This window comes from Deefgea rivuli DSM 18356 (genome assembly GCF_000620145.1).
Lineage (GTDB): Bacteria > Pseudomonadota > Gammaproteobacteria > Burkholderiales > Chitinibacteraceae > Deefgea > Deefgea rivuli.
Window position 1 is genome coordinate 230,340 of record NZ_JHVM01000009.1, and the last position, 57,671, is coordinate 288,010.

The 57,671-nt window shown below is 49.4% G+C and carries 47 protein-coding genes and 1 tRNA gene (2 of these 48 cut by a window edge); 32 read left to right on the top strand and 16 right to left on the bottom strand.

Annotation, left to right across the window (positions count from 1 at the left end; all coding sequences use genetic code 11):
* The 5 genes from Q320_RS0105285 to Q320_RS0105305 all read right to left on the bottom strand — a co-directional run.
* On the bottom strand, nucleotides 1–421 hold the 5' end (the start) of the coding sequence (locus Q320_RS0105285) for a DEAD/DEAH box helicase (protein WP_084282370.1). 1,454 nt of this gene lie to the left of the window's left edge; 421 of the gene's 1,875 nt are visible here — the first part of the coding sequence; it begins with the start codon at nucleotides 419–421; the stop codon falls past the left edge of the window.
* 234 nt (nucleotides 422–655) lie between these two features.
* Nucleotides 656–1,507 (bottom strand): mechanosensitive ion channel family protein, encoded by an 852-nt coding sequence (locus Q320_RS0105290; protein WP_027468146.1) that lies wholly within the window; start codon nucleotides 1,505–1,507, stop codon nucleotides 656–658.
* A gap of 128 nt (nucleotides 1,508–1,635) precedes the next feature.
* Nucleotides 1,636–1,794, bottom strand: coding sequence for a hypothetical protein (locus Q320_RS21485; protein ID WP_156938985.1), 159 nt, complete (start codon nucleotides 1,792–1,794; stop codon nucleotides 1,636–1,638).
* Between the two features lie 72 nt (nucleotides 1,795–1,866).
* Nucleotides 1,867–2,226 (bottom strand): VanZ family protein, encoded by a 360-nt coding sequence (locus Q320_RS18550; protein ID WP_051534486.1) that lies wholly within the window; start codon nucleotides 2,224–2,226, stop codon nucleotides 1,867–1,869.
* Nucleotides 2,223–2,852: a Smr/MutS family protein gene (locus Q320_RS0105305; RefSeq protein WP_084282391.1), complete on the bottom strand. Its 630-nt coding sequence runs from the start codon at nucleotides 2,850–2,852 to the stop codon at nucleotides 2,223–2,225. Before Q320_RS0105305 ends, Q320_RS18550 begins: the two co-directional genes overlap by 4 nt.
* Nucleotides 2,853–3,008: 156 nt before the next feature.
* On the opposite strand from Q320_RS0105305, the gene Q320_RS0105310 reads away from it, so the two are divergent.
* Entirely contained in the window at nucleotides 3,009–3,401 is a 393-nt protein-coding gene (locus Q320_RS0105310) for an RNA-binding S4 domain-containing protein (RefSeq protein WP_027468148.1), read from the top strand.
* A gap of 79 nt (nucleotides 3,402–3,480) precedes the next feature.
* Here Q320_RS0105310 and Q320_RS0105315 read toward each other — a convergent pair whose 3' ends face one another.
* The 3 genes from Q320_RS0105315 to Q320_RS0105325 form a co-directional block, all read right to left on the bottom strand.
* Nucleotides 3,481–4,230: a basic amino acid ABC transporter substrate-binding protein gene (locus Q320_RS0105315; RefSeq protein ID WP_051534487.1), complete on the bottom strand. Its 750-nt coding sequence runs from the start codon at nucleotides 4,228–4,230 to the stop codon at nucleotides 3,481–3,483.
* 85 nt (nucleotides 4,231–4,315) lie between these two features.
* Nucleotides 4,316–4,759 (bottom strand): SufE family protein, encoded by a 444-nt coding sequence (locus Q320_RS0105320; RefSeq protein WP_027468150.1) that lies wholly within the window; start codon nucleotides 4,757–4,759, stop codon nucleotides 4,316–4,318.
* A 4-nt stretch (nucleotides 4,760–4,763) separates the two neighbouring features.
* A complete protein-coding gene (locus tag Q320_RS0105325) occupies nucleotides 4,764–5,969 on the bottom strand; it encodes an aminotransferase class V-fold PLP-dependent enzyme (RefSeq protein WP_027468151.1) in 1,206 nt (401 codons plus the stop codon).
* Between the two features lie 53 nt (nucleotides 5,970–6,022).
* Here Q320_RS0105325 and nudB point away from each other — a divergent pair, with 53 nt between their 5' ends.
* Nucleotides 6,023–6,493 (top strand): dihydroneopterin triphosphate diphosphatase, encoded by a 471-nt coding sequence (nudB, locus tag Q320_RS18555; protein WP_035852349.1) that lies wholly within the window; start codon nucleotides 6,023–6,025, stop codon nucleotides 6,491–6,493.
* 172 nt (nucleotides 6,494–6,665) lie between these two features.
* Here the strand turns inward: nudB and Q320_RS0105335 are convergent, their stop codons facing one another.
* A complete protein-coding gene (locus Q320_RS0105335) occupies nucleotides 6,666–8,315 on the bottom strand; it encodes an FAD-dependent oxidoreductase (protein WP_035852351.1) in 1,650 nt (549 codons plus the stop codon).
* The gene (locus Q320_RS0105340; protein ID WP_027468153.1) at nucleotides 8,315–9,826 is read right to left on the bottom strand and encodes a polyamine aminopropyltransferase; all 1,512 of its coding nucleotides are present in this window, start codon (nucleotides 9,824–9,826) and stop codon (nucleotides 8,315–8,317) included. The genes Q320_RS0105335 and Q320_RS0105340 overlap by 1 nt, the downstream gene beginning before the upstream one ends.
* Nucleotides 9,827–9,890: 64 nt before the next feature.
* Here Q320_RS0105340 and Q320_RS0105345 point away from each other — a divergent pair, with 64 nt between their 5' ends.
* From Q320_RS0105345 to Q320_RS18570, 14 genes are all read left to right on the top strand, one after another.
* Nucleotides 9,891–10,292, top strand: a complete 402-nt coding sequence (locus Q320_RS0105345) for a DUF350 domain-containing protein (RefSeq protein ID WP_027468154.1) — start codon at nucleotides 9,891–9,893, stop codon at nucleotides 10,290–10,292.
* 196 nt (nucleotides 10,293–10,488) lie between these two features.
* Nucleotides 10,489–10,743: a hypothetical protein gene (locus Q320_RS0105355; RefSeq protein ID WP_027468155.1), complete on the top strand. Its 255-nt coding sequence runs from the start codon at nucleotides 10,489–10,491 to the stop codon at nucleotides 10,741–10,743.
* 30 nt (nucleotides 10,744–10,773) lie between these two features.
* Entirely contained in the window at nucleotides 10,774–11,889 is a 1,116-nt protein-coding gene (locus Q320_RS0105360; RefSeq protein ID WP_027468156.1) for an SPFH domain-containing protein, read from the top strand.
* Nucleotides 11,890–12,048: 159 nt separating this feature from the next.
* Nucleotides 12,049–12,450: a GFA family protein gene (locus tag Q320_RS0105365; protein WP_035852353.1), complete on the top strand. Its 402-nt coding sequence runs from the start codon at nucleotides 12,049–12,051 to the stop codon at nucleotides 12,448–12,450.
* Between the two features lie 2 nt (nucleotides 12,451–12,452).
* Nucleotides 12,453–12,812 (top strand): DUF6404 family protein, encoded by a 360-nt coding sequence (locus Q320_RS18560; protein WP_051534488.1) that lies wholly within the window; start codon nucleotides 12,453–12,455, stop codon nucleotides 12,810–12,812.
* On the top strand, nucleotides 12,812–14,299 hold the full coding sequence (locus Q320_RS0105375; RefSeq protein WP_027468158.1) for a DUF4178 domain-containing protein: 1,488 nt from the start codon (nucleotides 12,812–12,814) through the stop codon (nucleotides 14,297–14,299). The genes Q320_RS18560 and Q320_RS0105375 overlap by 1 nt, the downstream gene beginning before the upstream one ends.
* Nucleotides 14,296–14,469, top strand: a complete 174-nt coding sequence (locus Q320_RS21490; RefSeq protein ID WP_156938986.1) for a hypothetical protein — start codon at nucleotides 14,296–14,298, stop codon at nucleotides 14,467–14,469. The genes Q320_RS0105375 and Q320_RS21490 overlap by 4 nt, the downstream gene beginning before the upstream one ends.
* On the top strand, nucleotides 14,469–14,834 hold the full coding sequence (gene speD, locus Q320_RS0105380) for an adenosylmethionine decarboxylase (protein WP_027468159.1): 366 nt from the start codon (nucleotides 14,469–14,471) through the stop codon (nucleotides 14,832–14,834). The genes Q320_RS21490 and speD overlap by 1 nt, the downstream gene beginning before the upstream one ends.
* 127 nt (nucleotides 14,835–14,961) lie before the next feature.
* Nucleotides 14,962–15,714, top strand: a complete 753-nt coding sequence (locus Q320_RS0105385; RefSeq protein ID WP_027468160.1) for an endonuclease/exonuclease/phosphatase family protein — start codon at nucleotides 14,962–14,964, stop codon at nucleotides 15,712–15,714.
* A 3-nt stretch (nucleotides 15,715–15,717) separates the two neighbouring features.
* Complete coding sequence (gene clsB, locus Q320_RS0105390) at nucleotides 15,718–16,884, top strand: cardiolipin synthase ClsB (RefSeq protein ID WP_027468161.1); 1,167 nt, start codon at nucleotides 15,718–15,720, stop codon at nucleotides 16,882–16,884.
* A 102-nt stretch (nucleotides 16,885–16,986) separates the two neighbouring features.
* Entirely contained in the window at nucleotides 16,987–18,378 is a 1,392-nt protein-coding gene (cysS, locus tag Q320_RS0105395; protein ID WP_027468162.1) for a cysteine--tRNA ligase, read from the top strand.
* A 185-nt stretch (nucleotides 18,379–18,563) separates the two neighbouring features.
* The gene (locus Q320_RS18565; RefSeq protein ID WP_051534489.1) at nucleotides 18,564–19,823 is read left to right on the top strand and encodes a diguanylate cyclase; all 1,260 of its coding nucleotides are present in this window, start codon (nucleotides 18,564–18,566) and stop codon (nucleotides 19,821–19,823) included.
* Between the two features lie 19 nt (nucleotides 19,824–19,842).
* Complete coding sequence (locus Q320_RS0105405; protein ID WP_156938987.1) at nucleotides 19,843–21,645, top strand: M61 family metallopeptidase; 1,803 nt, start codon at nucleotides 19,843–19,845, stop codon at nucleotides 21,643–21,645.
* Nucleotides 21,646–21,744: 99 nt separating this feature from the next.
* Entirely contained in the window at nucleotides 21,745–23,868 is a 2,124-nt protein-coding gene (locus tag Q320_RS18570; RefSeq protein WP_169734432.1) for a GGDEF domain-containing phosphodiesterase, read from the top strand.
* Here the strand turns inward: Q320_RS18570 and Q320_RS18575 are convergent, their stop codons facing one another.
* A complete protein-coding gene (locus Q320_RS18575; RefSeq protein ID WP_051534491.1) occupies nucleotides 23,869–24,654 on the bottom strand; it encodes an NUDIX hydrolase in 786 nt (261 codons plus the stop codon).
* Between the two features lie 228 nt (nucleotides 24,655–24,882).
* Here Q320_RS18575 and Q320_RS0105420 point away from each other — a divergent pair, with 228 nt between their 5' ends.
* From Q320_RS0105420 to Q320_RS0105430, 3 genes are all read left to right on the top strand, one after another.
* Nucleotides 24,883–26,403 carry a fumarate hydratase gene (locus Q320_RS0105420; protein WP_027468164.1) on the top strand — a complete coding sequence of 507 codons (1,521 nt, stop codon included), beginning with the start codon at nucleotides 24,883–24,885 and terminating at the stop codon, nucleotides 26,401–26,403.
* A 189-nt stretch (nucleotides 26,404–26,592) separates the two neighbouring features.
* A tRNA-Ser gene (locus tag Q320_RS0105425) sits at nucleotides 26,593–26,682 on the top strand.
* A gap of 617 nt (nucleotides 26,683–27,299) precedes the next feature.
* On the top strand, nucleotides 27,300–28,994 hold the full coding sequence (locus tag Q320_RS0105430) for an AAA family ATPase (RefSeq protein ID WP_027468165.1): 1,695 nt from the start codon (nucleotides 27,300–27,302) through the stop codon (nucleotides 28,992–28,994).
* Nucleotides 28,995–29,247: 253 nt separating this feature from the next.
* On the opposite strand, the gene Q320_RS0105435 is transcribed toward Q320_RS0105430, so the two are convergent.
* The 3 genes from Q320_RS0105435 to Q320_RS22195 are packed head-to-tail and all read right to left on the bottom strand — an operon-like array spanning nucleotide 29,248 to nucleotide 31,739.
* Entirely contained in the window at nucleotides 29,248–31,278 is a 2,031-nt protein-coding gene (locus tag Q320_RS0105435; protein ID WP_027468166.1) for a relaxase/mobilization nuclease domain-containing protein, read from the bottom strand.
* Nucleotides 31,279–31,296: 18 nt separating this feature from the next.
* Nucleotides 31,297–31,506 (bottom strand): plasmid mobilization protein, encoded by a 210-nt coding sequence (locus Q320_RS0105440; protein ID WP_027468167.1) that lies wholly within the window; start codon nucleotides 31,504–31,506, stop codon nucleotides 31,297–31,299.
* Between the two features lie 32 nt (nucleotides 31,507–31,538).
* Entirely contained in the window at nucleotides 31,539–31,739 is a 201-nt protein-coding gene (locus Q320_RS22195; RefSeq protein WP_051534492.1) for a helix-turn-helix transcriptional regulator, read from the bottom strand.
* 462 nt (nucleotides 31,740–32,201) lie between these two features.
* Between Q320_RS22195 and Q320_RS20615 the strand changes: the two genes are divergently transcribed.
* The 5 genes from Q320_RS20615 to Q320_RS0105475 all read left to right on the top strand — a co-directional run bounded on the left by Q320_RS20615 (nucleotide 32,202) and on the right by Q320_RS0105475 (nucleotide 34,739).
* Nucleotides 32,202–32,744, top strand: coding sequence for a sigma-54 factor interaction domain-containing protein (locus Q320_RS20615; RefSeq protein ID WP_027468169.1), 543 nt, complete (start codon nucleotides 32,202–32,204; stop codon nucleotides 32,742–32,744).
* Nucleotides 32,731–33,063 (top strand): AAA-type ATPase lid domain-containing protein, encoded by a 333-nt coding sequence (locus Q320_RS22295; RefSeq protein WP_444542284.1) that lies wholly within the window; start codon nucleotides 32,731–32,733, stop codon nucleotides 33,061–33,063. Before Q320_RS20615 ends, Q320_RS22295 begins: the two co-directional genes overlap by 14 nt.
* On the top strand, nucleotides 32,961–33,182 hold the full coding sequence (locus Q320_RS20620) for a helix-turn-helix domain-containing protein (protein ID WP_027468170.1): 222 nt from the start codon (nucleotides 32,961–32,963) through the stop codon (nucleotides 33,180–33,182). The genes Q320_RS22295 and Q320_RS20620 overlap by 103 nt, the downstream gene beginning before the upstream one ends.
* A 141-nt stretch (nucleotides 33,183–33,323) precedes the next feature.
* The gene (locus Q320_RS0105465; RefSeq protein ID WP_156938988.1) at nucleotides 33,324–34,013 is read left to right on the top strand and encodes a hypothetical protein; all 690 of its coding nucleotides are present in this window, start codon (nucleotides 33,324–33,326) and stop codon (nucleotides 34,011–34,013) included.
* Between the two features lie 531 nt (nucleotides 34,014–34,544).
* Nucleotides 34,545–34,739 carry a hypothetical protein gene (locus Q320_RS0105475; RefSeq protein WP_027468172.1) on the top strand — a complete coding sequence of 65 codons (195 nt, stop codon included), beginning with the start codon at nucleotides 34,545–34,547 and terminating at the stop codon, nucleotides 34,737–34,739.
* 247 nt (nucleotides 34,740–34,986) lie between these two features.
* Here Q320_RS0105475 and Q320_RS0105480 read toward each other — a convergent pair whose 3' ends face one another.
* A complete protein-coding gene (locus Q320_RS0105480) occupies nucleotides 34,987–35,181 on the bottom strand; it encodes a FecR/PupR family sigma factor regulator (RefSeq protein WP_027468173.1) in 195 nt (64 codons plus the stop codon).
* Between the two features lie 113 nt (nucleotides 35,182–35,294).
* A complete protein-coding gene (locus Q320_RS18590) occupies nucleotides 35,295–35,810 on the bottom strand; it encodes an RNA polymerase factor sigma-70 (RefSeq protein ID WP_035852357.1) in 516 nt (171 codons plus the stop codon).
* Between the two features lie 284 nt (nucleotides 35,811–36,094).
* Between Q320_RS18590 and Q320_RS0105490 the strand changes: the two genes are divergently transcribed.
* From Q320_RS0105490 to Q320_RS0105525, 8 genes are all read left to right on the top strand, one after another.
* Nucleotides 36,095–36,310, top strand: coding sequence for an MbtH family protein (locus Q320_RS0105490; RefSeq protein WP_027468174.1), 216 nt, complete (start codon nucleotides 36,095–36,097; stop codon nucleotides 36,308–36,310).
* Entirely contained in the window at nucleotides 36,310–37,035 is a 726-nt protein-coding gene (locus Q320_RS0105495) for a thioesterase II family protein (RefSeq protein ID WP_027468175.1), read from the top strand. Before Q320_RS0105490 ends, Q320_RS0105495 begins: the two co-directional genes overlap by 1 nt.
* The gene (locus tag Q320_RS18595) at nucleotides 37,019–37,681 is read left to right on the top strand and encodes a 4'-phosphopantetheinyl transferase superfamily protein (protein WP_051534494.1); all 663 of its coding nucleotides are present in this window, start codon (nucleotides 37,019–37,021) and stop codon (nucleotides 37,679–37,681) included. Before Q320_RS0105495 ends, Q320_RS18595 begins: the two co-directional genes overlap by 17 nt.
* A gap of 11 nt (nucleotides 37,682–37,692) precedes the next feature.
* Nucleotides 37,693–38,670, top strand: a complete 978-nt coding sequence (locus tag Q320_RS0105505; RefSeq protein WP_027468176.1) for a TauD/TfdA family dioxygenase — start codon at nucleotides 37,693–37,695, stop codon at nucleotides 38,668–38,670.
* 4 nt (nucleotides 38,671–38,674) lie between these two features.
* A complete protein-coding gene (locus tag Q320_RS0105510) occupies nucleotides 38,675–43,900 on the top strand; it encodes a non-ribosomal peptide synthetase (RefSeq protein WP_027468177.1) in 5,226 nt (1,741 codons plus the stop codon).
* Nucleotides 43,893–48,341, top strand: a complete 4,449-nt coding sequence (locus Q320_RS0105515) for a type I polyketide synthase (RefSeq protein ID WP_027468178.1) — start codon at nucleotides 43,893–43,895, stop codon at nucleotides 48,339–48,341. The genes Q320_RS0105510 and Q320_RS0105515 overlap by 8 nt, the downstream gene beginning before the upstream one ends.
* A gap of 76 nt (nucleotides 48,342–48,417) precedes the next feature.
* A complete protein-coding gene (locus Q320_RS18600; protein ID WP_051534496.1) occupies nucleotides 48,418–51,681 on the top strand; it encodes a non-ribosomal peptide synthetase in 3,264 nt (1,087 codons plus the stop codon).
* Nucleotides 51,682–51,684: 3 nt separating this feature from the next.
* A protein-coding gene (locus Q320_RS0105525) for a non-ribosomal peptide synthetase (protein ID WP_027468179.1) crosses the window boundary here: on the top strand, nucleotides 51,685–57,671 show its 5' portion. Its footprint extends 1,825 nt past the window's final position; 5,987 of the gene's 7,812 nt are visible here — the first part of the coding sequence; its start codon is at nucleotides 51,685–51,687; the stop codon falls past the right edge of the window.

Consider the following 57,671-nt stretch of genomic DNA (forward strand, 5'->3'; position numbering starts at 1 on the left):
CCAATACTTCGTATGGTTGTGACAACAATTTGTTTTGTACTGGGTAAGGCACGCCACCGACAACAGTTACGACTTTGCAACGTGGGATATTGCGGCACAAATCAGTCGCAACTTTTGAAACTTGCTCAGCGAGTTCGCGAGTCGGTGTCAAAACGAGGATACGTGGGCCGCGGGCGGTGTGTTTTGCTTCTTTAGTTAGGCGATGCAGGGCAGGCAACAAGAAGGCAGCAGTTTTACCTGTACCCGTTTGTGCAGAAGCCATCACGTCATTGCCAGCCAATAATTCTGGGATTGATGCAGCTTGAATTGGTGTTGGCGTGAAGAAACCTTGAGCGGCCAAAATATCCGTCAATTCAGAGGCAAGACCTAATTCTACAAAAGCATTAGGCGTAGTTGTTTCAGGCGCAGTAGTGTGCGGCATTGAGTTGTCCTTGTAAGGTATCGGGCTGGAAAATCCAGCGCAGCATCGACGCCAACCAGGAACAACCGCTTTATCAAATGCACGCGGGAATAAGGTTAGAGGCGATGACGGGGCTATCGAGTAATCGTGCGCTCGTAAATGGAGGGGCACGGATGAAGGAGGCGAATTATGCCGACATATTGCCAATTATGCAACATATTTATTACGATTGTTTGAATAGTGCGTTAATAGCTGCTAGGTCGACTCGCTAACGGTGGATTGCCGCAGGAAATCGCGCAGGATGCGTTGCTCGATTTTGGCACGCAACCCTAGCGGCGCAGGCAACTGTAATTGCAGGCCGATTGAATCAATATCATCCAGAATGAGACGCACGCGAGGTTGTTGCAAAGGCGTATCAATAATGTAATCGCTAGAAATATCTTTGGCGTGTTGCGCTAGTTCATCGGCGTATTCGGCAATGATGGCGGTGCCACAGGCGAGCAAAATTTCTTCGGCCTGTTGCCAATCGGCATAGCGCTCAATATTGATGTGCACGGTTTGGATTGTAAAATGCCCCATCATCGTTTCATTGAAAACTGGATTGCCAAACAGCATGGAATTAGGAATTTTAATGCCGCGTCCTACTGTACCTTTGTGATTTTCAGCGCGACTTGATTCAATGAGTGTCGTTGAGACGAGGTTGATGTCAATGACTTGACCTTTGAGCCCAGCAATTTCAATTCGATCACCAATTTCATACACGCGGCTACTGGTGCGGTAAATCGAACCTAACATACACAGAATTACTTCTTTGGTTGCCAGCACCAGCGCTGCAGCGACCGCAATCAGCGACACTGCCAGCGTTTGGATTTCTTGCCCCCAAATAAAAATCATGCCGATGACGGTGATGCCGAGCACCAAATTTCGCAATGAAACCAGCCAGCGCCGTTTGGTTTCTAGATTGAAATCATCGCGATGCAAAATTGCTTTGCGCCCACCAGCACGTAAGGCGAGTACCGAGATTAAAAATAAAATCGTCAGTACTAGATCGCGTAACACATTGCGATCGAGCAAAACTGCAAAATGGCTACTTAGTGATTCGAGCATGGGTATGTTGTTCTAAGCTTTTTTTTAAAATGGATGGGTGGCAATACCCGCTTATATAAAGGTTTTTTCTTGGCCGGAGATTGCCATTTTTGTGTGTTTGCCGCGTATTGTGCATTACATTGCTCGATTTAGTCGTCCATATCCTGGTGTTCAAATTTACCTTGACCCAGATAAACGATGTGATCTTCTTCGTGCAGCTCGTTGTATAAGGTCGCCAGTGCTTCGGGGGTGAGTTCTTGGATAACGCGGCTAATTTCTTGGGCAACTTGTTGTGCATTGAGTGACATGATTGATCCTGTTTAAGTTGAGGGTTTAAACATCTTCAAGGTTCATCTCAAGCATAGCTGATTAGCTTGAATTTATTGCGTAGCGCGTTGGTGAGTGATGATCATGCCGAGTAAAACGCCAAAAATCGCACCCATGCTATTGGCGAGCATATCGTGTGTATCAAAGCTGCGATGCGGCGTGAGGGCTTGGGCAAACTCAACGGCGACGCCCATTAGACTAGCGAAAAGCCACATTTTGGCGGGTTGTTTCCATATCAGTTGCGCCAATAAAGCCAATACGCCGTAGCCGATGAAGTGCTGAAATTTATCGCCATTTTCTACGCTGGGCGCTGACATTGGCATCAGTGAGCCTATCCAAATCGCCGCCGTCCAGCACCAAAATAAGCTGCGAATGAGCGTTTCAGAATGTTTTTGGATGAGTTTCAGTTTCATTTTTTAGCCGTTTTAATTAGTACCAAAACCGCGCCTGCGCTGCCTTGGAAGGGGTTGGCCTGCGCAAACGCGAGCACTTCGCTCATTTGCGCGAGCCAATTTTTAAGCTTGAGTTTCAGAATCGGCACGCCAGCGGTCGAACTTAAACCTTTGCCGTGAATGATGCGTACGCAGCGTAATTGCCGCTGTTGGCAGTGATATAAAAATTGCGCGACTTGCGTGCGTGCCGAGTCAATATTTTCACCGTGTAGGTCAAGTTCAGCCTCAATCACCCAGTCACCGCGCTTGAGTTTGCGCAGTGTATCGAGCTTTTGTCCCGGTTTCATGTGCATCAACTGCTCACCAGCTTCTAGCTCATCCCAAGGCCAAAAATCGCTCATGCTGTCGTTTAAAATCGGGCTTTCTACGCGTATGCCTTTCGGCCATGGGCTAGGCGCAATGGGGGTATGCGTGATCGTCGCGGCTGATTTGATGGGTTGAACATCTTTCATCGCCGTCAAAAATAGCGTGTGATCGTCTGGTACGGCGGGTTTTTCGCGAACAATGGCTCTAAAGCGCGTGGTTTTTTGCTCTTCGCGCAATTTTTTGCGCAATTGTTTGAGCTGCTGAGTGGTATTTTTATCCATGCCGCGTTGTCTGATCGTCGTAGAATGGCATTTTAATGCCAATTTGAAATTCAATACTGATTTTGTCGGCGACGCCATGTGCCGTAGTGTGTGCGAGATATTTTGGGTTTATGGCGGAATGGGTATCGGGTTATCGTTTTACGCAGGGTCAAGATCATGCAAGATAAAATTCGTTTGGATAAATGGCTTTGGGCGGCGCGATTTTTTAAAACGCGCTCTAGCGCCGCAAAGGCGATTGACGCAGGCCACGTCCACTGTGACGGGCAACGTGCTAAATGCGCAATGGCGCCTAAAATCGGCGATATGCTTAAGATTCAAGCGCCGCATGGTACGTTTGAAGTGCAAATCACGCAGCTGGCGGCGCAGCGTGGCTCTGCTGAATTCGCTCGCACTTTATATCAAGAAACGCCTGAAAGCATGGTTCGGCGCGAGCGCGATTTGTTCGCACAAAAAATGCAGCCGCACTTTGATCATCCGGACATTAAAGGTCGGCCAACCAAAAAATGGCGCCGCCAACTCAATCAGGCGACAGACTATTTGGAAGAGTAGCTTGGGCGTGGGAAGCGATTTGCGCAATGGCAAAAAAATACGGCGTCGCGCGCCGTATTTTTGTATTTAGGCTATTAAATTACTGACCAAAATATTTTTGCTGGATTTTTTGGTAGCTGCCATCGGCTTTAATCCCTGCAAGGCCCGCGTTGATATCGTCAAGCAAGGCTTTGTTGCCTTTACGTACAGCAATGCCGTAGTGCTCCACTTCAAAGCTCTTGTCATCAATCAGGCGGAATTTCTGACCTGGATTATTTACCAAATAGTTTTTCACGACAGCATTGTCAGCAACGACGGCGCTCACGCCGCTATTGGCCAATTCAGACAGTGCCAACGTGATGTTTTCAAAGCGGCGAATATCGGGGCTGGTTTTGCCAAATTGCTTTTGCACGACGGTGTCGCCCGTGGTGCCATTTTGTACGCCGACTTTTTTGCCTTTCAAATCGCTAAATTGTTTGATGGGGCTGCCTTCTTTAACGACGATCAATTGCTTTGCATCGAAGTAGGGCGCAGAGAAATCCATGCTTTTTTGGCGTTCTGGGGTGATCGTTACTGCGGCAATGACGATATCGCGCTCACCATTATTCAAGCTGGCAAACAGACCTTCCCATGGCATATTGTGCAGTTTTACTTTGAAGCCTTGTTTTGCTGCGATGGCATTGATGATGTCGGCGTCAAAACCGACCACTTCACGTTTTTTGTTGAGTGACTCAAACGGCGCGAAAGTGGCATCAGTGACTGCGGTATACGTTTTTTCGGCCAGTGCAGGCGTCGCGATCAGGCCAAGCGTCAGGCCGATACTCAGTGCTAGGGTTTTTGCTTTAAACATCACAAGGCTTCCTACAAAGGTGTGGGGATAGCTCAGGATGCGTGAGTGCCCAGACTGGGTCAATGCGAGAAATCCCCAAGTAAGCTTACAGGGTTGCTTGCTGCTTGATCTGTGCGACGATGGCTTTAAGCCCATTGCCACGGCTGGCTGATAGGAAGCGCTGCAAGCCTAGCTCGGTCAGCCACGCAGTGAAATCAAAATTTTGGATTTCTGCCGCTGTTTGACCGTGATACGCCGCCAAAATCAGTGTGAGTAGACCTTTGATGATTTTTGAATCGCTATCAGCCGCCAGCAGAAAGCGATCATCTTGGCATTCCAGCCAGAGCCAAACTTGGCTTTCGCAGCCGCTCACGCGATGCTCTGTATCACGCAGCTCGGCAGAAAATTCGGGCAATTCACGGGCTAATTGCACCAAAAGACGATTTTTTGCTTCCCAGCCTTGCGCGTGGGAAAGTCGCTCGCTTAAATCGGCCAAGCTGATCGTGTGCTCGTTACTACTTTTTCCGAAAGGATGTGCTGGTAGTGGCATGTATTTAGCTCAATAATTCTAAGGCTTCGCTGAGTGCATCTAAAAACGCCGCAACATCTTGCTCCGTGTTGTATGCCGCAAACGAGGTGCGCAATGTGCCAGATATACCTAGTGTATGTAATAGCGGCTGCGCGCAGTGGTGCCCCACGCGCACGGCAATACCCTTGTGATCTAAAAATTGCGCCACATCATAAGGGTGTGCTTTATCGAATGTCATCGATGTGAGTGCAGCTTTATCAGCGCTAGTGCCATGGATTGTGATGCCGCTTAGTTTTGCGAGGCCAATTTCCAACTGCGCGCGCAACTGATTTTCATGCGCCAACAAAGCGGGGCGATCTAGCGCCGCCAGCCAAGTTAAAGCCGCGCCCAAGCCAACCGCTTGTGCAATCGGCGGTGTGCCGGCTTCAAAACGATACGGTGCGGCGGCATAAGTGCTGTGCTCAAACGACACCGTCGCAATCATTTCCCCACCACCTTGCCACGGCGGCATGGTATTGAGGGTATTGCTCTGCGACCAAAGCACACCAATGCCTGTAGGTCCATACGCCTTGTGCCCAGAAAACACATAAAAATCTGCACCCAAAGCTTGTACATCAATGCTGAGATGCGCGACGGCTTGCGCACCATCGACTAATACTTTTGCGCCAACGCGATGCGCCGCTTCGCAAATCCATGTAATCGGTTGAATGCTGCCAATGGCATTAGAAACATGGCTGATTGCGACGAGCTTGGTTTTGTTCGATAACATGTTAGCAAAGTGTTCGAGATCGACCGCGCCAGTGTTATCCAAACGAATTATTTTCAGAACAGCACCAGTGCGCGCCGCCAGCATTTGCCACGGTACGATATTGGCGTGATGCTCCAAGCTCGACAAAATAATCTCGTCGCCAGCTACTAAGCCGTTACCCCAGGTATTGGCGACCAAGTTGATCGCCTCAGTCGTGCCACGGGTAAGCACGATTTCATCAAAGCTGGCGGCGTTAATAAATTTCGCCACAATCTGCCGCGCGCCCTCAAACGCATCGGTGGCGGCCGTCGCCAAACGATGCGCGCCGCGATGTACGTTTGCATTGTGATGCTCGTAATAAAACCGCTCGGCATCGAGCACGCACAGCGGCTTTTGCATCGTCGCCGCGTTATCCAAATAAATCAGATCGGGGTGATGCGTAAAAATCGGAAACTGTTTTTTGAGGGCGAGGGCGTCAAACATGGGATTTGCGTAAGAAGAGCTGGCAGCTTGGACTCGCAATTGTATAATGCGCCATGCCCTATAAACAGCCCATTTCGATATTACTCGTCATCCATACGCCTGATTTGCAAGTTTTGCTGCTAGAACGCTGCGATTTTGCTGGTGCGTGGCAATCTGTGACCGGCAGTTGTGAGGCGGATGAGCCGCTGATTGTGACCGCGCAACGCGAGCTATTTGAAGAGACGGGGCTGGCGGTAAGCCTTGAGCAGATTGTCGATTGGCAGCAAAGCATCGACTTTGAAATCTTTGAGCGCTGGCGACATCGTTACGCACCTGGCGTCACGCATAACACTGAGCACGTATTCAGCGTTCAGCTCCCCGCCGTCTGCGAAGTTACCATCGCTCCGCGTGAACATACGCAATATTGCTGGGTCGCCTGTACTGACGCGATAGAGCGAGTGTTTTCGCCATCGAACGCCGATGCTTTAAAGCAACTGCCAGAAAAAATGCGGATCACGAAAGACACGAAAATAAAGCAAAAATAAATCGAAAAAACAGGTCGAAAATTATCATCGTTTCTTGTGTGTGGCAGTGCTTCCAGCATAGAGACCAGAGGCTGGCTGCGTAAAAACGCCTGCGCTTTCTGTCTTGTTCTTGTTCGGCTTTTTTCGCCTTATTTTCGTGCCTTTCGTGATCTCGCTCTTGACCTTCTAAATTCTAAAGCAGCCGTCGCGCGGCGACGTCTCCCCACCATGCCGCTTCTTCAAAAATCGACAGGCCACTTAAATCGCTGTGCGCGAATTGGATTCGGCTATTTTGCTGAATGAGGTTTTGAATGCCGACGTTATTCAAAAAGCCCACCGTCGGGCTGCTCATCGCGTGGCCGCGGAGTGTGATTTCGACTTGTTTGACATATTGCCGTGCTTTCAATGGATTGCCCCAGCCGTAGGCGCTGTCTAAATCGCGCACCGCGATTTGGTACAGCTTGTCACCCGTTGCACGTTCTAAGCGCTGCCGCACCAGTTTTGGATCTTCGCCTGCGTAGGCGTGGTAGGCGGTAAAAACGCTGTATTCTGGTTTGGCGGTACGGATCAATTGATGCGTGCTATTCACAAAGCCCAAGCTTGGACTGCCGTAAACCACATTATCCCAAGCTAATGGATGTGGTTCGGCTTCGGTCGGAAAGCGATCAATCAGAAAATTACTTACTTGCCACGGTGCGTGATGCGCGCCGTGTTGTTGTAAATCAAAACCCAAGTCACTCATACCTTCGACGATGTGCGCAGCCACATGCAGCGGCATTGCGCAAATAACATGATCGGCAATGAGTCGCGTTGCGCTTTTATTCTGGATATTGAGTACGTCGACGCTAACGGTTTTGCCATTGTCCATCACGCGCGTCGCCAGGCCTGCGAGTCGTTGCGACGGCTGCAACGTTGCACCCATATGACGAATCAAAGGATTAAGCCCATCTGGCCACGTTAATACCGCGCCATCATGCGCCTTCTCTATATGTTCGGCTTGCCCGCCACGACTCGAAAAGTAATGCAGGCCTGCCCATGCCGAAGTTTGTGCCAGATTAATGCCGTAATCATCGCGGCAAGCGTAATCCAAATACCAGAGCAGGCTGAGCGCAGTGTAGTGATTGCGTGTTAACCATTGCGCAAAACTCATTTGATCCAGCGCGCGCCACGTGGGGTCTTGGCTCGATAAGGCCAGCGGCACACAAAATAGGCGTCGCCCATCGTTGCCTTGTGTGTGTTTCAGTTTTTCTATGTATTTGAAAAAACGCTGTTGCTCGGCGATCTCTGTTGCCGGAATGCCGTGCTGCGGTACAACGCCGTCTTGCCACTGCCCATTAATGAATAAACGATCTTCAGGCGAGTGAATCAATACGCGTTCGTCAAAAGTGGGGCGCTCGCTATAGGGGTTGGCCTCGATGACGCCCATATCAAATAGCAATTCTCTAATATGGGTCGATTCCATCGAAGGTAGCGGTAAATAATGCGCGCCGCGTGGGTAGTGAATGGACGAGCCAGTCGCCGTGTTGAATTCGCCATTGGCGCAATTGCCGCCCAATTCCGGCCCTTCGACTAGAGCAAAATCCGTAAAGCCACTTTTCGCTAAACGCCATGCAGCAAATAGCCCCGCCGCGCCTGAACCTAAAATGGCGACTTTAACGCGCCGTTCGCTGCTAGGTGTTATTGCTTGGGTATTGCCACGCAGGCTATGCCCAGCGGCCATGCCGGGTAAATACACCGTGATGGGTGTGCCCCACGAAGTCATTTTGGTGCAGGCAGGGAGCAGAGCGCTCGCACCGAGCGCCGCGCTGGCTTGCAGAAATTGGCGGCGATTCAAATGCGGCATTAGCGAATCACCTTAGACCAATCTTGCTCAAAGTAATGCACCAGCGATTGATTGTTGAGCTGGTTCACTTCGGTTTTAACGGGCTGCATATCCGGCGGGAAGAAGAACATTTGCCGCGTGGTTTCGGCATCGAGAAATTTCATTGCTACGCTATACGACGTAGGTGGCGTATAGCCGGTCTTTTTGCTGGCGAGAATAAAGCCCCATTCACCGAATGACGGGACAAAAGCATGGTAAGGGTGGGTATAGAGCCCTACGCTTTGTAATGTAGCGTTGATACACCAATACGAGTAGGGGGCGTGCAGTGGCGATGTTGATTGCACCACCATCAGGCCGTTTTCGCTCAAATGCTTCATCACTAAGCGGTACATCGGCACGGAGTAGAGTTTGCCGAGGGCAAAATTAGACGGGTCGGGGAAGTCGATGATGATCGCGTCAAAGATGTCTTGATTTTGTTCTATCCATTGCGCGGCATCGGCGTTAACGACTTTGACCTTGGGATTGGACAGCGCGTGTTGGTTAAGGCCGGTGAGTTTGGCGTTATGTGTAAAGAGATCCGTCATCACCGGATCAAGATCGACCAAAGTGATCTGTTCGATGTTGGCGTATTTCAGAATTTCGCGCACCGCCAAACCATCGCCACCACCCAGTACTAGCACACGGCGCGCTTGCGGCAGCTTGGCTAAAACCGGATGCACTAGCGCTTCGTGGTAGCGATATTCGTCTCGGCTGGAAAATTGCAGATTGCCATTGATATAGAGGCGCGTATCGTTTTTCCACTGCGTAATCAGTAGGCGTTGGTACTGTGTGGTTTGGGCGTGGATGATTTCATCGCCATATAGCGATTTCTCGCTCCAGCGAGTTAAGTGCTCGGCGCTGAACATCGCACCAGTGAGAACCAACAGCGCAATGCCGCCGCGCATCATTTGCGTATTGGGTGCGATCAATTCCTTGCGAAAAATCCGCGTCGTCATCAAGGCAATGCCGACATTAATCAGGCCAAACAACAGCGCAGAGCGCGCCAAACCTAAGTGCGGGGCCAGCACCAGCGGAAAGAGTAGCGACACCGCCAACGCGCCCATATAGTCAAAAGTCAGCACTCGGCTGACGATATCGTTAAACGCGGTTTGGCGCTGATTCAGTACGCGCATCACCAGCGGGATTTCCATGCCGACCAGTGTGCCGGTAATAAACACCAGCGCGTACAGTACCGAGCGAAACGGCGCGCTGGCCCAGGCAAAAATGACAAATAATAAAGTCGCCGATAAGCCGCCAATCAAACCCACCAACAATTCAATCTCAATAAAAGTATCTAGCGTGCGGCGTTCTGGTACATATTTTGAGATGTGCGAGCCTATGCCCATCGCAAATAAGTAACAACCAATAATCGATGAAAACTGAAAAATCGAATCGCCGAGCAAATAGCTGGCCAGTGCGCCGGCAATCAGCTCATAAGCCAGACCACAGGAAGCCACAATAAAAACCGAAAGGATAAGCAGTTTATCTCGCATGGATATTTCGTTCGATATAAGTCAGAATGACAGCATTATGCCTGAGCACAGTAAGGAATGACGTATGTTAGCCAGTTACCTCCCTGCATTAATCGCCTATTTTAGTTATCTCGCCAGCGGCATTGCGCTGCTGGTGCTGTTTGCGCTGCTCTATATCAAAATCACGCCTTACGACGAGTTGGCACTGGTTCGCGAAGGCTGTACCGCTGCCGCACTATCATTTGCTGGCGCCTTGATTGGTTTTTCGCTGGCATTGGCGTCCAGTGCTTTGCATGTCAATCAATTGAGTTATTTCGTGTTGTGGGGTGCATTAGCTGGCCTGATTCAAATCTTGGTGTATGCCGTACTCGCTCGCTGCATCAAGGGTATGCCGCAGGCGATCATGGAAAACAATCTCGCCGTGGGTACACTGGCTGGGGGTATTTCGCTTGCGGTGGGGGTGATTAATGCGGGGTGTTTGTCTTAAGTAAGCTGATCTTTTATTACTTGGAGATGCGCGATGAATCAGCAAGATGAGAGAAAAGAGCCGTGGTATTCAGATCTGCTTGAAGAGGCTTTAGATTTTGGTTTGGAGTCGGGTTTGGATTTACTAAGCGGAATCTTTCAGGCTTGGTTTTGATCGTTGATTTACCATCTTATGAAGCATACAAAATGGAGTGAATATGTCAGAGCCAAGTATTTTAGAAATTGAATCAAAGCGAACCGCGCAAGCATTTCAGCGTATCCGTAGAAAATCATTGCTGATTCCATTTGTGCTCGGCGCTGCTGTTTTGCATGCTGTTATTGCCTTGGTTTTACCTCAGGCACAGGCGTCCTCATCGGGTGTGTTGATTGCTTTGTTGGCTTGGGCTTTGTGGCAAGAAAATAGAAAGTTGAATGCACTGGTTAAAATCTTAGATCAATCGGATCGTTTGTAATACATCGCCATCAGCACATTGGAGTTCATCATGAGTTTCGGTTCATTTATTAAAAAGCAGTTTATTGACATCCTGCAGTGGAATGAGGATAGCGACGGCGTATTGGCTTATCGCTACCCGATGGCCGATTTTGAAATTCAGTACGGTGCTAGCCTCACCGTGCGTGAATCGCAAATGGCCGTGTTTCTGAATGAAGGTCAAATCGCCGATGTGTTTGGCGCTGGCATGTATAAGCTCACGACGCAAACGCTGCCGGTACTGACTTACCTGAAGAACTGGGACAAGCTGTTTGAATCGCCGTTTAAATCGGATGTGTATTTCTTTAGTACGCGGCTGCAATTGGGACGCAAATGGGGTACACCGCAGCCGATTACGATTCGTGATGCTGATTTTGGCATGGTGCGGATGCGTGCGTTTGGCGTGTATTCGTACAAGCTGGTCGATCCGAAACTGTTTTTCAGCGAAATCAGCGGTACGCGTGAAGTCTATACGCGGGACGACCTAGAGCTGCAATTGCGTAATCTGGTGATTTCGACAATGACCAGCGCCTTGGGTGGTTCGGGCGTGCCGTTCTTGGATATGGCCGGCAATCAAGGTTTGATGGGGCAAAAAATCTCTGAGGCTTTGATCCCCGTCTTCGCCAAATATGGTTTGGAGTTGGATAACTTCGCCGTTGAGAATATTTCGCTGCCAGAAGAATTACAAAAAGCCATCGACACCCGCATTACGATGGGCATGATCGGCGATATGGGTAAGTACACCCAATATCAAACGGCAAATGCAATTCCACTCGCTGCGCAAAATGAAGGCGGTATGGCGGGAATTGGTGCTAGCTTGGCGGCAGGTGTTGGCATGGGGCAAATGATGGCTGGGGCGATGAATACAGCGCTCAATCCAAGTGCTCAAGCTGCGCCGCAAGCTGGCGTTGCCGTAGGGGCTGGTATTGATGGGGGTATGGGTGTAGGTGTGATTGCTGGTAATTCTCAGCAAGCAATACCTGCCGCTACGACTCAAGCGGTCGCCATCGATCCAAACAGCCCACAAGCCAAACTCGGCCAACTCAAAGGCCTGCTCGATCAAGGTTTGATTTCGCAAGCGGATTACGATAGCGCCAAAGCGGAAGTATTGAAAAAGCTATTGGGGTAATAGATGTGCGAAACGTAGGTCGGATGAGCAAAGCGTTAACCGACGCATTGTGATCGTCTCGGATAACGCCTACGGTTCATCCGATCTACTTTGAGATGGGCTAAGAGATTCATTCTTGCGGGCAAGCCCGCTCCCACGAAATAGTGTTGAGGGTTGTGTATGCCATTGCAAGGTAGTTGCGCCTGTAAAACAGTCACTTATGAAGTCGATGAATTGGCTGGTGGTATTTCTCACTGCCATTGCGTGACTTGCCGCAAAACACATGCTGCCGCGTTTAATTCAGCAGCAGGCGTGCAGCCTGATGCGTTTCGTTGGTTGAGTGGTGAAGATCAATTGAGTCACTTTGAATCGTCTCCTGGAAAAATACGCTATTTTTGTTCGCAGTGCGGTAGTCATTTATTAGCCAAGAAAGAAGGTCGCCCGCTGTGGGTTTTACGGGTGGCCACTTTGGATGATGATCCGCAAATTAGGCCAGAACAGCATATTTGGACTTCGCATGATGTGCCGTGGCTAGCTGCTGATGTACCTGTGTTTGCCGAATGGCAGAGCAATAGGAGTTAAGAATGAGCGAAGAAAGCGAATTTGAACGTAAAAAAGCGGTCGCGCTGGATGTGCTGGCGCAAACCGGTATTTGGAAAAGTAACTATTTGCCGCCAATTACACGGATTTTTTGGGCTTTAGGTGTGAAAATCAAACCGCCACACTTTGTTTCTGCATGGGAAAATGCAGTTCTTTTTGGCGGCTACTTTGCTGTGGCGTGGGGGTCAATGATGTGGCTATTTTTGTGGTCTAAGCAAGATGCGCCATTCAGTGTGACTTTCTTTTCTGCGCTCTTGGCCGGTGTTTTATTTGGCTGTGGCATGGCGGCGTCCGTTGTTTACTCGGCAAAAAAATATAACTTACCTAGCTGGGAAAGCCTCTAATGTTTCGTACCGCCTGCCCCTCGTGTGGTGCTGAAGTTCTATTCCGCTCGACGATTTCGGCGATTGCCGTTTGTGAGTATTGTCAGAGCACGGTGTTGCGTAATGCCGATGAAGTCAAAGACATCGGCAAAATCGGTAAGGTACTAGAGGATTACTCGCCGATTCAAATCGGTGCGTCGGGTGTATTCGCTGGGCGTGCGTTTACGGTGCTGGGGCGGATTCAGCTGCGCTATGGGGCTGGACTGTGGAACGAGTGGTATGTGTCCTTCGACGACGGCCAGCAAGGCTGGCTGGCCGATACATCAGGGCAGTATATGTTTACGCTGCCCCTTGTCGAAACAGTCAGGGAAGCCAAACCTGATTTTGCTTTCGAGTCGCTACAACCAGAAATGCGTTACGAACACGGCGGGCGCAGCTTCATTATTACCGATGTGCGCACTGCGCAGTGCGTCGGTGGGCAAGGCGAATTGCCGTTTGCGGTCGGGCAAGGTTATGCCGCCAAAGTGGTTGATTGTCGTAGTGGTGATCGTTTTTTAACGCTGGATTTTTCCGACATCACGCTGTTTAAGCCCAACCCCACTGTGTATGTCGGCCAAGCCGTTACCTTGCCAGAGCTTAAAGCGGAGTTTCTGCGCGATAGCGATACGATTTTAGCCAGCGCCGGGCGGCTCAAAGGCACGGGCGCGGTGCTGGATTGCCCAAGTTGCGGTAGTCCGCTGAAGTATCAGGCTGGCGTTGCCACGCAAATCGTTTGTAAAGCTTGCGGTTCTAGCGTCGATTGTTCGGGCGATAAAGCGCTGGTGCTGGAAAAACATACTGCCGCCGAGCAATATCACGCGACGCTGGATGTGGGCGATAGCGCAACGATTGATGGCGTGAATTGGAAAATTATCGGCTTGATTGAGCAGGAAGAAATCAACGACGCGGATTCAAGCTGGACTGAGTACTTGTTATATAACGCACAAAAAGGCTTTTTCTGGCTGGTTGAGGCCAACGATGGTTGGTATCGCGTGACGGTGCTCAATCAATTGCCCGAAAGCTACGTGGATGCGCAGGCGACGCTGGGCGGCGTGAAATACCGCAAATTGTACGATGCGTATGCGGCGAAAGTAACGTACGCCGCGGGTGCATTTAATTGGCGCGTGAGCGTCGGTGATCGCGTCACGTGCGCCGAGTATGAGAATAATGGCGAGCGGCTGTGTAAAGAAAAAAGCAGTTCTGAGGTCGTTTGGTCCAAGTCAAAAAAAATCCCCAATCAATTGATCGAGCAATGGTTTGGTAAAGCCAAAGTCATTACGCCGGAAAGCAGCTCAGGCGGCGCTTCGAGCAGTAATCAATCGTTGTCGATGCTGTTTATTATTGGCTTGCTGGTGCTGAATGTGCCGTTGGCGTTTTCTGGGTCGAATGTGATCGGTAGTCTATTTTGGACGGGTTTGGCTGTGTGGCTGATTCGTTTGCCGCTAAAGTCGGGTGAGGATGAGGAATGAATAAGGGTTTATATCGCCTGTATTGCATTGCGATTGTGACAATTTGCAGTTTAATTAATTTGTCGTCGTGTAGCTCCAGCGGCTCAAGTAGTAGCGGTTCGCGTGGCTGGGGAAGTGGCTATTCGTCGTCGAGTGGCGGTAGTTGGAGTTCTGGCGGTGGGCATAAATAATGCAAAACCCATCACCCTCTCCTTTGGGGCGGCATGTTTTGGCTGATTTGTACGGTGGCGACGCCGCACAATTGGCCGACCCTGTCTTGATTGAAGCTTGTTTGCTGGGCGCCGCTAACGCTGCTGGCGCGACGGTGCTGAATTCGCATTTTCACCATTTCGGCGAGGCGCAAGGTGTGACCGGTGTTGTGCTGTTGATGGAGTCGCATATGAGTATTCATACTTGGCCTGAGCATGGCTATGCGGCGATCGATTTATTTATGTGCGGCCAAGCGCAAGTTGATTTGGCGCTGCAATTTTTACAATTGAAACTGCGTAGCGAAACCCAAACCATTCAAATGGTGCAGCGTGGTCTGTCTATCTAAGTAGTAAAGTAAACATTACGATTTTTGATGTATTGGCTTGTAGCCCTTTATTAATAAAGCCTGCATGGCTATACCATAATTTAATCTGTGATCCTGTTTTGTTCTCGTATTTTTTCGGAGGCCAAGAATGAGTCGAATTCTGAAAGTGGCTTCGTACAATATCCACAAAGGCATGTCGCCACTGAATCAGCACTTTGTATTGCATGGCGTGCGGCAAGCTTTGAAATCTTTAGATCCTGATTTGGTTTTTTTGCAGGAAGTGCAGGGCGCGCATCAGCATTTGGCGAAAAAAATTTCGACCTGGCCGAGTGATGCGCAGCATGAATATTTGGCGGGTGATATGTTGTTTTCCGCCTACGGTAGTAACGCGCATTATCAATTGGGGCATCACGGCAATGCGCTATTGTCGCGATATCCAATTTTACATCGCAGCAACCATGATTTAACTTTGCATCGCTTCGAGCAGCGCGGTTTGCTGTATTGCCAATTGGATTTGCCATTATGGAATGAGCCTTTGCATGCATTTTGCGTGCATCTCAATTTACGCGCGTCGGATAGGCGCAAGCAATTGCAGTTGATGGTGAAGGCAATTGCTGAGCAAGTTCCTCTGGATGCGCCGCTGGTTTTGGCAGGGGATTTTAATGATTGGCGTGGCGAAGTGAGCGCTATTTTGCAAGGCGAATTGGGTGTGAATGAGGCGTTTCAAGCGGTGCACGGTGCGCATGCGCGCAGTTTTCCAGCGCGCATGCCATTTTTCTCGCTGGATCGAATTTATACGCGCGGATTTACGATTCAATCAGCCGACGTGTTGGTTGGCGCACCGTGGCGTAGCTTGTCGGATCATGCGCCTTTGTATGCGGTGATGGCGCATGAGCCCTAAGCGATGAATCACACTGAATGGCAGTCTGGTCATGCACTCAGTTTGCTGCGCAACGGCGCGGAGTTTTTTCCAGCTTTATTGGCGGAAATTAACGCGGCGCGCATCGAAATTCGCTTGGAAACGTATATTTTTGAGCCTGATGAAATCGGCTTGCAAATTGTGGCTGCTTTGATTGCCGCAGCGCAGCGTGGTGTAAAGGTCGGTGTTTTGGCTGATGGCTTTGGCGCAAAAAATTTCCCCGCTGAATTACGTGCGCAAATGCAGTCTGCGGGTGTGTATTTCTTATTCTTTCGGCCAGAAATTAGCCGTTTTTCACTAAAGCGCGCGCGTTTGCGGCGCTTGCATCGAAAATTATCCTGCTTTGATGGCCGTGTGGGCTTTGTTGGTGGGATTAATCTGCTCGCCGATGACGATGGGCTGGGTTTAGTGCCGCGTTACGATTATGCGGTGCGAGTCCAAGGCCCTGTCGTCGCCGATATTCAACAAACCCTAGCACGGCAATGGCGCTATACCTCATGGGTGCAATTAAAAAAGCAGCTTTTTCATTCGACGATTGCAACATCTGTGGCGGCTGCGGGTGATTCAGTAGCTCGTTTGGTGGTGCGAGATAACGGTCGCAACCGCCGTGCAATTGAAAAATCGTATATTGCGGCGATTGATGCGGCCAAAGATGAAATTATCATCGCTAATGCGTATTTTTTGCCAGGGGTGCGTCTGCGGCAAGCCTTGTTACGGGCGGCTCAACGCGGTGTGAATGTAGTGCTGTTGCTGCAAGATGAACGCGATCAGGCCTTATTGCAATACGCCAGCTGGGTGTATTACCAAAAACTACTCAGCGCTGGGGTTGATATTTTCCAATATAAAAGCGGTTTTATGCACGCCAAAGTGGCCGTGATCGATCAAGAATGGGCGACGGTGGGGTCGAGTAATATTGATCCATTTAGTTTGCTGCTGGCACGCGAAGCGAATTTATTAGTGCGAGATGCCGCGTTTGCGACCGAACTACGTGCCGATATTCAACTGCATTTGCAGCAAGATGCAGTCCAAGTTTTGCCAGAACACATCAAAACGGCGAGTTTTGCACTGCGCTGGCTGGTCTGGCTTTGCTATGGCTTGGTACGCCTGATGCTAGGTATTACCGGTTATGGCGGGCGAAAGTATTTGGAATGAGGCGCTATTGCTGAGTCGCTTTAAGCTTTGTGGCTTAAATCAAGCGTGAGCAAGCAGGTCAGCTTTGGTAGAATATTCGCTCAAATCAGAAACGAGCTATTTATGATCACTTTGTACAATACCCTCGCCCGCGAAAAGCAGGAATTCAAACCCATTACGCCCGGTGTGGTGAATATGTATGTCTGCGGGATCACCGTGTACGACTACTGTCATATTGGTCATGCGCGGATGGTGACGGTGTTTGACATGGTGTCGCGTTGGTTTCGTGAGTCGGGCTTTCAGGTCAATCATGTGCGCAATATCACTGATATTGACGACAAAATTATCAAGCGTGCGACTGAAAACGGTGAGCCGATTGGCGCTTTGACCGAGCGCTTTGTCGCGGCAATGAATGAAGATTTTGACGCACTGGGCATTATTCGTCCCGATCATGAGCCGCGTGCAACCGATCACATCGATGGCATGCAAAGCATTATTAGTAAATTGTTTGACCGAGGTTTGGCGTATTCAGCGCCGAACGGCGATGTCTATTACTCGGTACGCAAATTCCAAGGCTACGGCAAGCTGTCGCGTAAAAATCTGGACGATCAACGTGCCGGTGAGCGCGTTGAAATCGATACCAATAAACAAGATGCAGCCGATTTTGTGTTGTGGAAACACGCCAAAACCGACGAGCCGGGTGAAGTAAAATGGGCTTCGCCGTGGGGCGCGGGCCGTCCGGGCTGGCATATTGAATGTTCGGCGATGGCTTGTCATCATTTGGGCGAGCATTTTGATATTCATGGCGGTGGTGAGGATTTGCAGTTTCCGCACCATGAAAATGAAATCGCGCAATCAGAAGGCGCGCATGGTTCGCAATACGTGAATTACTGGCTGCACAATGGCTTTATCAATGTCGACAATGAAAAAATGTCGAAAAGCCTCGGTAATTTCTTCATTATTCGCGACGTACTGGCGAAATACGATGCTGAAGTGCTGCGCTTTTTTATTCTGCGCGCGCATTATCGCAGCCCGCTCAATTATAGCGACGTGCATTTGGACGATGCGAAAAATGCACTCACGCGTTTGTATACCACGCTAAAAACCGTGCCCGCAGCTGATGTCGTCATTGATTGGGTTGAACCGCACGCGGCACGCTTTAAAGCCGCGATGAACGACGATTTTGCAACGACCGAAGCGGTCGCGGTGTTGTTTGAATTGGCGCTGTACGCGAATAAACACGCAGCCAGTGCAGAAGGCGCACAAGCGGCCGGTTTATTGAAAGCCTTGGCAAAAATCTTGGGCTTATTGCAGCGTGATCCAGAAAGCTATTTACAGGCAGGTGCCAGCAATAGCGAATGGACTGCGGATAAGATCGAAGCCGCAATCATCGCGCGAAAAGAAGCGCGTGCAAGTAAAAACTGGGCCGAATCAGATCGGATTCGTGATGAACTCACCGCCGCTGGGATTGTGCTAGAAGATACTGCGCAAGGAACAACTTGGCGGCGTGAATAAGTTTAATGTGGCGAAAGTATTGCTGCGTTCACCATTTAAATTGATCCCTATCGTCTATAAGTAGATAAGCAAAAGTTTTCTTGGATTGTAGATTTCTGAGTCGTACTGTCTGCCTTGCTATAAAACTTTTGCACTAGTACTTATTCAAAAACAATGCAATTACCCCATTTGCATTTGAGGAAAATATGAATTTACCAAAAATGCCTATGGTTTATTTTGTGGCGCCCAACGCGGAGCACTATCAGGATATTCGTACGCAGTTGCAGTTGTTTGGTTTTGATTGTCAGGTATTTACGCGTAATAGCGCTATTTTGGCGGCGATGCATACGCAGTCACCTTTTGCGGTGGTGATTGATGAGCTGGGTTTGGCTGAGATGAGCGGCAAACAGTGCGTGCCACTGATTGGCAAACTGTCGAAAGGGCCGGTTATTTTCTTGGCCGAAGCGCATAGCGTGGCCGAGCAAATAGAATTGATGCGTGCGGGTGTGAGCGATTTTCTACCCAAACCATTTAATTCGCAGCAGCTGATTGATCGACTGGATGCCTTACAAGAACAGCTGCGCCCAGACCCATTTCGTGTTTTGATTGTGGATGATTCCGAAGCGGTGGCGCGCTGGACTAGTAGTATTTTGACCGATGCTGGAATGCTGGTGAAGCGAATCCAAAATCCCTTGGAAGTGCTTTTTCAATTAGAGCGTATGAAGCCCGACATCATTCTGATGGATGTTTACATGCCGGAATGCTCTGGTGATGAAATCGCCAAAATTATCCGACAAAATACGCAGTACGATTCAATCCCGATTGTGTTTCTTTCAACCGAAACGCATCGTGGCAAGCAGTTAATGGCGCGCAGCATGGGTGGTGATGATTTCTGGGTGAAAAATATGGAGCCAGAAGAGTTGGTGGCTTCGGTTTCGATTACCGCCGAGCGCTATCGTCAGCTACGCCGTTGGATGACGCGAGATAGTCTGACCGCGCTACTGAATCACACGCATATTATTGAAGAGCTAGAGCAAGAGGTCGCTCGCGCACATCAAGAGTTTCGCATGCTGTCTTATGCGATGGTTGATATCGATCATTTTAAAATGGTCAATGATCAGCACGGCCATGCGGTAGGGGATCGTGTGATTAAATGCTTGTCGCGGTTGCTGCGCGGCGGCATGGGCAAGCCTAATGCCGTTGGGCGCTATGGCGGTGAAGAGTTCGCGGTGATTTTGTCGGAACAAACGCTAATGCGCGCTGCGCAAAAAATGGATGAGCTGCGGCAAAGCTTTTCGCAACTGACGCAAGTCGGTATGGGCGGGGATGAGTTTCATTCGACGATCAGTATCGGAGTCGCGCAATTGCAAGACGGTATGACTGCACAGCAATTGATTGATGCTGCTGATCGTGCGCTGTATCAAGCCAAAGCGGCGGGCCGAAATCAGGTTGGCCTTGCTCATTAAACTTTTTTTTAGAATGCCAATGACAATCCATTACACCATTACGCCACTGAATCCAGCGGCTCATTTATTCTCTATTCAATTGTCGATTGCCGAACCTGATCCTGCCGGACAAATTATTTGTTTGCCGGTTTGGATTCCAGGCAGCTATTTAATTCGTGAATTTTCTAAGCATATTGTTAGCATTCAGGCTGAGTCAGCTGGGCAAGCAGTGCAATTAGAAAAAATCACTAAATCGAGCTGGCAGGCTGAGCCTGTAGCAGGCCCTTTGTTGCTGAGTTACACCGTGTATGCGTTTGATTTGTCAGTTCGCGGTGCTTATTTGGATCAACAGCGGGCTTTTTTTAATGGCACTAGTGTGTTTTTGGCCGTAGTTGGGCAAGAGCAGCAAGCGTGTACGGTGAGCATTGCTTGTGCAGATCAAACGGATTGGCGAGTTGCAACGACTTTAAATGCGCAGCAAATCGATGCTTTGGGTTTTGGTGTGTATCAAGCCGAAAATTACGATGAGTTGATTGATCATCCGGTTGAGATCAGTGATTTTTCTCTTGTGGAATTTGTTGCCTGCGGCGTGCCGCATAAAATGGTGATTTCTGGGCGTCATCAGGCCGATTTGCCGCGTCTTGCGCGTGATTTGCAGCGGATTTGTGAGTATCAAATTCAATTTTTTGGTACGCCTGCGCCGTTTAAAGAGTATTTATTTCTCACTTTGGCGGTGGGGGACGGTTACGGCGGGCTGGAGCATCGTTCATCAACGGCCTTGATTTGTAATCGCAGTGATTTACCTTTGCCGCATGAAACTGAGATTAAGGCAGGGTATCGGCAGTTTTTAGGTTTGTGCAGTCATGAGTATTTTCATAGTTGGAATGTAAAACGCATTAAGCCAGCGGCCTATGCGCCTTATGACTTGCAGCAGGAAAATTATTCGCGTTTATTGTGGGCTTTTGAGGGTATTACCTCGTATTACGATGATTTGGTTTTGCTGCGTAGCGGCTTGATTACCTTTGCTGAATATTTAGAGTTGTTGTCACAAACGGCGACGAGCGTTGAGCGTGGCTATGGTCGTCAGGTTCAGCATTTAGAAGACGCCAGTTTTGATGCTTGGGTGAAATATTATCGCCAAGATGAAAATAGTCCGAATGCGTTGGTGAGCTACTACACCAAAGGCGCTTTATTTGCTCTGTGTTTGGATTTAACTATTCGCCGTGAGACGCAGGGCGCTCAGTCACTGGATGATGTGATGCGTGCGCTTTGGTTGGAGTATGGGCAGGATTTTGCGACGACGCAGCGCGGTATTGCTGAGGCTGAGTGGGAGGCGCTAGCGCAACGCGTCACTGGGCTGGATTTAAGCGCTTTGTTTGAATTGGGCTTACGTTCTACTGCCGCATTGCCACTGCGTGAATTACTCAGTGAAGTTGGGGTTGAGTGGCAGCAACGTGAAGCTATATCAGCGGCGGATAAAGGTGGCTGGCTGGATAAGGTCAATGCGCCAAAATGCAGTTTAGGTGTAAAAACCGCCGCTGATGCGGCGGGGCTTAAACTCACGCAGTTGCGAATGGATGGTCCAGCGCAGCGAGCTGGTTTATCGGCGGGTGATGTTTTGATTGCATGGAATGGTTTGCGTGTGACATCAAGTAATTATGAACAATTCTTATCGATGTCGGCGCCCAGTCAGGCGGTTCATTTACATGCTTTTCGCAGGGACGAGTTGATGCAATTTGAGCTATTTCCAGAATTACCCCCTTTAGATACGGTAGGTTTGAAAGCTATCTCTAGTGCAGGCAATGAAATTTTGAAAGCAAGGCGCATGTTGTTTAGTCATTGATTTGTCAATTTACCCCTTGGCGCAGTGCAGCAATTCAGTCTATTAATGAAAAGGACTGAATGCGGCATCAAGGGGAACACTTTGCATCTGAGTGCACGAATGAAGAGTAAATTTCGCGGAGCCAGGACCAAGGTGCTTTTGGTTTTGCTGGCGCTGAATTTATTGATTTCAATCGCTTTATCGATGAGCCTGTATTATTTCTCGAATACCGCTTTGATGTCGGAGCTAGACGGGCGGTTGCTCTCCGCCGCTCGGGCCATTCCTTTTGTTCTCCCTGATGGGTATATTGACCAAGCCCTTTTGAATCAATTGGTGGAAGAAGATACCTATCTCAACAATCTAAGTAAACTCAATCAATATGCGACCCAAGTCGGGGTCAGCTATTTATATGTGCTGGCAAAAGTGGATCAGCAGGTGCGTTATCTGGCCGATAGTGCGACGCCAGGCGAAACGCAGCAAAACAATTATGGCCATTTCGGCCAAAGCTACGCCGACCAGCAGCGTGCCATTCAATCGGTGATTGAAACGGGTAAAAATTATCGTGGCACTCTGAAAGATCAGTACGGTGAGTTTCGCTCGCTGGCAATTGCGATGCCGTATGGGCAAGGGCAATTCTATGTACTGGGCGCTGATATTGCGATGGCCGAGGTTTTAGCTCGGCAAAGCAGCATTCAGTTGCGTGCAATCGGATTTGGCATGTTGCTATTTGCTTTGGGTAGCGTCATGGCATGGCTACTGGCCAGCCGTATGACCGCGCCATTACGACGCTTTTCATCAGCCGTGCATCGTTTTGCGGCGGGTGAGTTTGATGTCCGGATGCCGATGCATCGGCATGATGAATTAGGTAATCTGGCTTCGGCATTTAATGCGATGGGCGATGCGATTTCTGCGCGTGAACATTTGATGCGCCAACTGGCTTTTTCGGATCGTTTAACTGGATTACCCAATCGCGTGAAATTTGCCGAGCTGCTAACAGGGCTAATCAATAAAGGGCAGCCATGGTTGGCGGTGGTGATGATTGATTTGACCGATTTTCGCTATATTAATGACGCGTTTGGATTTGAAGCGGGTGATCGAGTTTTGTGTACGATGTCGGATCGCCTAAGCCAGTTGCAGCCGGATCAATTGAGAATTGTCAGTCGAGTTTCGGGTAATTCATTTGCTCTGCTGCTCAGTGCGGTCAACGAATCACAAGTTCAAGCGCAATTGCAGACGGTTGAGACGATATTGGCGGCTTCCATTGTCTTAGGCGAGCAAAAGGTCAATGTGGCAATTCGATCCGGTATCGCCATTTATCCCTTGCACGCAGATCATGCCGAAGGTCTGCTGCGGCATGCCGAAGTGGCCATGTTTTTTGCGAAGCGGGATAGGGAGAGCTCGGTGACTTATGATCCGACACGCGAAGAAAGCCGCCTTAGTCAATTTACTTTGCTGGGCGATTTGCGTGAAGCGTTAACTGAAAATCATTTGGTGGTGTATTACCAGCCTAAAATCAATGTGGCTTCGGGCATGGTCAGCGCTGCCGAAGCGCTAGTGCGCTGGCAGCATCCGAGTCGCGGTTGGATTTCGCCCGGTTTGTTTATCCCTTTTGCGGAAAAAACCGGCAAATTGCGCGGTATTACTGAGTGGGTGTTGCGTGAGGTTTTGCGTCAGCAAATAGAATGGAATCGGCAGGGCGTTCATATTTTGGTGTCGGTTAATGTGGGGGTGAGCGATGTGGAGGACGCCCAGTTTGTTGATTTTGTGGAGGCGCAGCTCAATATCGCGGGCACTGCCGCCAATTTATGCTTGGAAATCACTGAAACCGGCGTCATGCATAAGCCCGATGCGATGCTGCAAAATCTGGCGCGTTTACGTCGCTTGGGTGTACAGCTGTCGATTGATGATTTTGGTACCGGCTATTCATCGTTCGCTTATTTGGCCAAAATGCCCGTCAACGAGCTAAAAATCGATCAAGTGTTTGTGATGTCGATGAATAGCACGTTTGAAAGCGTATCGATTGTGCGTTCGATGATAGAGATCGGCCATATCTTAGGTTTGAAAGTCGTTGCCGAAGGGGTGGAAACCATCGGCATTTGGCAAGCGCTGGCGGTGATGGGCTGCGATGAAGTGCAAGGCTACTTAATTGCACAGCCCATGGCGGCGAGTGATTTGCTCGTCTGGCTGGCGCAAGGTCCACATCATCCTAGTGAATTAACCCCGCCCAGTATGGCTAATTTTTAATTAACGCCAGCCGTGACGTAATAAGTATTCCGCCGTTACTCGTCCTGCATCCCAAGTCATTTCGCTGAGTTTTTCACTGACTTCCGTTGGTGTGAAGCGATAAAAAGCCGCGACTTCACCATCTTGATTTTGCGGCTGAAAATGCTCAGGCAGCGCTAAATCAAAGCAGTACAACACTTCATCGTGCGTGCCGTCGATCTCATTACGTTGAACGCGAACGGTATTGATCAATTGGATGTCTTTTGCGATGGCATGCGGCACGCCGGCTTCCTCAAATAATTCACGGATCGCGCAGTCGTGAATGTCCTCATCTATGGGTATACCGCCAGCGGCCATATTATCTAATAGGTAGGGGTCAATACTCTTTGTTTTTGCTCGTCTACCTAAGCAAATCGAGCCATCGGGGTAATACGCATTGATATGTACCGCACGGCTGACTAAACCAAAACGGCGAAAGCTGGCGCGCTCAAGAGCGCAGATTGGCTTGGTGAAATCCACTTCATCGACGATGTTTTCTACGCAAACGCCATAGTTTTCATGACGCCAGCCTTGGATGAGGCCATTGTCGTGCAAGTGCTGTGCCGCGAGATGCAGCTGTTTTGCAAGATCAGCACCGTTCAGATTAATGGTGCTGTCGACGACTCGCCACTCGGGGGCTAGCGCAAAAAGCGATTGCACGGTTGATTGCTCTAACCAGCCCGCGGCTTGTTGCTCAAGCCGAAGACGAATTAGGTTTTTACTGGAAAATTGCGGTTGGCATTTTAAATAATCAGCAATACAAGACATACATTCTCGCTGGAGTTTGATTTTAAGATCAAAATGAATGGATAAATTAGCGTAAAGGCGCGGCAAGTTCTTAAGCAAAGATTTTCTTGTTTCAGCGTCTTCAGAATCGTAGGTGTGAAGTGCCTGCTGCACCTTTGCCTTGCTAGAAAACTTTTGCACGAGTGCTTAGTAGTCGCGCCAGATGCGCTACAATTCGCCCCATAAAACTGGATTTTTACGGAGAGCACCATGAGCAAAATTCGCCAAGACGATCTCATCAGCAGCATCGCCGACAGCCTGCAATACATCAGCTATTACCACCCGAAAGATTATATCCAAGCTTTGGGTCGCGCTTATGAATTAGAAGAAGGCCCGGCCGCTAAAGACGCGATTGCGCAAATTCTAACCAATAGTCGCATGTGTGCCGAAGGCCATCGCCCGATTTGCCAAGATACCGGCATCGTGACGGTGTTTGTTCGCGTTGGGATGGATGTGCAATGGGAAGGCGCGACGATGGGCGTCACCGATATGATTAACGAAGGCGTACGCCGCGCTTATCTGAATCCAGATAATAAATTGCGAGCCTCGATTTTGCTCGATCCCGCCGGTTTGCGTAAAAACACCAAGGACAACACCCCAGCGGTGATTCATTACGAAATCGTGCCGGGCTGTACGGTGGATATCGACATTGCGGCTAAAGGCGGCGGCTCAGAAAATAAATCTAAATTCGTCATGCTGAATCCTTCCGACTCGATTGTGGATTGGGTCATCAAAACTGTGCCCTTGATGGGCGCGGGCTGGTGCCCGCCAGGCATGCTCGGCATTGGCATTGGCGGTACGGCTGAAAAAGCGATGGTGATGGCTAAAGAAGCGTTGATGGAAGAAATCGACATTCACGATCTCATCGCACGCGGGCCAACGAATCGCGTGGAAGAATTACGCATCGAGTTATACGAAAAAGTAAACGCGCTCGGTATCGGCGCACAAGGCTTGGGCGGTTTGGCGACGGTGCTTGACGTCAAAATCAAAGATTACCCAACGCACGCCGCCAGCTTGCCAGTGGCGATGATTCCAAACTGCGCGGCAACGCGCCATGTGCATTTTACGCTCGATGGCTCAGGCCCTGCGGTGCTGGAAGTGCCAAAACTGGAAGACTGGCCAGATGTAACGTGGACACCATCGAGCGAATCAACTCGCGTTGATTTGAACGCAGTGACGCGTGAAGACGTGGCGAGCTGGAAACCCGGCCAAACGCTGCTACTGAACGGCAAGATGCTCACCGGCCGCGACGCGGCGCACAAGCGTATGGTGGAGATGCTTAATAAAGGCGAAAAACTGCCGGTTGATTTCGCTGGCCGCTTTATTTATTACGTCGGCCCAGTCGATGCCGTACGCGATGAAGTAATCGGACCTGCGGGCCCAACTACTGCAACGCGGATGGATAAATTTACTGAGCAAGTATTGGCCGAAACAGGGCTGCTCGGCATGATCGGCAAAGCAGAGCGCGGTCCTGCGGGCATTGATGCGATCAAAAAACACAAATCGGTGTATTTGATGGCCGTTGGTGGCGCTGCGTACCTCGTTTCTAAAGCCATCAAAGCCAGCCGTGTAGTGGGCTTTGAAGATTTGGGCATGGAAGGCATTTACGAATTCGACGTCGTGGATATGCCAGTGACGGTGGCGGTGGACTCAAACGGTACCTCGGTACACGCGATTGCACCGAAAGAGTGGCAAGCCAAGATTGGTGTCATTCCGGTTGCTAGTGTTTGATAGGTGTGAACGCACGGCACGCTGATTGAGTTTGCGTTTGTTCTGGCTCGATGCAGCACGAGTGACGCCCTGCTTTTTATCGAGGCGAAATTAGAATCGGATTGCAGTGATGCGTTTGGATAGGCGGACTTAATCTGGGAATTGGCTTGCCACGAGGGGAGGGGTTCGGTATGATTCGCCCTCTCTTGCGGAGAGATGTATGAGTGGTTTAAGTTAGTCGCCTGGAAAGCGGCCACAGGTTAATCCCTGTCGGGGGTTCGAATCCCCCTCTCTCCGCCAGTATAAAATATTAAAGCCCTGATTATTCAGGGCTTTTTTATATTAAAAAAATTATTCCCACCACTTTTCCCACCACTTAGATTGAGCTGTTGTGATTCATTGTGGTCAATGAATTACATCCTTCGCTCCGCTTAAATCGCTGTTTGCATACACAGATTCATAAAACTTCTATTCAGCTGCCCTTGCCACTAGCAATTCACGCCAAATTTCCAGGCCTGAGATTTCACGCCTCAGCAGATCTAACGAGTATTTAACGCACGACCCCAACTTCATTCAAAGCTTCATGCAGACTGATTGATGCCAGCGTTTGCTCAAAACAAGTCAATTCACTCCTCAGCACAACAAACTTGCACTTCAAACGTTCAACCGAATTTCCACTCAGTCATATACACCACATTTAACACCACTGAAATATTTAGACCTCACCAATCTCCAAAGCTGTCATGGGTTGAATATGTAGACCAGTTAAGAATCCGCCATAAGTCATATAGACCTTCTAGAGGTTAAAATGACTTGAAAATAATAAAATTACGTGTATATTGATCTTTAGAAGGACTTATTGATCCCCAGGGGTTTATATGGCTCTTTTAATGATCATTCAATCAAGGAGTGTTTGTATGACTAAGCCAATCTATTTTGCATCCTCACCACACCACATAAAGCGCTTGCCTGACTATCAAAAGTTAGCGCGTACGCATCGCTTAAGTTATGTCGCTCAAGCCCATTTGAACGATCCCAAGAACACACCGAATATCATCCCAGGACCTTGTGCGCTCCCAGCAGTGACTGGATTGCGTGTGCTAAAAAGCTATTCTGATGGTGCCAATTATGATTTTGTCGATTTAGAAATGTTCCTAGATGGTCCAACTTCTGATGATGACGAATATATCGGCGTAGAAATTGTTGACGAGCACAACTGCGATGCAGTCGCTAAACCAGAATGGGCTGAGAAGTTTAAATCGGAGCTTCAGCGTAGAGAGCTTTTCAATATGCGACAGCCAATGATTTTCCATTTGCCGACTTATTCGTCGCCAGAAATCGTTGATTTAGTGAAGTCAGTCTGCACTGAATTAGCGTTGCCGATTGCAGAAATTAAAGGCAATGCGGATGATGGTCATTTTGATCTGCTGCCGCTTAAACAACACGCAAGCTTAGTCACCTACTTGAGTGATCCTGATTTTGAATACTTGCAGAGCAGTTGGGCGCATCAACGGCAAGGCAATGTTTGGTTCTGGGTTAATCCATTTCCATTGGTATTTGAATCAAGCCAGGCGTTGATTTCACTACCTTTCGCCGGCCAGCATACTCTACCGACTTTATTGGAAAACACGGTGGTACTTGCTGATCCCACTGTCGTGTTAAGGCAAATTAAGCAGTTGGCTGCCGCGAAGTCTGAAAGCCCAAAAGCGGAATACCTAAAGCAATTAATAAAACCTAAGCCATTGCGCATGGCTGCACAAGAGGATGTGGATGCAATCAGTGCTCTGATGGCAGCATACCCCCAATTTAAAACCTTATTTGGCAAGCTAAGAAGTAGGCTAGTCATGCAGTGCTTAAGCAGACACCCAATTCATCTGGGCAGTCAGCTCCTAATCGGGCCACCGGGGAATGGGAAGACGTGGCTGTGCACAAAAATTGCCAAGGCGCTGAATCTGCCGTTTTTAAATATTCAACTGGCTGGGAATGGCGATGTGATGATACTGCGGGGCTCACAACAGCAATGGACTGGCTCGGATGCGGGGCGCCCAGCAAAATTTATCGCCACATGTGAAATTGCAAATCCAATCATTATGCTTGATGAGGTCGATAAAGCAGGCGGCAGTCAGCACGGACATTTAACGGATACAATTTTAATGTTGCTTGAGCCAGAAAATTCACGTTGTTTTATGGACAACTTCATTGAAGCGCCAATTGATATGCATCACATCAGTTTTATATTGACGGCCAACGAGAGTGACTTTTTAAGTGCGCCACTAAAAAGCCGTCTTGAAGTAAATTCAATCAAGGCACCAAGTCAGCAAGAAATGCGAGATTTAGCGCAAATTTTTTATCAGCAAGAGCTGGAAGAAAGAAAAATTAGCCAGTATTTTGTACCGGAAATCGGTGCAACTGAACTGAAGGTGATTGTCTTTCAAAGTGACAGTGTCAGGGAATTACGGCGCCAAATCGTACTCGCTATCGAGAACGGATTAAATAATGTCACTGATGTTTCTGCCGTTGAAACGCAGCAATATCTTTTGAAACCGATACCGTCTTCCGAGCCACCGAAAAACAACCCATACCCTGGAATCGGTTTTTTAACCAAGCATTAAAATTATGTTAAACAGAAAAAATAAACGGCAGCCTTCGCTGCCGTTTTGTTTGCGCCCGCTAAATTTTAACTGGACGTCACAGAGAACTACAAACAGTTGATTGCAGTAAAGAAATTGCTCAGAAATAAAGACTGAACTTGAACCTTTCGGTAAAGTCTCAGACTCCTTGCGCGAGTTCGAGGTACTAATTATTCTGATTTATTTAATAGCGCTTATTGCTACTTTGAGATTGAGGCGTACTTAGAAGCGCATGCTATTCATAGGGCATATTGTAGAGTTGCTCGTTCTCACCACTGATAGATAGGCTCATTCCTTCTGGATGTGCATTCATCTCAACTCCAGAGTGGTTTTCATGCAGCAGAGCACTCCAATATACGTCTTTAACTTCCGTGATATCGAAGTTTACAAAAGATTTAATACATTTTTCGTGTAAATCATTTGTAGTAAATTTTTTCTTTTTCAGCGCAGTACTTGTCTTTTGTTTTGGTTCATTATTGCAAACCAAGCTAAAATTTATAACCATTTCATCTATTTCAGCCCGGGTATAGCCATGGTTCTTTGCGACCTCCATAAATGCGTCAGCAATCAACTCTCTAGATAATTGGTTACCAAATTTTTGGTGTCCAATATAATAAAAAAGGAAGAGTTCCCTAGTAAAATGAACATTCCAACTGGTGTATTTTGGCCGGATTTCATTTAATAAGGTCTTGATATCTGCTCGATCTACGCCATTCTTTTTGCAGACATCCTCCTCAATCCTTCTATTGATTTTCTCCACAAAATCAGCATCGTGTTGGTATGATCGTTTCTTCGTGATCACAATTTCTACTTGATCTTTCGTATAAATCGGCAAACCGACTTCTTGTTGATAATTGTTATCAATGCTGATTTTATCCTTAATTATGCCAAAGATAGCTTTTTTTGCCAAATAACTAGCATTTTTAAATTCAAGAAGAACTGGTTTTATACCAATCGCCACATAAAAGTCATCAAGATATTGAGTGACGAATATCTGAAAAGGTAGCTCATCCAACTTTGCAAGCGCATCACTATTAATTTTGAAACATAGCCACGTTGAAATGTCGAAGCCCAAGTAAAAATCAATGGGTTTTTTAGAGAGCCTCACTTTCCTTAAAAAATTCATCAGAAAGTCTGCACTCAACTCGCTACTGGCGAATTGGAATAAATCTGGGTTTTTACCGCATCGAAAAATCAGAGAAATCTCTTTTCTCCTTTTAAATAGCTCACAAATTTTTGAGCTAAAGCCTAGATCTTTTTGTATTACTCTAGATTGCTCGGCAGTGCTACAGGATTCCCGTCGCACAATTGAATTTTTAATTCGATTAATGAGCGCATGCGCATGCAAAAAACTACCGGCACAAGCTCCTCTGTCGCGAATATTTGTGCATGCAAGCAATTGTGGTGACAAATTATTGTTTTTTCGCTCCCCAAAGTATTCATCGTGAAACTCTGAGTGTTTGTTGGGTTTGAATCCATGATTTAACTCCTTGTAATTGCCAAAATATTTTTTAAGTTCTTGATAAGAAAATTGAGCTGGAATTTCTTTTTCATAAAAGACTGCTCCATTAAAAATTAGGATTAATTCATCGTTGCCGTTAGTTTTTTTGTCGATAGAAATCCTTGGTCCAATTTGCAATAAATACGTTTTAAATTCTTCCCAGTTTGTTGAATTTTCAAACGCAGAGAACAGCATTCTATTAATGGATTCAGTCGTTTTGCTTAGAATGCTAGATTTTTTATCCACTGAAACCTCGTCCATCGATATAAATGTCCTGCTGTTATTTTCTTGCCGCCATCCTTCAATTGCCGCAATTCTATCCACCACTCGGCGTATCGCTTTTATAATAAAACCATTTTCAATTTGAATGATTTTTTTCGAAATTGGATCAATTCTAGAAAGCGCAATATGAAGATGAAGATTTTCGGTATCCTGATGCAATTTGTAAAATGCTAGATGCTCACCGACTCCAATTGATTGTAAAATCTTCTGGACGATGTTCCTGACCATTAAATAGGATGGATATTCGCTAGAACAAAAACTGACCATTAAATGTATTAACGGTTTTGCGTTACTTCTCGCATTTTTTAAGTCGAAACAGAATTTCGCAATTTCATCGATAAGGCTGCTAGTCAAGCCATTCAGCATTTTCAAGCTGTACAAATCAGGCGATGTGTTGATATTTTTCAGGTCGTTGATGTACTCAATTAGCAATCTTGGCTCTTCGGCCCATTCTTTTTTAATCTTGATTATCTTAAAGTTCATTTCAACAACCTCGTAATATCAGCCATTAGTCTGCAAATAATTCTCTTTGAATCTCCTGAGTTCATTTTCTACCGCAGAGTTTCTATTTTCAAGATGTAGAATGTATTCGCGAATATTAAAATATGACAACTTAATCAAATCAGTCGCTGTCTTACCGCAAGCCGCCGCATCTTCGAAAATCTCTTCGTGCTCAGTGTCTGTAACTCGAAATGTAATGCTTTTTGCCATGATGTCTCCAATTCATTTGTCCAATGAGTTTATTAGCAACTTTGTTCTTTACTTTTGTTTTCGATTTCAGAAATGTATTGTTCAATCTGAAAGTCAAAAAAACCAGAGGCTCGGCCGTTCGGTGTGATTTTCACGGGTTCTGGCAGTGCTTTAGATTTCACGAGCCGATATAGTGTGGCTCGTGAAATGCCTAGTGTTTTTGCAGCGTCACTAATTCGGATAATTTTATGCATCTGTTGCCTCACTTTTTTCTCAATATCGGTTAGGTTACACTTTTAAAATTTTCACTCAAGGGCTCGCGATAGATTGCATTAAATTTTTTTGTTGCTCACATGATTCGAATAGTTTTAGGGCCAGGACATCTCGCATTGTCTGTCCAATAGCGCTAAGACTACACTCTTCGTGAATTGACTCAAGGGCTCGCGTTAGAAATCAATAAAAATATTCGAAAACTCATATTGTTTATATGTAAAAAAACCATTAATGAAATTAGGCCTGTAATTTCATTAACTTCATTCTTTTTTAAGGCTGTAAAACCAGATCTGACAGCGGTGATATGTGCTGGCATTTACTTGATGAATCGCAGATTTTTTTCAGAAAGATAAATATTCTTATCCTTACATCGACCTTGGGGCAAGGTTGAGCCATGAAGAAAAAATGGCTTATTTGTCGGGATTGATCTGCAAGATGTTCAATTGGCTGAGCGCCTTGCCAGCGCGCCACTCAGTAGTGCGCCTGAATTTTCCAAAATCATTCATCGCAGTGCTGACATGCAAGAGCAAATCGATCTCTTGCGCCGCGTTGCCGTGCACAATGTGCCGGTATTGATTTTGGGTGAAGCCGGCACGGGTAAAGAATTATTTGTTACTGCGATTCATGAAGCCAGTCGGCGCAATACTCAGCGATTGATTGCCGTGAACTGCGGCGCGTTTACCAGCGCAGACTCGGCGCGCTTAGGGCACTTCAGAGAGGCGGATGGCGGCACGCTATTTTTAGACGAGATTGGCGATTTGCCGCTTGATGCGCATGCTAGAATGCTGCGCGCCTTGCAAGAAGGCCAAATCATGCCGCTCGGCGAAACGAGTTCGGTTAAGGTGAATGTGCGCATCATCGCAGCCACGCATCGTGATTTAATGGTTGAAGTCGCCGCTGGGCGCTTCCGTGAAGACCTGTTTCATCGCCTTGCGGTGGGCATTATTCATTTACCGCGCGCTGCGCGAACGTGTGGAAGACATTGAATTACTTATCGAGCACAGCTTGGCGCGTATCAATAACGACAGCCGTGATTTACCCGAGTGGCAAAATACAATAATTTCTGTTGATGCAAAAAATATTCTGCTCAACCATGCGTGGCCAGTCAATATCCGCGAGTTGTACCACACACTTTTACGCGCAGCGATTTGGTCACGGCAAAGTGAAATCAGTGCGCCGATTTCAGCAGAAATCTATTGCAGATGCCAGCCAATACCAATCAAGTGCTCAATCAGCCATTACACAAAGGCTTTGATTTACAAGCAGTTTTGGATCAGGTTGAACGCCATTATTTGCAGCGTGTAATGAAAAAAGCATCAGAAAAAAAGAAGCAAGCCGCCGAATATTTGAACATCACGAACTACCAAACACTGAGCAATCGCATGGTAAAACTCGGTATTTCCAGCGACGAACAAACCGACTAAAGGTGGCTGGCACACTTCTGGCTATCTATTCACAAACCGAATAAATAGCGAGCTTGCCAGATATGTTGATGCAAGACCTGCAATCACTGAATTTTGAACCATTACGCGCTAGCTACCCAGAGCTAGCCAATATGGGCGGCTATGCCGAGCACTATATATACTGATCCAGAAAGTGAGCTCGTCAAGTTAAGAAATTTAGCTGAGCGCATGGTCGATAAACTGGTGCTCGATAAATTTCATTTACTGCGTCGGCTGGAAAATAGTGCCGCGCACGGTGAAACCATTCGCCCAATGGATGCGCTGCGTGCTTTGCACGAAGCATGGCAATTGGCTCGCGGGGTTCATGTTTCACTCACTGGCGGCAAAGTAGAAGATTTCGGCAGCTACAAAGAACCACCAACCAAAGGCATCGACAGCAAAGCTGCGATCAAGCGCGAGAAAAAACGCCTCGCAGAAGAAAACTCGGCCAAAGAAATCCAAATCAAAGCGATGCTCGCCGAACTGGAAGCTTTGCGCGCCAGTGAAGCAGCTCAACGCGCTGTTATCGGCAAGGCAAATAGTCCTTTACCCAAGGAAAAAATTGAGCCGTTTGCTCTGCAAATCCAAGCCAGCGTTCGGCAACTTCATTTCTTGGAAGACAAAACCCGTGAATACATGGTGGATCGTGACCTTGCTTTGGTTGGCTGGTCAGTGCCTACCGCAGCCAAGCTCAATCCAGCCGTTGGTCTAGAGGTGGAAGTTCAACATCAAGGTACCGAAACGGGCATCGGTTATCCCGACTATGTTTTGTGGGATGACAACGGCAATAGTCGTCCCTCATGCAAGCGATGAATGACGTGGCAAGTCGACTAAAATTGGCGTGTTGTGTCTCGACCAAAATCAAAGATGGGTTAGCTGTTATGCCGAAGCGTTGTGTCGTTGAAAGTACGTTTGCATGGATAGGCAACTTTGGTCGCCTATCCAAGGATTACGAGATTTTAGCGGCTACAGCAGAAAATAATGTGCGGCTTGGCAAATTGTGTCGCGATAATTTAAAACAGCTGATCAGGTGGAAAGCGTATTTGATACCGAAAAAGCTTGCAGCATGCTTTCTGTTTCTAGGTAGGTAATAAACGCAAGATGAGAGTTTGTCTTACGTTTTTTCGATTTTCAAAAAATAACGTTTTTATAAGTTAATTTTCGATTTATTAGTAATTTTCATGTAATTAAGCCATTAATTAGTCAAAATTAAAACGTAATAACAATCTGTTGTCCACTTGTGCCCTTGTTCTCGCTGTCGACCGAACTCGCGCAAGAAGTTCGCTGCAATGGACTAGCTCAGCGTAGAAAGTTGGCAAAGTGAATAGAAAGTTGGCAAAACGAATGGAAGGTTGGCAAAACGAATGGAATGTTGGCAATGTGAATAGAAAGTTGGCAAAAGCAATCGACCTTGCCAACTTTCGCCCAGTCATTGTAATGAGTTGGGCAAAAGTTGCGGAAAATGATCACAGTTTGTCACTATTTTTGCGGGGGGCGATTGGCCATATTCCACCAGCAGAAGCTGAAGCAGACTATTAGCGTAATCAAATCGAGCAGGCCATACTGGCCTGACTCAAGCCAAACAGCCGCCGCGAAAATCGGTTCGATTCAGTATTGGCTAATCCCGTGAAAACAACGGCAAAACCAAAGCCAAGTTTTACCCCAAAACCAACTTCGCTTCGGCAAATCTCCGCAATATTTCAATTGTATTTGCTCGTGCTTTGATTGGCTGTATTCAGAGATGCGTGACTTGATGCTTCATTCTGAGAATTCGTGGGGACTGATGTTAATTAGTTGGGATAAAACAGCTACCAAGCCAAATCGTCTTCGCTTCTTGATAGGCTTTTTGATGCTGAGTATCGCTGGCAAGCCAGGTTTTTAGCTCAATCATTTCAGCTTGACTGAGTGCTGATTCATTTTCACGCATCAACCAATCCATTGCAGTTTGCCAGCTAGAGTCTTCGGTTTTGCTATTAGACACTTTGAACCCCTTTAAAATGATGCCTTCACATAGATGACGCCTGGTGAAAGTATTTGTTTAGGCTTATTTATCCAAAGTATAGCAAAAGCGAACTAGTTTCACGCTCCAATTAATTACGTGTTTGGGTATAAAGCGCCTCTGCATTGAGTTAGCGCATCTTTTATCATGAAATTAACCAGAGTGGCGGATACGCCAAGGAGGTTAGCAATTTCCCTCTGAGTTAATCCTTCTAGACGATACATCACAAATACGCGCTGAGTCCGTGCGGGCAATTCTTTTAATGCTGCACTGAGCAAACGCAATGATTGTTCGGTGATGAGTTGCATTTCAGGTAGTGGCGATGTGTCAGCGACCATCTGGCCTTCATCCTCCAGGGCAAAGTAAGTTAGCTCAAGAGACTCTCTTCTTTTTACATCGATCGCTAAATTTCGCACCACTTGCGTTAGGTAGGCGATTGGTTGTTTTGCTTGTATAGCTGATTGTAATTGCATGATTTTTAGATATGCATCCTGCACGATGTCCTCTGCGCGTTCTGGATTGCCCAAAATTCGTAATGCGATTCGTTTTAGGTGCGCTCTGTTCGCCTGAAAACTGATCGCTAACTCGCTTTCAAAATCAATTTCACTCACTGCAGCCGCCCGTATTTAGGTATGCCAAAAGATTAAATGATACACGTTATCATTTAGATTGGTGATGAATATTTTTAATAATGTAAGTTTTAACTTGCTAAAAGTTAAATAATTTCCTAAGTCCCATCCTTTCCTTGTCAGATAGTGCCGCATTTACACCATCGTGCTCACCTCCAATGAATTACTTTATGCGCAGTAGTTTGTAAACAAGCGCCACGGTGCTTCGTCATACCTATGTAGGCGCCTACTCCTATGCGGAGCCATTGACTTTTAGTGAGGAAAAAATGAGTTATTTTGATCGTGAAGATGGGACTTTTAAAGTGCTGGTGAACCATGAAGACCAGTACTCGCTCTGGCCTGATTTTAAAGCAGTACCGGGCGGTTGGACTGATACCGGGGTCAAAGGCAATAAGCAACATTGCCTTGATTACGTCAAGCAAACTTGGACTGATATGCGTCCATTGAGCTTGCGCCGATTTATGGCTGAACAGGCTCAGTAATGTCATCGGCTTTAACGTTAATTTGTTTGCCGTGTGCTGGCGCCAGCGCAACGATGTATTTGCGTTGGCGGCGTTTTTTGCCCGCCCATATCAAATTGCTGGCATTGGAATTGCCGGGTCGTGGCGCGCTGATTGATGAAAAGCCGCTGACGCATTATGCCGAACTCGTCGAGTGGATCGTTGGCCAGTTGGCGCTCAAACCGTGTGAGCGCTACGCCTTGTTTGGACACAGCATGGGTTCTTTATTGGCTTATGGGGTGTGCCGCCAGTTGGCCGCGAAAAACAAACCGCTGCCGCTGGGGCTATTTGTTTCTGCATCGGCAGCGCCAGCACGGCGAGATCCTGATCGTTTTGCTGGCATGTATGACGATCAGTCCTTGATCGCCGATTTAAAGCGTCAAGGTGGTACATCGGACGCGGTGCTGGGCAATGCTGAATTACTCCGCATGACGCTTGATGTGCTGGCTGCCGACTACAGGGTATGCAACGATTTTACCTATGTAGATGCGGCCTCTCTTGATATACCCATTCATGTGTTTGCCGGTCGTGATGATGAAATTACCGAGGTGCAGTTACGCGCTTGGCAATTAGAAACGCAATCGAGCTTTAGTTTAAATTGCTTTGCAGGCGGGCATTTTTATTTACGTGAACAAGAGGCCGCTTTGCTGAGCCTGTTAACACGGCAATTGGCGACGCTGGAGCGGGCAGATGCAGCGATTGCATGATTACGTGCCGCAGGGCGTTGAAGTTTATCAGTTGGAATATGCTTTTTTTCCACCGTCAGCGCAGCAAGACTGGTTGGTTCTCAGTGACGATGAACGCGCCCGAGCTTTACGCTTGCATAAACCCATTGATCGTTTACGCGCCATTCGCACTCGGGCGCAACTGCGCCGCTTGCTGGCGAGTAAATTGGATTTAACGCCGCAACTGGTGCCAATTGATTACAACGCTTATGGCAAACCCTTGTTGCCTGAAGGAATGGGGCTTGATTTTAATGTGTCGCATTCTGCCGAGCGTGGTTTGATCGCTGTGTCCGAGGTGGGCGCGGTCGGGGTGGACATCGAGATGAAGCAAACGAACGCCGCCCTCGCCGATATTGCACCTTTATTACTGCACCCCGATGAGCAGGGCGCTGGCGAGTTGGTCGAACGCTGGGTCGTCAAAGAGGCGTGTTTAAAAGCGCTGGGTTGTGGGATTAGCGAGCATTTGCAAAGCATCGCGGTGCATCGACTAAAACAAAGCCGCTATCAACTGGCTTATCCGGCTGGCATGGCGCAACAACTGCAAGCATGGCCCATCCAAGTCTCCAATGCCTATGTCGCCGCCATTGCCTTGGTCCTACCTTATTCAACTGCAACTGATGTTATTTAGCGGAGTAAACAATGAAAACGCCGTTTATATCACAAGCACCAATCGCGTCTGAATTACCCGTTTTGATCGAGCCTGCTTTTGATGGTGAGGCACTATTGGATGCATTTCTGCGTTTAAAACCATACATTGACGCGCATTTATTACGCGTCGGCGGCGTGTTATTGCGCGGCTTTTCGGTGCCAGATGTTGCCAGTTTTCAGGCATTTGCCGCGTCGTTTGGTCATCCTTTATTGAAATATGAGTTTGCTTCTACGCCCCGTACGGCGGTTTCAACTGGGGTATACACATCGACCGAATACCCCGCTCATCAGCACATTCCCTTGCATAACGAGCAAGCGTATACGCGGGAATGGCCGATGAAAATTTGGTTTCACAGTGTGATTGCGGCGCAAAGTGGCGGTGAAACGCCGATTGCGGATAGTCGGGCAATTTATCAGCGCATGCCGAGCGAGATTCGTGCGCGTTTTGCCCAGGGCTTGTTGTATGTACGAAATTACGGCGATTTCGACCTACCTTGGTCGCAGGTATTTAACACGACCGATCCTGCTGAAGTGGAATCAATTTGTCAGCGTATCGGCGTGCAATGGGAATGGAAAGAAGATGGTGATTTACGTACCAGTCAGCTGTGCCAAGGCGTTGAGCAACATCCAATAACAGGAGAGATGGTTTGGTTTAACCAGGCCCATTTATTCCATGCGTCCAATTTACAGCCAGAAGTACGCGAGTCGCTCGAAGAATTACTAGGCATAGAAAATCTGCCACGCAATGTTTATTTTGCCGACGGAAGCGCCATCCCCGATGAAATGTTCGCCGAGGTACGAGCCGTACTCGCGGCGGAAACCGTGATGTTTCCGTGGCAAGCAGGCGATGTTTTGATGCTCGACAATATGCTGGCAGCGCACGCACGGACGCCATTTTCTGGCGCAAGAAAAGTCGTTGTCGCGATGTCTGAACCACACTCCAATCTCGAACAGATTTTAATAGGTTAATCCAGTGAAAAAATACCCTCACACAATGGTCGAATGTTTACGTGATCTTGCCTTGTCTCGCCCAGATGATGCCGCTTTGGTGGTGCTCAGCCGCAGCGGCGAGTTGACATTGAATTACGCGCAATTGGATGGTCGAGTGCGAGCGCTGGCTGCGGTATTGCAGCAACGTTGTCAGCCTGCCGATCGAGCTTTAATTTTGTTGGATAACGACGAGCATTATGTCGTGGCTTTTTTTGCTTGCCTTTACGCTGGTGTGATTGCCGTTCCGGTTTTTCCGCCCGAATCGCTGAAAGAGCAGCATTTGGCGCGCTTGTCGGGCATTGCTCTTGATTCGCAAGCCGCGTGCATTTTAAGTAGTTCGGCCATTATTGCGATGGTCGGCGGCGCGATGTCGGCGCTGGGTGTGGCGGATGTGTTGGCGGTGGATGAGGCCGATTGGGATGCCGCAGAACAATGGCGGCCTTTTCCAGTACAAGATGATGCGATTGCATTTTTGCAATACACCTCGGGTTCAACATCGGCACCTAAAGGCGTGATGGTGAGTCACGCCAATTTAATGGCGAATGAGCGAGCGATTGAAGAGGGTTTATCGGTCAATACGGACGATGTGTTCGTGTCTTGGCTGCCGCTTTATCACGATATGGGTTTGATTGGTGGTCTGTTACAGCCGATTCATCGCGGTATTTTGGTTGTGTTGATGAGTCCGGCTTACTTTATGGAGCGCCCTATACGCTGGCTAGAAGCGATTTCGCGCTTTGGCGGAACGATTAGCGGCGGCCCTGATTTTTCTTATCGTTTGTGCGTCGAGCGTATCAAGCCCAGCCAAATCAAAGCGCTGGACTTATCGCGCTGGCGCTTAATGTTTTCGGGCGCAGAGCCCGTGCGTAGCGATACCTTGGCTGCGTTTGTTGAACATTTTGGCGACGCTGGATTTAGCGCAGCAGCGCCATACCCTTGCTATGGTTTAGCCGAGGCGACTCTGTTTGTGACTGGCGGTAAGTCGGGCAGTGGCGTGGTGGAATTGCCGTTCTCGCGTGAGCAACTGGCGCAAGGCCGCGCCGTAGTCGATCAGGCCGGCGATGTGCAAGTCGCTTGCGGCTTTGCGCCGTCCTTGCATTGCGTCAATATCGTCGATCCAGTTGGCTTAAACGTCCTCGCCGACGGTGACGTCGGTGAAATTTGGGTCAGCGGCCCGAGTATTGCGCAAGGTTATTGGCAGCAAGAAGCGGCGACGCAGGAGGCTTTTGTCGAGCATCGCGGCCAGCGCTGGTTACGCACAGGTGACTTGGGTTTTTGGCAGGCGGGGCAGTTGTATATCACAGGTCGGCGCAAAGACCTGATTATTTTGCGCGGGCATAATGTGTATCCGCAGGATATTGAACAGGCCTTAGAAAAATCAGTCGAGGTAGTCAGAAAAGGCCGTGTGGCTGCGTTTGCAGTCACTGGTGCGAACGGTGAGGGCGTCGGTGTCGCACTTGAAGTATCTAAAAATTGGCAAAAATTAATCCCGCCGCAGGCACTGTACGAAGTCTTAAGCCAAGCCGCCAGCGAAATTTGCCGCGAGGCTTTAGCGGTCGTTGTGTTGCTGCACCCAGGCAGTTTGCCGAAAACTTCGAGCGGCAAATTGCAACGCGCCGCTTGCCGCACAGGCTGGCAAGCGCGAACGCTGAATGCTTATGCGATCTATGAATTTGGCGCTTGGCCGCTGGGCGAAACTCAGGCCATCCATGTCGATCCGCCCGTTGGCGAAATCGAAGTTCAATTAGCCGCGCTGTGGCAAGTGCTGCTTAAAAAAGACATTGCCGATCGCCACGCACATTTCTTTAGCCAAGGCGGTAACTCGTTGCTGGCGACTCAATTAGTCGCCCAAATTCGCGAACATTGGCAACTTGATTTCACGCTGTCAGCGCTCTTTGCTGGCGCAAAACTCAGCGACGTGGCGGCGGAACTCATGCGTTTGCAAAGTAGCGGCGCGCAGATTCAAAACGAAGCGATTCCCCGCTTAAATCTAGACCGAGCATCGCTGTCGTTTGCGCAATTGCGGCAATGGCTGTTGTGGCAAATTAATCCACACAGCAATGCCTATCATATTGCAGGCGGTTTGCGCTTGCACGGTGAGCTTAATTGCGCTGCGCTGCATGGTGCATTGCAAACCTTAGTCGATCGTCATTCTGCGCTGCGTACCGTGTTTGTACCGCACGCCGATTTGATGGTCGAGCAGCACGTGTTGCCACAGTTGACGCTGGAACTTGCGCAGCTGGATTTACGCGATTGCAGCTTGGGTGAGTGTGAATTAAAAGCCGCAGCGCAAGCCCGCGCGTGGCAAATACAGCCATTTGATTTAAGCCAAGCGCCCTTGCTGCGCGCAGGTCTGATTCGTGTTTCTCAGCAAGAATCGGTGTTGGTGCTGGTACTGCACCATATTATTGCCGACGGCGGCACGATGCAGGTCTTGCTGGACGAGTTATTTGCGCTCTACGACGCCGCCGTGGCAGGCCAAGCGCCCGCGCTGGCGGCCCCGGTGATTGAATACATCGACTTCTCACAATGGCAGCGCGATTTTCTGGCTGGCGATGTCGCGCAGCAGCAATTGGCGTGGTGGAAAAATGAACTAGGCGACGAGCATCCAGTGTTGTTATTACCCAGCGACGTTCCGCGCCAAGTTGATGTTGAATACGCCGCAGCGCAATACGATTTTGTGATTCCGCCGCGTTTGGCGCAAGCGCTACAGCACAACGACGCGACGCTGTTTGCCCAATTACTGAGCGCGTTTCAAGCGCTGCTGTATCGCTACTCGGCGCAAAACGAAATTCGCATTGGCGTTCCCGTCGCCAATCGCACGCGCAGCGAAGTGACCTCACTGGTTGGCTTTTTTGTTAATACGCAATTGCTGCGCACCAACGTTGATGGCTCTGTGAGCTTGGCTGATCTATTGCAGCGCAGCACAGAACACCTGCGCGGCGCGCAGTTGAATCAAGATTTGCCTTTTGAGCAATTACTCGACGGGCTGAATATTTCGCGCTCGCAACGGCCTTTATTCCAAGTGATGTTCAATCATTTGCGCGAAGATTTCCGCGCACTGCGCAGCACCAGCGGCCTTGGCATCGAGCTTTACCCGATGGCAGCACAAACCGCGCAATTTGAAATCACATTAGAAACGCTTGAGCAGCCCGACGGCAGCATTAACGCGCGCTGGGTTTACGCCGCGCCGCTATTTAGCGCCCAGCGCATGGCGCAAATGGCCGAGCATTACATCAATATGCTTACGACCTTGGTCGACGCGCCGAATACGACGATAGGCGAGGTGAAACTACTCAGCATCGCCGAACAGCACGCGCTGCAAACGCTGGGCAATAACCCACAGCGCTTTGACGCGGCTCAGCCGGTGCATCGCTTAATCGAGGCGCAAGTCGCGCAGCGGCCTGAGGCGACGGCGTTGATTTTTGGCGAGATTGAATTGAGCTATGCCGAGCTGAATCAACGCGCCAATCAGCTGGCGCATTATTTGATCGCGCAAGGCGTGGGCTTAGAAAGCAAAGTCGGCATCGCATTGGAGCGCGGCGTCGATATGATCGTTGCCTTGCTTGCGGTACTTAAAGCCGGCGGCGCTTACGTGCCACTCGATCCTGAATACCCACAAGATAGACTGGCGTATATGGTTGCAGACAGCGGAATAAATGCGTTGCTGACAAATACCCAGCTCATTAATCGAATCCCAAGCGCCAACAGCCAAGTCATCATGCTGGATACATTGGATCTGACGACGCAATCAACGCAAAACCCCGACGTCGCCATCCACGGCGACAATTTGGCGTACGTGATTTACACCTCGGGCTCAACGGGCAAGCCGAAGGGGGTGGCGGTGGCGCATGCGCCGTTGGCTGAATATACCCAAGGTGCGATGCAATTTATTCAATTGCAGCCCGCGGATCGGGTATTACAGTTTTCTACTTTGAATTTTGATGGCTTTGTTGAGCAATTTTTCCCGACATTTTGCGCGGGAGCTGCGCTCGTTTTGCGTGGTAATGCCTTATGGGATAGCGAAACCTTTTACCGTGAAGTGATCCGCACTGGGATTTCAGTGGCTGATTTGACGACGGCGTATTGGTTCTTATTGGCGCAGGATTTTGCGCAAATGGGGCCGCGTGATTATGGCCGTTTGCGCCAAGTACATGCTGGCGGCGAGGCAATGGCGCTCGAGGGCTTGAGCGCGTGGCGTAAAGCAGGTTTGTCGCACGTTAAATTGCTCAATACCTATGGCCCAACTGAAATTTTGGTCGAAGCTGCGGCGTGGGATTGCACCGATGCGAGTCTTGAAGAGCTGCAGTCATTGCCGATTGGTGCGCCATTGTCGAGTCGGGAATTAAGAATTTTAGATGCCGAGCTAAATGCCGTCCCGTTAGGTGTGGCCGGAGAGCTTTATATAGGCGGTGCCTTGCTGGCGCGCGGTTATTTGAATCGTGCAGAACTCAGCGCCGAGCGCTTTGTTGCCGACCCGTTTGATCCAAACGGCGGCCGCTTATATCGCACCGGCGACTTGGTGTGCTGGCGCGCTGACGGCCAACTGGAATACCTCGGGCGTCTCGATCATCAAGTGAAAATTCGTGGTTTTAGGATTGAGCTGGGTGAAATCGAAGCGCAATTGCTGGCGCAAGAATCGGTACGCGAAGCGGTGGTGGTGGCGCAAGAAGGGCCTGGTGGTGTGAGATTGGTTGGCTACGTTTCACCACACGCAGGCATCACGCTTGACACCGCGCAACTCAAATCCGCCATCGCCGCTGTACTGCCCGACTATATGGTGCCGAGTATTTTGGTCTCACTCGACGCCTTGCCGCTGAATCCGAACGGTAAGGTTGATCGTAAAGCGCTGCCGAAGGCTGAAGTCACCCTTGCTGAATATATCGCGCCGCAAGGCGAGCTTGAGCAAGCGCTGGCGGCGGTGTGGCAGCAGTTGTTGCAATTGGAGCGCGTCGGCCTGCACGATAGTTTTTTTGAAATCGGCGGCAATTCGCTGTTGGCGATGAAGTTGCATCAGCTGTTGACGCAAACACTCGCGCCGACGCTCAGCGTGGTCGATTTATTCAAATATCCAACGATTGCGAGCTTGGCGCAGTACCTGCAAGCGTCGCCTGAATCAGCGTTGTCTGCGCAAGACCATCAAGATCGAGCGCAGCGCCAACGCGCAGGTTTTCTGAAACAGAATCCGCGTAAAGAGACACAAAATGCGTAAATACAACGGCGTAGAAATTGCGATTGTCGGCATGGCTGGGCAGTTTCCGAGTGCGAGCAATACCACTGAATTTTGGCAATTATTGCGTGACGGCGTTGAGGCAGTGAGCGAGTTTAGCGACGAACAATTGCTAGCGCGCGGCGTCACTGCAGCGGCGCTGGCCGATCCGGCGTATGTTAAATCGGGCGTTGTTTTCGCCGGAATGGATCAGTTTGACGCGGCGTTTTTTGGTTACACGCCCAAAGACGCAGAAAATCTCGATCCGCAGCAGCGCTTGTTTTTAGAAAGCGCATGGCAGGCACTCGAAGATGCGGGCATTGATAGCCGCCGAGAATCTCGCCCGATTGGCGTTTACGCTGGCGCGGGGACTAATTTGTATTTGCAGCAGCATTTACAAACCAGCTTGGCCGCACAAGCCGACGTGGGCGCGGTATTGAGCTTGATGAATAGCAATGAGAAAGACGCGCTGGCGACGCGTGTGGCGTACAAACTCGATTTACGCGGCCCGGCGATGTCGGTACAAACCGCGTGTTCGACGTCTTTGGTGGCGGTGCATCAAGCTTGCCGTGGGCTGCTTAATTTTGACGCCGATATTGTGTTGGCAGGCGGTGTTTGGCTGAATTTATTGCAAGAATTGGGCTACCAATATCAGCCCGGTGCGATTTTATCGCCCGATGGGCATTGCCGCGCTTTTGACGCCGACGCAGCAGGTACGGTGATCGGCAGCGGTGTTGGCGTGGTGGTATTAAAACGCTTAGAAGATGCCTTGGCCGATGGCGATCATATTTATGCCTTGATTAAAGGCTCGGCGATTAATAACGACGGCGCGAATAAAGTCAGCTACTCAGCGCCCAGTGTGGTCGGGCAGGCGAATGTGATTTTGGCGGCGCAAAGTATGGCCGAGGTGTCGGCTGCCGACATCAGTTATATTGAAACGCATGGCACCGGCACGACGCTGGGCGATCCGATTGAAATCGCCGCGTTAACGCAAGCTTTTCAAGCCAGTACGAGCAAGACGCAATTTTGCGCCATTGCTTCGGTCAAAACGAATATTGGCCATTTGGACGCAGCAGCCGGGGTGACGGGCTTAATCAAGACCGCTTTGGCGCTCAAAAATCGTTACTTGCCCGCCAGCTTGAATTTCACGCAAGCCAGTCCGCAAATTCAGTTTGCCAGCAGCCCGTTTTACGTCAACCAGCATGGCAAACCGTGGACGTCGGCTAATCGCGAGCCATTGCGCGCTGGGATTAGCTCGTTTGGCATGGGCGGCACCAATGCCCACGTCGTATTGGAAGAAGCGCCCGCCATCAATCGCGCAGCGTCAAAGCGTAGCTGGCATGTGTTGCCGCTTTCCGCCAAAACGCCAACTGCTTTACTGAAGATGCAGGCCAATTTGCTGCAACATCGCGAACAGCACCCTGAGCAGAACATCGCCGATGTCGCGTTTACTTTGCAAACGGGGCGGCAGCAATTGAATCAGCGCAGTTTTTGCCTTGCGCAAAACAATGATTGCTCGCAGTGGATGGATGGCGCAGTGCGGGATGCCACGAGCAGCAATTTGGTGATGATGTTCCCAGGGCAAGGCGCGCAACACGTCGACATGGGCTTGGCGCTGTATCAAAGCGAGCTGGTGTTTCGGCAAAGCGTCGATCAATGTTGCGAACAGCTAGAACCGCTGTTGGGATTCGATTTAAAGACTGTTCTTTACCCTAGCCTGTATCCATCGACGCTGGATCGTGACGCGGCTGCGAGCAAGCTGGCGCAAACCGAATTGACGCAACCAGCGCTGTTTGTTGTCGAATACGCCATGGCTTTATTGTGGCAAAGCTGGGGCGTACGACCATCGGCGATGATAGGGCACAGCATTGGTGAATACGTTGCTGCGTGTTTGGCTGGCGTATTTTCTTTGGCCGATGCCTTGCGCCTTGTAGTTGCGCGCGGACAATTGATGCAATCGCTGCCCGCTGGCGCGATGCTGGCCGTCGGTTTGCCAGAAACCGAGCTGAGCCAGTATTTGAACGAGGATTGCAGTCTGGCGGCCGTCAACGCCGAAGGTTTATGCGTTGCTTCGGGCAGCATCGCGGCGATTGCGCAATTGGAAAACGACTTAATTGCCGCCGGCACCAGCGTAGTTCGCCGTTTGCACGTGTCGCACGCATTCCATTCGTCTATAGTTGAACCCATTTTGCCCGAGTTTATTGCGCTGCTAAACAGCATTCAGCTCAATGCGCCTACGATGACGCTGATTTCCAATGTGACTGGGCTCGCTTTAAGTCGCGAGCAAGCGCAAGACCCTGCGTACTGGGCGCAGCATTTGCGCGGTACGGTGCGGTTTGCCGATGGGATCAATACGGTGCTGGCCAACCCTGCTAGCGTTTTACTTGAAGTCGGCCCGGGTGACACGCTGAGTAAATTAGTTCGCCGCCGCGCAGATTTGCTATTCTTGCCGATTGCATCGCAAGCACATCCACTGGCAGACTCTGCGACTTCAGAGACTATCCCTGCGATTGCAATGGCCGTCGGCTCGCTCTGGCTGGCCGGAATCGACATCGCTTGGTCGGCGATTTGCGCTGATGAGCGACGCTATAAAGTGACGTTGCCGACTTATCCCTTCGAGCGGCAATCGTATTGGGCGCGCAGCACGGCGCAGCCCGTTATCGCCACAACACCGCCGCGTGGTATCGACGATTGGTTTTATACTCCGTCGTGGCAACGCATTGAATTACCACGCAATTCGGAGTCTGACTTGAGCGGGGTCGTCTTAGTATTTGCCGACCAAACGGGGCTTGCCGACGCCTTGCTGGCCGAATTGGTGCAGCAGCGCGTCATCATGGTAGACGCTGGCGATGCCTATATCGCCAGCGCAGATCGCTATACCATTCGCGTCGATGAGGCTGGCGACTATCAGCGATTAATGCGTGAAGTAGGCGAAAAGTACGGCGATATTGCGCAAATTTTCCACTTATTGAATGTCACCGCATCTCGCCCCGATTTTGCCAGCGCGCAAGCGCTTGGATTTTTTAGCTTGCTGTATTTAATGCAAGCGCTGCCGTCGCAAGCCTTGAGCTTGACCGTCGTGGCGAATCATCTGGCCGACATCAGCGGCATTGACCCAATCTGCGCCGCTAAAGCCACTTTGCTCGGTGCGTGCAAAGTAATTCCACAGGAATATCCGAAGATTCATTGCCAGGCGATTGATATCGTCGCGGGCAATGATGGGCTTGAAAACCAACAAATTGCACAGCAATTGCTCGCAGAAGCGCGAGCGAAAGCGGACGAAACGCTGGTCGCTTTGCGCCGAGGCTGGCGCTGGCGGCAAACATTTGAATCCGTTGCCCGCCCGCAACCAGAGCGCAGCAGCTTGCGCGACGGCGGCGTGTATTTAATCACCGGCGGTCTGGGCGGCATCGGCTTGGCTCTGGCCGAATATATGGCGCGCAGCGTGAAAGCCAAATTAGTCTTACTCGCCAGAACGCCCTTGCCCGAGCGCTCAATCTGGGGCCGCGGCGATTTCGACGCAAGCACACGCAATAAAATCGAGCAAATTCAGCAATTAGAAGGGCTAGGCGCCGAAGTATTAGTGCTGGCCGTCGATATTTGCGACACTGCCGCGCTCAATCAGGCGCTAGAGCAAGTCCGAGCGCGGTTTGGTGCAATCCACGGCGTGATTCATGCGGCAGGGGTGGCGGGTGGGGGGGTGATGAGCTTGAAAACACCTGAAGCGATTGCTCGGGTTTTTGCTCCCAAGATGCAAGGAACTACAGCGTTACTCACTGCTGTAGCAAGAGATAATCTCGATTTTATGGCACTTTGCTCTTCAATTACTGGCCTTGTTGGTGGCTTTGGGCAGGTTGATTATTGCGCTGCAAATCTTTATTTGGATGCATTGGCTGCTGAATATGGCAAACAACTACCGATTGTTTCAATTAATTGGGATAGCTGGCGTGACGTGGGTATGGCTGCGCATTTGCAGGCCGTCAGCGATTTGGGGCTGGATCCGCAATTAGGCTGCATGGCGTTTGAGCGTATTTTAAACCACGGTAGACAAGCACAAATTATGGTGTCAACTCAATCTTGGTCAGCTTTACTTGAGTACACCCAGAAATTGCCATTGTCGCATCAGCTTTTAGAACCGTTGCTACAAAAAACGCACTGCTATCCACGTCCTGCTTTATCTCAAACGTATCTCGCGCCGAATGATGATTTAGAAAGTGGTCTGGCCGAGTTGTGGAGTGCCGCTTTGGGCCTCGCACCGATTGGTATTAACGATCATTTATTTGAACTCGGCGGTGATTCTTTATTGGCGATTCAAATTCTCTCTAAGGTTCGGGCGATCTGGGAAGTCGAAATTCATCCTGCCGATTTCTTTAAAAATCTCAGCATTGCGGGCTTAGCGCAATTGGTCGAAATCAAACTGATAGAAGAGCTAGAAACCGCCTAAGTCCCTGACACGCCCGCGCCCAGCGCGGGTGATTTTTGCCTCGCCCACGTCGGCGAAATAAACTGGAATGATTATTATGAGCGATACCATCGCGGCGCGGCGCGCCCAACTTAGCCCTGAGCAAAAAGCCTTATTGGCGCAACGTTTGCGCGGAAAAAGCGATGCGCAAGCGGCGCAGTCCGCACAAGCCATTCCTCGCCGCTCCGGTAGCAAAATCCTGTCGCATGCACAGCAGCGGCAGTGGTTTTTATGGCAATTAGAGCCAAACAGTAGCGCTTATCATTTATGCGGCTGCTTACGTTTTACTGGCCAAATCAAGCTTGCCGCATTACAAGCCAGTTTGCAGCAAGTCGTCGAGCGCCATGCGTCGCTGCGCACTATTTTCCGTGCCACCGACGATGGTTTGGCCGAGCAAGAAGTGCAAGACGTCGTCACGCTGAACGTGGATTGCATCGACTTACGCCAAAGCAGCGACCCACAACTGAGTTGTCAGCGGCAAAGCCGTGAATTTAATTCGCAGCCCTTTGATTTAACGTGCGGCCCCTTGTTGCGCTGTCGACTTTTTCAATTGACCGACGATGATTTTCAACTCGTCGTCGTCATGCATCATATCGTCTCTGACGGCAGTTCGATGCAGATTTTGGTGCAAGAATTGGCGGCGTTTTATCGCGCCGCCGTGGCTGGCACTAGCGCCACTTTGCCCGAGTTACCTATCCAGTATGCCGACTACGCGGCGTGGCAGCGCGAGTGGCTGGCGGCTGGTGAAATGCAGCGTCAGTTGGCGTATTGGCGTGAACAACTCGGCGATACACATCCGGTTTTGATGCTCGCCAGCGATTATCCACGCCGACCTGATATGGCGCAGCTGGCAGCGCAGCATCATTTCTCGCTTCCTGCGCAGCTGCTTACACAATTAAAAACACTGGCACAACAGCGTGGTGCAACGCTGTTTATGCTGCTCTTAGCCGCCTTTCAAACCTTGCTGTATCGCTATACCGGGCAAAATGATATTCGTATCGGCGTTCCCATCGCCAACCGCAACCGCTTAGAAACACACGGCGTAGTCGGATTTTTTGTGAATACGCAAGTGCTACGCGGTGAGATTAACGGAGATTTAAGCTTAAGCGAGGTGCTTGATCGTGCGCGCGACACGGCGCTGGGTGCGCAAACTTGGCAGGATTTGCCCTTCGATCAATTGGTCGAAGCGCTCAAACCCGAGCGAACGCAGGGCAGTAATCCGCTATTCCAAGTGATGTATAACCATTTGCGGCAAGATTTAAGTGCTTTAGCCTCGCTACCCGACGCGCAATTAATAGATTTTCAAGTCATCGAAGAAATCGCGCAATTTGAACTCGACTTACAAACCACCGAGCACGCCGATGGTCGCGTAAGCGCACGCCTCGCTTATATTGCCGCGCTATTTAAGCCCGAAACCGTCGCCCGGATGGCGCAGCATTATGTGATGATTTTAGAGCAGTTGGTCGCCACGCCGCAGCAAAGCCTCGCCAGCCTGAACTTCCTTGCTGCCGATGAAGTGGCACAACTCAACGCTTGGGGAACGAATCCGCAACGTTTCGATACCAGTCAGCCCGTCCATCGCCTGATTGAAGCACAAGTCGCGCAGCGCTCCGACGCAATAGCGTTGATCTTTGGCGAAGTGGAGCTGAGCTATGCCGAGCTGAATCAACGTGCCAATCAGCTGGCGCATTATTTGATTGAGCAAGGCATAGGCCTAGAAAGCAAAGTCGGCATCGCGCTGGAGCGTAGTGTCGAAATGGTGATCGCTTTACTGGCGGTGCTGAAAGCGGGTGGCGCTTATGTACCGCTCGATCCTGAGTATCCGCAGGATCGCCTAATGTATATGGTCGAAGATAGCGGAATTAATTCACTACTGACACATACCTCGCTGATTAATCGTATACCAAGTAGCAACAGCCAAGTCACCGCGCTCGACACATTGGATTTGTCGAAGCAATCAATCCAAAACCCTGACATTGTCATCCACGGTGATAATTTGGCGTATGTGATTTACACCTCGGGCTCGACTGGCAAGCCGAAGGGGGTGGCTGTGCGACATGAGGCGCTCAGCCATTTCCTGCATAGTATGCGAGCCGCCCCAGGAATGAATGCCGATGACAAGCTATTGGCCTTGACGTCGTTGGCGTTTGATATTGCGGGGCTGGAGTTGTATTTGCCATTGATTTGCGGCGCGCAAATTCTGCTGGCCGAACAAGGAACGGCATCGGTACTGGCTTTGGCGGCGCGAGCCAGCGTGATCCAAGCGACGCCTTCGGGTTGGCGCGTATTGCTGGCCTTAGGTTGGTTGCCGAAGCAGGGCATCAAAGGCCTGTGCGGTGGCGAGGCGCTGCAAGCCGATTTAGCGCAGATTTTGCGCAGTTGCGGCGTTGAACTGTGGAATATGTACGGCCCGACCGAAACCACGATTTGGTCGAGCGTGCATTGCCTACGCGACGTCGAAATCACCTTGGGGCGCGCGATTGCCGCAACGCAACTTTGGGTGTTGGACGCGAATTTGCAGCATTGTCCAATTGGCGCAGCGGGCGAACTCTATATTGGCGGCGTCGGTTTGGCACGCGGCTACTTAAATCGCGCTGAACTCAGCGCCGAGCGCTTCGTCGCCGACCCGTTCGATGTAAACGGCGAGCGTTTATATCGCACTGGCGACTTGGTGCGCAGGCGCGCCGATGGGCAGCTGGAATACCTCGGCCGTCTCGACCATCAAGTCAAAATTCGCGGTTTTAGGATTGAACTCGGTGAAATCGAAGCGCAATTGTTGGCGCAAGCCTCGGTGCGTGAAGCTGTCGTTATCGCGCAAGAAGGGCCTGGTGGCGTGCGATTGGTCGGCTATGTCTCGCCGCATGCAGGCATCACGCTCGATACCACACAACTCAAATTCGCCATCGCCGCCGTGCTGCCCGACTATATGGTGCCTAGCGTCCTCGTCGTGTTGGAGTCCTTGCCGCTGAACCCGAACGGCAAAGTCGATCGCAAAGCGCTACCGAAGCCTGAGCTGGTGAGCCAGTCATACGAAGCACCGCAAGGTGAGATTGAAACGGCTTTGGCGCAGATTTGGGCTGAGATCTTGGGGTTGGAGCAAGTCGGTCGAGACGATAATTTCTTTGAAGTAGGTGGGCATTCATTAAAAGCAATGGAAGCTGCCGCTTTATTAAAGAAGAAGCACGGGTGGCAAATTGCTATTCGCAGCTTTTTTGAGTGGCCAAACTTAAAAGATTTTGCACGACATACTTTGAATGGGCAAGCTGCCCAATTAGATAAACTATCCACGATTAATGATTTACTTGCCGAGTTTGAGGTTTAAGCCATGAGTTTCAATGCAATAGAACTGTCGCAGCGTTTCAAGTTGTTAGATGCTAATTCACGAAAAGCATTTTTATCAAAATTAGCCATGGCAGGCGTTAATTTTAATGAATTACCGATTATTCCTGCTGATCGTAAAAATATATTGTCTATTTCATACGCTCAGCAAAGCTTATGGCTAACTTGGCAGCTTGATCCGCAGAGCGCTGCATATAATATTCCGGGCATTATTCGATTGTCTGGTGTACTAGATTCAGCATTGTTAGCTGATGTTTTATTTTTCTTGCAAATGCGGCACGACACTTTACATCATTGTATTAATGGCAATACAGAGCCGCCTAGCTTGAAAAAAGTGGTTATTCCTAGGTTAGATTTAATTGACTTAAGTGACTCTGTGATGGCTGAGTCACTCGCGATGAATCAGGCCGAAATATTTGTCAAACAGGCGTTCGATCTTGATAAAGAAGCACCATTTCGAGCGCAACTTTACAAAATTAGTATGCATGAATATCTGTTAGCGATTTCAATACATCATATTGCTGCGGATGGATGGTCTTTAGGGATTGTCATTGATGAATTAGTACAAAGCTATGACGCAGTTGTTGAAAAATTACCTTCTCCATTAAAACCATTAGAAATTAATCATTGCGATTATTCAATTTGGCAACGATTGTGCTTAGATGCTGGCGAGGCGGATAGGCAATTAGCATACTGGCAGAGTACTTTAGGTAATGAGCACCCAGTATTGGCTCTGCCTTACGATCATCCTGAATGCTTAGGTGAAGCACATCCTCAGTCTGAGTATTTAATTAATTTATCAACTGAGTTAAGTAGTCAGTTGCGCCAATTGGCAAAAGAGCATAATGCATCGTTATATATGGTGATTCTTGCCTTGTTCTCATGGGGTTTAAATAAATTCACAGGACAGTATGATATACGGATTGGTTCGCCTGTAGCTAATCGTCAATTGAGTGAATCACAAAGTTTAGTTGCCTATCTAAGTAATATCTTAGTGTTGCGGACTTGTTTAGATGAAAGCTTAGGCTTTGATTCATTATTAAGCTCTGTGCGTGAAACTGTATTAGAAGCGCAAGCACATGCAGATATGCCGTTTGATGTTTTAGTTCGCCATTTGCAGCCGGATCGTCATCTAGGTATTCATCCTTTATTTCAAGTGAAATGTACAGAGCAAGCGGATCGTGCTTTTCCTGCTCAAATGGGGAAAGTACAATTACAATTGTCTGGAGTGAATGCCGGTTCAACTCATTTTGATTTGAGTCTTGATTTTGTTGATGCTAGCAATGGTATTGAATTAAATTTTATTTTTGCTGCTGATTTATTTAATCAAGCAACGATAGAAAATTTCGCCTCTGTATTCCAAACTCTGGCGTTGCAAGCGGTTAAAACGCCAAAGCTGGCTTTAGGTGAGTCGCAAATCGGTGCGCCCGCGATATTTTTACCGCCGATTCAAGGAGATGCGACGGTTATTGCTTTATGGCAGCAAAAAGTTGCTCAGCATCCACATGCCGCTGCAATTCAATTTGAAGAGCAGCAATATAGTTTTCAAGAGCTTGATTTACATTCAGATTATTTGGCTGCCAAATTGATTGAAAATGGCGTGCGTAATGGCAGCAGGGTTGCGATTCACGCAGAGCGTAGTTGCGAATTTGTTTTGGGGATGTTAGCGGCACTCAAAGCTGGCGCGTGTTATGTTCCGCTCGATCCTCAATTACCCATAGAGCGTTTGCAATATCAATTGCAAGATAGCCAAGCGAATTTTCTATTGTCGAAGACGCCTGTAGCGTGGGCAGAAGAGACGGCGCAGCTAGCTTTAAATTTTGATCAAAGTATTAAATCAAGCAATATTGCATTACCCATCATTCATCCACAGCAGGCTGCCTACCTTATTTATACATCGGGTTCTACTGGTCAACCTAAGGGCGTTGTCGTGCCTCATTCGGCGCTGGCTAATTATGTGCAAAGCATACTTATTGAAATGGCGCTCAATGATGATGTTAAAAGTATGGCAATGATTTCTACTGTTGCCGCAGATTTAGGGCATACCACTTTGTATGGTGCGCTATGCTCTGGACGTTTACTACATTTAATTTCAGCTGAGTGTGCATTTGATCCAGACAGGTTTGCGAATTACATGTCTAGCAATCAAGTGGATATTCTTAAAATTGTTCCTAGCCATTTGCAGGCTTTATTGCACGCAGCCAATCCAGGAAATGTCTTACCACAGCATTGTTTGATTGTTGGTGGAGAGGCTACGTCATGGCTGTTGTTAGATAAAATTACGCAATTAAAGCCTCAGTGCCTTGTGTTAAATCATTATGGTCCTAGCGAAACAACGGTGGGCGTATTAACCCAATCAGCAGATCAAGCTGACCGCAGTGCAAAGTATTTACCGCTTGGCCGAGCCTTGCCCGGGATAAAATCGTATGTTTTAGATTCGTCACTGCAAATCGTTCCGCAAGGGATTGCAGGCGAATTGTATTTAAGTGGCGTTGGACTGGCGAATGGTTATTTAAATAGAAAAGAATTGACTGCGGAACGATTTATTGCCAATCCATTTGGCAGTGGTGAACGAATGTATCGTTCTGGTGATCGAGTTCGAACTTTAGCCGATGGCAGTCTGGCATTTTTGGGGCGTACTGACGATCAAATTAAAATTCGTGGTTATCGCGTTGAGCCTGATGAAGTCGCCGCTGTTTTGTTGAAATTAAATGGCGTTAGTGCGGCTTTTGTCATTGCAGAATCTTTAGATGATGGACGAAATCAGTTGTTGGCTTATGTTGTGGCAGATACATCAATTGAAGAAATTAAATTTGAGCTGGTTAAGAGACTGCCAGATTACATGGTGCCAGCAAGCATCATACAACTAAGTCAATTGCCTTTGAATGCAAATGGGAAAATTGACCGAAAGGCACTGCCTAAAACGACTGAGGTTGGTGTAAATGTATTTGCTGCGCCGCAAGGTGATAAAGAAATATTAATCGCAAATATCTGGGAGACATTGCTAAATAAAAATAAAATTGGAAGGGATGATAATTTTTTTGACCTTGGTGGCGATTCAATTATTAGCTTGCAAATTGTAGCTAGATTACGTCGAGCAGGATATAAATTGGCGCCAAGGCTAATTTTTGAGAAGCAAACGGTTGCACACTTAGCCAATGAAATACAAGAAATCAAGGGAGCTAAACCTTCTGCGTCTCTATTATTCTCAATAGAGAAATTTAATCTACTGCCAATACAAAGCCATTTTTTATTGCAAGAATCTATTAAAGCTAATCATAGAAACCAAGCGGTTTTGCTGCAAAGTCGTGAGCCACTCAATGTCGCGGCGCTGACTGCAGCTTTGGGCGCGCTGTTGCAGCAGCACGATGCTTTGCGTTTGCGGTATACATTCGATGAAACATCGAGCGGTACAGGTCGCTGGACGCAAAGCTACGCGGCGTTCGATGGCCAAATGGCCGCCGATTGCCTGTGGCAGCACCAAGCAGCGAACGAAGCTGAATTGACGGCGCATTGCAATGTGGCGCAGCGTAGTTTGGATTTGGTGAGTGGTCCACTTTTGCGCGCCGTGCTGTTTGACATCGCTGACGATGATTCGGCGTCGCCATCACCATCCTCACAACGTTTACTACTGGCAATTCATCACTTGGTCGTCGACGGCGTGTCGTGGCGCGTATTGCTGGAAGATTTGCAATTGGCGTATCAGCAAGCGGCGTCGGGTTCGGCTATTGTTTTGCCGGCCAAAACTAGCAGTTATCAAGCGTGGGGCGCGGCGCTCGCGACGTATCCGCAGCAATACGCGGCTGAATTGGCGCATTGGCAGGCTCAAGTGGCGCAGCCGCTCACTTGCGATGATCCGCAGGGTGAGCGCAGCGGCGTATATCAAGCCAGTGTTGCGGTTGAATTGGATACTACGGCGACGCAAGCGCTATTGCAGCAAGTACCCGCAGCGTATCGCACGCAAATCAACGATGTGTTACTCACGGCTTTAGGTCGGGCACTGTGCCAATGGTCGGGTCGTGAACAAGTGCTGATCGACCTAGAAGGGCACGGTCGTGAAGATCTTTACAGCCGAATCGACTTAAGCCGCAGCGTCGGTTGGTTCACCAGCCTGTTCCCGGTGCGGCTCAATCCGCTGGGCGAGATCGGTAGTGCGCTCAAACGAGTTAAAGAAGACTTACGCAGCATCCCAAATAAAGGCTTAGGCTTTGGTGCATTCAAATACCTCGGCTCGGCCGAGCAACGCGCGGCACTCGCCGACGTGCCGTCGGCGGCGGTGGTGTTTAATTATCTCGGGCAATTTGAAGGCAGTTTCAGCGGTGACGCATTATGGTCGGTCGCCAAGGAGGACAGCGGTGACGCCGTTGATCCGGCGGCATTGATGGAGCATGAGCTGTCGATCAATGGGCAAATTCATGGCGGCCGCTTGAGCCTGTCGATTGCGTATAGCAGTCAGCGTTGGCAAGCGCAGTCGATCAATACTTTGGCGCAAGCCTTCCAAAGCGAACTTGAGGAGTTGATCGCGCATTGTTGCAGCGGGGTGAAAGGTCTCACGCCATCTGATCTACCGTTGGCGCAGCTGAATCAGCACGACATCGACAGCTTGCCGCTGGACATCGCCCAACTGGCTGATCTGTATCCGTTGTCGCCGATGCAAGCCGGGATGTTGTTCCACAGTGTGTTTGAACCGCAAGCGGGAGCGTATTTGAATCAACTGCGCGTCGATATTCGTGGTCTGGATGCCGAACGCTTCCAAGCGGCGTGGCAAGCGGTGTTTGTGCGCCACGATGTGCTGCGCACCGGCTTCTTGCATCAACGCGACGTGCCGCTGCAATGGGTGGCCAAACAGGTGGCGCTGCCGTGGGAGTCGCTCGACTGGCGCGAACAAGCGGCCAGCGAAGAACTCAGCCTCGCCCTCGATACGCTGGCGCGGGAAGAGCTCGAACAAGGATTTGTGCTGGAACAAGCGCCACTCACGCGTTTGCTTTTGGTACGCACCGGCGAGCAGCAACATCACTTTATTTGGACCAATCACCACTTGCTCACCGATGGCTGGAGCACCTCGCAACTGATGGGCGACGTGCTGCGCGCCTATCAGGGAGAAGTGCTGGGCACGCCATTGGGGCGCTATCGCGACTATATCGCGTGGCTGCAAAGCCGCGATGCCGCCGCCAGCGAAAGCTGGTGGAAACAACAACTGGCCGCACTTGAAGCACCAACGCGCTTGGTCGGCAGCCTCGCCAAACCACCGGTGGATACTGGCTATGCCGAGCAAGCGGTGAGCTTAGATGCCGCGCAAACGCAAGCCTTACACGCCTTCGCCAAACGCGAACGCGTCACTGTCAACACCGTGGTGCAAGCCGCGTGGGCGCTGCTGCTGAGCCGTTACACTGGCCAGCGCACCGTGTGCTTTGGCGCGACCACGTCGGGACGCCCGACCGAACTGGCTGGTGCGGAACAGATTCAAGGGATGTTTATTAATACGCTGCCGGTGATCTGCGCCATCGAGGCCGATTTGGGCGTTGGCGATTGGTTGCGCAATCTGCAAAGCCAGAACTTAGCCGCGCGTGAACACGAACATACGCCGTTGTACGAAATCCAGCGCTGGGCCGGAACCAGCGGGCAAGTGCTATTTGACAGTATCGTGGTGTTTGAGAACTACCCGATTGACGAAGCGTTGAAGAACGCGGCACCGAGCGCGACGACGTTTGAGCTGCTAGCCAACCGCGAGCAAACCAACTATCCACTGACCTTGGCTTTCTCCTTGGCCGACACCTTGCAAGCGCACGCCAGCTTCGACCGAAGCCTGCTGGCCGTCGAGCAAGTGGCGCAAATCCTGACGCAATGGCAGCAGGTGCTGCAAACGCTGGTGCAAGCTGGCGCGGGCATCGACGGGCAAGTCGAGCCAGCACTCAGCCACGTTGTTGGCAATGTGCAATTGCTCAACATCGCCGAGCAAACTGAGTTGCAAAC

What these genes read in the sequence shown, in the direction of transcription:
- Q320_RS0105290 (WP_027468146.1), bottom strand. Translation starts at nt 1,507, where the DNA reads ATGCTCGAATCACTAAGTAGCCATTTTGCAGTTTTGCTCGATCGCAAT.
- Q320_RS21485 (WP_156938985.1), bottom strand. Translation starts at nt 1,794, where the DNA reads ATGTCACTCAATGCACAACAAGTTGCCCAAGAAATTAGCCGCGTTATC.
- Q320_RS18550 (WP_051534486.1), bottom strand. Translation starts at nt 2,226, where the DNA reads ATGAAACTGAAACTCATCCAAAAACATTCTGAAACGCTCATTCGCAGC.
- Q320_RS0105305 (WP_084282391.1), bottom strand. Translation starts at nt 2,852, where the DNA reads ATGGATAAAAATACCACTCAGCAGCTCAAACAATTGCGCAAAAAATTG.
- Q320_RS0105310 (WP_027468148.1), top strand. Translation starts at nt 3,009, where the DNA reads ATGCAAGATAAAATTCGTTTGGATAAATGGCTTTGGGCGGCGCGATTT.
- Q320_RS0105315 (WP_051534487.1), bottom strand. Translation starts at nt 4,230, where the DNA reads ATGTTTAAAGCAAAAACCCTAGCACTGAGTATCGGCCTGACGCTTGGC.
- Q320_RS0105320 (WP_027468150.1), bottom strand. Translation starts at nt 4,759, where the DNA reads ATGCCACTACCAGCACATCCTTTCGGAAAAAGTAGTAACGAGCACACG.
- Q320_RS0105325 (WP_027468151.1), bottom strand. Translation starts at nt 5,969, where the DNA reads ATGTTTGACGCCCTCGCCCTCAAAAAACAGTTTCCGATTTTTACGCAT.
- nudB (WP_035852349.1), top strand. Translation starts at nt 6,023, where the DNA reads ATGCCCTATAAACAGCCCATTTCGATATTACTCGTCATCCATACGCCT.
- Q320_RS0105335 (WP_035852351.1), bottom strand. Translation starts at nt 8,315, where the DNA reads ATGCCGCATTTGAATCGCCGCCAATTTCTGCAAGCCAGCGCGGCGCTC.
- Q320_RS0105340 (WP_027468153.1), bottom strand. Translation starts at nt 9,826, where the DNA reads ATGCGAGATAAACTGCTTATCCTTTCGGTTTTTATTGTGGCTTCCTGT.
- Q320_RS0105345 (WP_027468154.1), top strand. Translation starts at nt 9,891, where the DNA reads ATGTTAGCCAGTTACCTCCCTGCATTAATCGCCTATTTTAGTTATCTC.
- Q320_RS0105355 (WP_027468155.1), top strand. Translation starts at nt 10,489, where the DNA reads ATGTCAGAGCCAAGTATTTTAGAAATTGAATCAAAGCGAACCGCGCAA.
- Q320_RS0105360 (WP_027468156.1), top strand. Translation starts at nt 10,774, where the DNA reads ATGAGTTTCGGTTCATTTATTAAAAAGCAGTTTATTGACATCCTGCAG.
- Q320_RS0105365 (WP_035852353.1), top strand. Translation starts at nt 12,049, where the DNA reads ATGCCATTGCAAGGTAGTTGCGCCTGTAAAACAGTCACTTATGAAGTC.
- Q320_RS18560 (WP_051534488.1), top strand. Translation starts at nt 12,453, where the DNA reads ATGAGCGAAGAAAGCGAATTTGAACGTAAAAAAGCGGTCGCGCTGGAT.
- Q320_RS0105375 (WP_027468158.1), top strand. Translation starts at nt 12,812, where the DNA reads ATGTTTCGTACCGCCTGCCCCTCGTGTGGTGCTGAAGTTCTATTCCGC.
- Q320_RS21490 (WP_156938986.1), top strand. Translation starts at nt 14,296, where the DNA reads ATGAATAAGGGTTTATATCGCCTGTATTGCATTGCGATTGTGACAATT.
- speD (WP_027468159.1), top strand. Translation starts at nt 14,469, where the DNA reads ATGCAAAACCCATCACCCTCTCCTTTGGGGCGGCATGTTTTGGCTGAT.
- Q320_RS0105385 (WP_027468160.1), top strand. Translation starts at nt 14,962, where the DNA reads ATGAGTCGAATTCTGAAAGTGGCTTCGTACAATATCCACAAAGGCATG.
- clsB (WP_027468161.1), top strand. Translation starts at nt 15,718, where the DNA reads ATGAATCACACTGAATGGCAGTCTGGTCATGCACTCAGTTTGCTGCGC.
- cysS (WP_027468162.1), top strand. Translation starts at nt 16,987, where the DNA reads ATGATCACTTTGTACAATACCCTCGCCCGCGAAAAGCAGGAATTCAAA.
- Q320_RS18565 (WP_051534489.1), top strand. Translation starts at nt 18,564, where the DNA reads ATGAATTTACCAAAAATGCCTATGGTTTATTTTGTGGCGCCCAACGCG.
- Q320_RS0105405 (WP_156938987.1), top strand. Translation starts at nt 19,843, where the DNA reads ATGACAATCCATTACACCATTACGCCACTGAATCCAGCGGCTCATTTA.
- Q320_RS18570 (WP_169734432.1), top strand. Translation starts at nt 21,745, where the DNA reads ATGAAGAGTAAATTTCGCGGAGCCAGGACCAAGGTGCTTTTGGTTTTG.
- Q320_RS18575 (WP_051534491.1), bottom strand. Translation starts at nt 24,654, where the DNA reads ATGTCTTGTATTGCTGATTATTTAAAATGCCAACCGCAATTTTCCAGT.
- Q320_RS0105420 (WP_027468164.1), top strand. Translation starts at nt 24,883, where the DNA reads ATGAGCAAAATTCGCCAAGACGATCTCATCAGCAGCATCGCCGACAGC.
- Q320_RS0105430 (WP_027468165.1), top strand. Translation starts at nt 27,300, where the DNA reads ATGACTAAGCCAATCTATTTTGCATCCTCACCACACCACATAAAGCGC.
- Q320_RS0105435 (WP_027468166.1), bottom strand. Translation starts at nt 31,278, where the DNA reads ATGAACTTTAAGATAATCAAGATTAAAAAAGAATGGGCCGAAGAGCCA.
- Q320_RS0105440 (WP_027468167.1), bottom strand. Translation starts at nt 31,506, where the DNA reads ATGGCAAAAAGCATTACATTTCGAGTTACAGACACTGAGCACGAAGAG.
- Q320_RS22195 (WP_051534492.1), bottom strand. Translation starts at nt 31,739, where the DNA reads ATGCATAAAATTATCCGAATTAGTGACGCTGCAAAAACACTAGGCATT.
- Q320_RS20620 (WP_027468170.1), top strand. Translation starts at nt 32,961, where the DNA reads ATGCCAGCCAATACCAATCAAGTGCTCAATCAGCCATTACACAAAGGC.
- Q320_RS0105465 (WP_156938988.1), top strand. Translation starts at nt 33,324, where the DNA reads ATGCCGAGCACTATATATACTGATCCAGAAAGTGAGCTCGTCAAGTTA.
- Q320_RS0105475 (WP_027468172.1), top strand. Translation starts at nt 34,545, where the DNA reads ATGGAAGGTTGGCAAAACGAATGGAATGTTGGCAATGTGAATAGAAAG.
- Q320_RS0105490 (WP_027468174.1), top strand. Translation starts at nt 36,095, where the DNA reads ATGAGTTATTTTGATCGTGAAGATGGGACTTTTAAAGTGCTGGTGAAC.
- Q320_RS0105495 (WP_027468175.1), top strand. Translation starts at nt 36,310, where the DNA reads ATGTCATCGGCTTTAACGTTAATTTGTTTGCCGTGTGCTGGCGCCAGC.
- Q320_RS18595 (WP_051534494.1), top strand. Translation starts at nt 37,019, where the DNA reads ATGCAGCGATTGCATGATTACGTGCCGCAGGGCGTTGAAGTTTATCAG.
- Q320_RS0105505 (WP_027468176.1), top strand. Translation starts at nt 37,693, where the DNA reads ATGAAAACGCCGTTTATATCACAAGCACCAATCGCGTCTGAATTACCC.
- Q320_RS0105515 (WP_027468178.1), top strand. Translation starts at nt 43,893, where the DNA reads ATGCGTAAATACAACGGCGTAGAAATTGCGATTGTCGGCATGGCTGGG.
- Q320_RS18600 (WP_051534496.1), top strand. Translation starts at nt 48,418, where the DNA reads ATGAGCGATACCATCGCGGCGCGGCGCGCCCAACTTAGCCCTGAGCAA.